The 57,671-nt window shown below is 71.2% G+C and carries 46 protein-coding genes (2 of these 46 cut by a window edge); 26 read left to right on the top strand and 20 right to left on the bottom strand.

Features of this window, described 5'->3' with window-relative positions; translation table 11 throughout:
* Positions 1-408 carry the 5' portion of a phytanoyl-CoA dioxygenase family protein gene (locus WMF14_RS08105; RefSeq protein WP_437799782.1) on the bottom strand. The gene continues 471 nt to the left of window position 1, outside the view, so 408 of the gene's 879 nt are visible here — the first part of the coding sequence; it begins with the start codon at positions 406-408; the stop codon falls past the left edge of the window.
* Positions 409-700: 292 nt separating this feature from the next.
* On the opposite strand from WMF14_RS08105, the gene nrfH reads away from it, so the two are divergent.
* The 4 genes from nrfH (at position 701) to WMF14_RS08085 (ending at position 4,571) form a co-directional block, all read left to right on the top strand.
* On the top strand, positions 701-1,219 hold the full coding sequence (gene nrfH, locus WMF14_RS08100) for a cytochrome c nitrite reductase small subunit (RefSeq protein WP_437799780.1): 519 nt from the start codon (positions 701-703) through the stop codon (positions 1,217-1,219).
* Positions 1,220-1,249: 30 nt separating this feature from the next.
* Positions 1,250-2,677, top strand: coding sequence for an ammonia-forming cytochrome c nitrite reductase subunit c552 (locus WMF14_RS08095; protein WP_437799778.1), 1,428 nt, complete (start codon positions 1,250-1,252; stop codon positions 2,675-2,677).
* Positions 2,678-2,688: 11 nt separating this feature from the next.
* The gene (locus tag WMF14_RS08090) at positions 2,689-2,886 is read left to right on the top strand and encodes a hypothetical protein (RefSeq protein WP_437799776.1); all 198 of its coding nucleotides are present in this window, start codon (positions 2,689-2,691) and stop codon (positions 2,884-2,886) included.
* 359 nt (positions 2,887-3,245) lie between these two features.
* Entirely contained in the window at positions 3,246-4,571 is a 1,326-nt protein-coding gene (locus tag WMF14_RS08085) for a M28 family metallopeptidase (RefSeq protein ID WP_437799774.1), read from the top strand.
* A 277-nt stretch (positions 4,572-4,848) separates the two neighbouring features.
* Here the strand turns inward: WMF14_RS08085 and WMF14_RS08080 are convergent, their stop codons facing one another.
* Positions 4,849-5,202: a PDZ domain-containing protein gene (locus tag WMF14_RS08080; RefSeq protein ID WP_437799772.1), complete on the bottom strand. Its 354-nt coding sequence runs from the start codon at positions 5,200-5,202 to the stop codon at positions 4,849-4,851.
* 391 nt (positions 5,203-5,593) lie between these two features.
* Here WMF14_RS08080 and WMF14_RS08075 point away from each other — a divergent pair, with 391 nt between their 5' ends.
* Positions 5,594-5,776 carry a hypothetical protein gene (locus tag WMF14_RS08075; RefSeq protein ID WP_437799770.1) on the top strand — a complete coding sequence of 61 codons (183 nt, stop codon included), beginning with the start codon at positions 5,594-5,596 and terminating at the stop codon, positions 5,774-5,776.
* A gap of 214 nt (positions 5,777-5,990) precedes the next feature.
* Here the strand turns inward: WMF14_RS08075 and WMF14_RS08070 are convergent, their stop codons facing one another.
* The 3 genes from WMF14_RS08070 to WMF14_RS08060 form a co-directional block, all read right to left on the bottom strand.
* A complete protein-coding gene (locus WMF14_RS08070; RefSeq protein WP_437799768.1) occupies positions 5,991-8,141 on the bottom strand; it encodes a substrate-binding domain-containing protein in 2,151 nt (716 codons plus the stop codon).
* 339 nt (positions 8,142-8,480) lie between these two features.
* Positions 8,481-9,182, bottom strand: a complete 702-nt coding sequence (locus WMF14_RS08065) for a hypothetical protein (protein ID WP_437799766.1) — start codon at positions 9,180-9,182, stop codon at positions 8,481-8,483.
* A gap of 95 nt (positions 9,183-9,277) precedes the next feature.
* A complete protein-coding gene (locus tag WMF14_RS08060) occupies positions 9,278-9,982 on the bottom strand; it encodes a hypothetical protein (protein ID WP_437804162.1) in 705 nt (234 codons plus the stop codon).
* 98 nt (positions 9,983-10,080) lie between these two features.
* Between WMF14_RS08060 and WMF14_RS08055 the strand changes: the two genes are divergently transcribed.
* Positions 10,081-15,066, top strand: coding sequence for a sigma 54-interacting transcriptional regulator (locus WMF14_RS08055; protein WP_437799764.1), 4,986 nt, complete (start codon positions 10,081-10,083; stop codon positions 15,064-15,066).
* A 56-nt stretch (positions 15,067-15,122) separates the two neighbouring features.
* Here the strand turns inward: WMF14_RS08055 and WMF14_RS08050 are convergent, their stop codons facing one another.
* A complete protein-coding gene (locus WMF14_RS08050) occupies positions 15,123-16,808 on the bottom strand; it encodes a hypothetical protein (RefSeq protein WP_437799762.1) in 1,686 nt (561 codons plus the stop codon).
* A gap of 58 nt (positions 16,809-16,866) precedes the next feature.
* Positions 16,867-18,345 (bottom strand): hypothetical protein, encoded by a 1,479-nt coding sequence (locus WMF14_RS08045; RefSeq protein ID WP_437799761.1) that lies wholly within the window; start codon positions 18,343-18,345, stop codon positions 16,867-16,869.
* Between the two features lie 150 nt (positions 18,346-18,495).
* Here WMF14_RS08045 and WMF14_RS08040 point away from each other — a divergent pair, with 150 nt between their 5' ends.
* The 3 genes from WMF14_RS08040 to WMF14_RS08030 all read left to right on the top strand — a co-directional run bounded on the left by WMF14_RS08040 (position 18,496) and on the right by WMF14_RS08030 (position 22,453).
* A complete protein-coding gene (locus WMF14_RS08040; protein WP_437799759.1) occupies positions 18,496-19,116 on the top strand; it encodes a hypothetical protein in 621 nt (206 codons plus the stop codon).
* A gap of 327 nt (positions 19,117-19,443) precedes the next feature.
* Positions 19,444-20,064: a hypothetical protein gene (locus tag WMF14_RS08035; protein WP_437799757.1), complete on the top strand. Its 621-nt coding sequence runs from the start codon at positions 19,444-19,446 to the stop codon at positions 20,062-20,064.
* A gap of 220 nt (positions 20,065-20,284) precedes the next feature.
* Positions 20,285-22,453 carry a substrate-binding domain-containing protein gene (locus WMF14_RS08030; RefSeq protein ID WP_437799755.1) on the top strand — a complete coding sequence of 723 codons (2,169 nt, stop codon included), beginning with the start codon at positions 20,285-20,287 and terminating at the stop codon, positions 22,451-22,453.
* Positions 22,454-22,483: 30 nt separating this feature from the next.
* On the opposite strand, the gene WMF14_RS08025 is transcribed toward WMF14_RS08030, so the two are convergent.
* Positions 22,484-23,488, bottom strand: coding sequence for a LysR substrate-binding domain-containing protein (locus tag WMF14_RS08025; RefSeq protein WP_437799753.1), 1,005 nt, complete (start codon positions 23,486-23,488; stop codon positions 22,484-22,486).
* Between the two features lie 126 nt (positions 23,489-23,614).
* Between WMF14_RS08025 and WMF14_RS08020 the strand changes: the two genes are divergently transcribed.
* From WMF14_RS08020 to WMF14_RS08010, 3 genes are all read left to right on the top strand, one after another.
* On the top strand, positions 23,615-26,782 hold the full coding sequence (locus tag WMF14_RS08020; protein WP_437799751.1) for an efflux RND transporter permease subunit: 3,168 nt from the start codon (positions 23,615-23,617) through the stop codon (positions 26,780-26,782).
* Positions 26,779-28,086 (top strand): efflux RND transporter periplasmic adaptor subunit, encoded by a 1,308-nt coding sequence (locus tag WMF14_RS08015; RefSeq protein WP_437799749.1) that lies wholly within the window; start codon positions 26,779-26,781, stop codon positions 28,084-28,086. Before WMF14_RS08020 ends, WMF14_RS08015 begins: the two co-directional genes overlap by 4 nt.
* A gap of 586 nt (positions 28,087-28,672) precedes the next feature.
* A complete protein-coding gene (locus WMF14_RS08010; protein WP_437799747.1) occupies positions 28,673-30,091 on the top strand; it encodes a serine hydrolase domain-containing protein in 1,419 nt (472 codons plus the stop codon).
* 96 nt (positions 30,092-30,187) lie between these two features.
* Here the strand turns inward: WMF14_RS08010 and WMF14_RS08005 are convergent, their stop codons facing one another.
* Together WMF14_RS08005 and WMF14_RS08000 are read right to left on the bottom strand one after the other, a co-directional pair.
* Entirely contained in the window at positions 30,188-31,246 is a 1,059-nt protein-coding gene (locus WMF14_RS08005) for an ABC transporter substrate-binding protein (RefSeq protein WP_437799746.1), read from the bottom strand.
* A 22-nt stretch (positions 31,247-31,268) separates the two neighbouring features.
* Complete coding sequence (locus WMF14_RS08000; protein ID WP_272101085.1) at positions 31,269-32,450, bottom strand: MFS transporter; 1,182 nt, start codon at positions 32,448-32,450, stop codon at positions 31,269-31,271.
* Positions 32,451-32,933: 483 nt separating this feature from the next.
* On the opposite strand from WMF14_RS08000, the gene WMF14_RS07995 reads away from it, so the two are divergent.
* From WMF14_RS07995 to WMF14_RS07965, 7 genes are all read left to right on the top strand, one after another.
* Entirely contained in the window at positions 32,934-33,317 is a 384-nt protein-coding gene (locus WMF14_RS07995; protein ID WP_272101084.1) for a hypothetical protein, read from the top strand.
* A 127-nt stretch (positions 33,318-33,444) separates the two neighbouring features.
* Complete coding sequence (gene otsB, locus WMF14_RS07990; protein WP_437799743.1) at positions 33,445-34,251, top strand: trehalose-phosphatase; 807 nt, start codon at positions 33,445-33,447, stop codon at positions 34,249-34,251.
* Positions 34,252-34,514: 263 nt separating this feature from the next.
* The gene (locus WMF14_RS07985; protein WP_437799741.1) at positions 34,515-35,348 is read left to right on the top strand and encodes a hypothetical protein; all 834 of its coding nucleotides are present in this window, start codon (positions 34,515-34,517) and stop codon (positions 35,346-35,348) included.
* A 157-nt stretch (positions 35,349-35,505) separates the two neighbouring features.
* Entirely contained in the window at positions 35,506-36,639 is a 1,134-nt protein-coding gene (locus WMF14_RS07980; protein WP_437799739.1) for a hypothetical protein, read from the top strand.
* Positions 36,640-36,813: 174 nt separating this feature from the next.
* Complete coding sequence (locus WMF14_RS07975) at positions 36,814-38,259, top strand: protein kinase domain-containing protein (RefSeq protein WP_437799737.1); 1,446 nt, start codon at positions 36,814-36,816, stop codon at positions 38,257-38,259.
* 58 nt (positions 38,260-38,317) lie between these two features.
* Positions 38,318-39,337 carry a hypothetical protein gene (locus WMF14_RS07970; protein ID WP_437799735.1) on the top strand — a complete coding sequence of 340 codons (1,020 nt, stop codon included), beginning with the start codon at positions 38,318-38,320 and terminating at the stop codon, positions 39,335-39,337.
* A 1-nt stretch (position 39,338) separates the two neighbouring features.
* The gene (locus tag WMF14_RS07965) at positions 39,339-40,679 is read left to right on the top strand and encodes a hypothetical protein (RefSeq protein ID WP_437799733.1); all 1,341 of its coding nucleotides are present in this window, start codon (positions 39,339-39,341) and stop codon (positions 40,677-40,679) included.
* 139 nt (positions 40,680-40,818) lie between these two features.
* Here the strand turns inward: WMF14_RS07965 and WMF14_RS07960 are convergent, their stop codons facing one another.
* The 10 genes from WMF14_RS07960 to WMF14_RS07915 form a co-directional block, all read right to left on the bottom strand.
* Positions 40,819-41,217 (bottom strand): SRPBCC family protein, encoded by a 399-nt coding sequence (locus WMF14_RS07960; RefSeq protein WP_272101077.1) that lies wholly within the window; start codon positions 41,215-41,217, stop codon positions 40,819-40,821.
* A complete protein-coding gene (locus tag WMF14_RS07955) occupies positions 41,214-41,531 on the bottom strand; it encodes an ArsR/SmtB family transcription factor (RefSeq protein ID WP_272101076.1) in 318 nt (105 codons plus the stop codon). Before WMF14_RS07955 ends, WMF14_RS07960 begins: the two co-directional genes overlap by 4 nt.
* Before the next feature lie 146 nt (positions 41,532-41,677).
* Positions 41,678-42,886 carry a PAS domain-containing protein gene (locus tag WMF14_RS07950; RefSeq protein ID WP_437799730.1) on the bottom strand — a complete coding sequence of 403 codons (1,209 nt, stop codon included), beginning with the start codon at positions 42,884-42,886 and terminating at the stop codon, positions 41,678-41,680.
* Positions 42,887-43,115: 229 nt separating this feature from the next.
* Positions 43,116-44,222 (bottom strand): substrate-binding domain-containing protein, encoded by a 1,107-nt coding sequence (locus WMF14_RS07945; RefSeq protein ID WP_437799728.1) that lies wholly within the window; start codon positions 44,220-44,222, stop codon positions 43,116-43,118.
* 124 nt (positions 44,223-44,346) lie between these two features.
* Positions 44,347-45,603 carry a PAS domain-containing protein gene (locus tag WMF14_RS07940; RefSeq protein ID WP_437799726.1) on the bottom strand — a complete coding sequence of 419 codons (1,257 nt, stop codon included), beginning with the start codon at positions 45,601-45,603 and terminating at the stop codon, positions 44,347-44,349.
* 521 nt (positions 45,604-46,124) lie between these two features.
* Positions 46,125-46,442: a hypothetical protein gene (locus WMF14_RS07935; RefSeq protein WP_437799724.1), complete on the bottom strand. Its 318-nt coding sequence runs from the start codon at positions 46,440-46,442 to the stop codon at positions 46,125-46,127.
* Positions 46,439-48,868, bottom strand: a complete 2,430-nt coding sequence (locus WMF14_RS07930) for a TonB-dependent receptor plug domain-containing protein (RefSeq protein ID WP_437799722.1) — start codon at positions 48,866-48,868, stop codon at positions 46,439-46,441. The genes WMF14_RS07935 and WMF14_RS07930 overlap by 4 nt, the downstream gene beginning before the upstream one ends.
* 1 nt (position 48,869) lies before the next feature.
* Positions 48,870-49,445, bottom strand: a complete 576-nt coding sequence (locus tag WMF14_RS07925; RefSeq protein WP_437799720.1) for a YfiR family protein — start codon at positions 49,443-49,445, stop codon at positions 48,870-48,872.
* Positions 49,442-49,852 carry a response regulator gene (locus tag WMF14_RS07920; protein ID WP_437799718.1) on the bottom strand — a complete coding sequence of 137 codons (411 nt, stop codon included), beginning with the start codon at positions 49,850-49,852 and terminating at the stop codon, positions 49,442-49,444. The genes WMF14_RS07925 and WMF14_RS07920 overlap by 4 nt, the downstream gene beginning before the upstream one ends.
* 4 nt (positions 49,853-49,856) lie before the next feature.
* Entirely contained in the window at positions 49,857-52,082 is a 2,226-nt protein-coding gene (locus tag WMF14_RS07915) for a HAMP domain-containing protein (RefSeq protein WP_437799716.1), read from the bottom strand.
* Between the two features lie 357 nt (positions 52,083-52,439).
* Here WMF14_RS07915 and WMF14_RS07910 point away from each other — a divergent pair, with 357 nt between their 5' ends.
* The 7 genes from WMF14_RS07910 to WMF14_RS07880 form a co-directional block, all read left to right on the top strand.
* Positions 52,440-53,285 (top strand): PPK2 family polyphosphate kinase, encoded by an 846-nt coding sequence (locus WMF14_RS07910; protein ID WP_437799714.1) that lies wholly within the window; start codon positions 52,440-52,442, stop codon positions 53,283-53,285.
* Entirely contained in the window at positions 53,245-54,000 is a 756-nt protein-coding gene (locus WMF14_RS07905; RefSeq protein WP_437799712.1) for a hypothetical protein, read from the top strand. Before WMF14_RS07910 ends, WMF14_RS07905 begins: the two co-directional genes overlap by 41 nt.
* 352 nt (positions 54,001-54,352) lie before the next feature.
* Positions 54,353-54,544 carry a hypothetical protein gene (locus WMF14_RS07900; RefSeq protein ID WP_437799711.1) on the top strand — a complete coding sequence of 64 codons (192 nt, stop codon included), beginning with the start codon at positions 54,353-54,355 and terminating at the stop codon, positions 54,542-54,544.
* Between the two features lie 15 nt (positions 54,545-54,559).
* A complete protein-coding gene (locus WMF14_RS07895; protein WP_437799709.1) occupies positions 54,560-55,411 on the top strand; it encodes an RDD family protein in 852 nt (283 codons plus the stop codon).
* A complete protein-coding gene (locus WMF14_RS07890; RefSeq protein WP_437799707.1) occupies positions 55,408-56,388 on the top strand; it encodes a stage II sporulation protein M in 981 nt (326 codons plus the stop codon). Before WMF14_RS07895 ends, WMF14_RS07890 begins: the two co-directional genes overlap by 4 nt.
* Entirely contained in the window at positions 56,385-57,182 is a 798-nt protein-coding gene (locus WMF14_RS07885) for a hypothetical protein (RefSeq protein ID WP_437799705.1), read from the top strand. Before WMF14_RS07890 ends, WMF14_RS07885 begins: the two co-directional genes overlap by 4 nt.
* A protein-coding gene (locus tag WMF14_RS07880; RefSeq protein WP_437799703.1) for a DUF4350 domain-containing protein crosses the window boundary here: on the top strand, positions 57,179-57,671 show its beginning. Its footprint extends 1,595 nt past the window's final position; 493 of the gene's 2,088 nt are visible here — the first part of the coding sequence; its start codon is at positions 57,179-57,181; its stop codon lies beyond the right edge, outside the window. Before WMF14_RS07885 ends, WMF14_RS07880 begins: the two co-directional genes overlap by 4 nt.

The following is a 57,671-nucleotide window of genomic DNA, read 5'->3' as shown; positions in this document are numbered from 1 at the left end:
GATCCTGTAGCCAGGCCCGGCCACGTCGAGGACGGCGCCGAAGCGAGGGTCGCGGACGAAGGCGCGGAGGCGCTCGCCGAAGAGCGACGCGAACACCATGCGCTGGATGTAGCGGGAGCCGTCCTTCCGCGTGCCGAAGAGGAGCGGGACGCCGTTGATGTGCGCCCTGCCCTCCCCGACGAGCCGGCGGTCCATGGCCTCGACCTCCTCGACGAGCGAGCGCACCGCGCCGCGATCGGCGAACCCGCGGAAGCGGATGAACCCGTGCTCGTCGAGGAAGTCCCGCTGCTCGGCCGTGAGCGCGCCGCCGAGCTCGAAATCCGGCAGCCGGATACGGTGGTTCGCCGGAGGCAGGCCGGCGCTCGCGGGCGTGGCGGCGGCTTTCTGCGTGTCGCGCGGGGCGTTCACGTGACGTCTCCTGCCAGGTCCCTAGCGCAGACGGGCCGCGGCGGGAACAGCGGCCGCAGGGAGCGCCCGCCAGCGCGGAATCTGCACCGATGCGCACGCCTTGCAGCCGAGCGCGCCGGCCCGCCGCGGCGTCCCGCGGTCGCCCCTCGAGCCGAGTCGGCTCCTCCCCGGCGCCAGGCCGCCGATCGCCGCTCCAGCGGAGACGTAGCGGCACCTGCCTTGCAAAGCGGCGGGTCGACGATCGAGAGTCGATGACCCGGTGCGGCGATAGATGACCCACGAACAAGATCCCATGACGGAAGGGCAACGGCGAGATGAACCGCCGGAGCCGCCGGTGCGCGGGCGAGCGCGCGGCGGGCGCGGCTCCACGGGGGCCTCGCTCCTCGCGCTCTGCGTCGCGCTCGGCGTGGCCGCCGGGCTCGGCGGGTACACCTTCGTTTATGCGAAGGGCGCCTCGTACCTGGGGAGCGATCCGTCGGCGTGCGCCAACTGCCACATCATGAACGAGCAGTTCGCCGGGTGGCAGCGCTCCAGCCACCGAGCGGTGGCAGGGTGCAACGACTGTCACGCGCCGCACACGTTCCTGGGAAAATATGCCACGAAGGCGTCGAACGGGTTCTGGCACTCCTTCGCCTTCACCTCGGGCCGCTTCCCGGACCCGATCCGGATCAAGCCCAGCAATCTACGCATCACGGAGGAGGCCTGTCGCGGGTGTCACGGCGACGTCGTGGATGCGATCGACAGCGAGCACCACGGCGCCGCGGGGCTCTCGTGCGTGCGCTGCCATGAATCGGTGGGCCACCTGCACTGAGGGGCGCCCGCTGCACGAGGGATGGAACCGATGACGGAGCCGAAGGACGAAGGATCCACGCAGAAGAGCGCGCGCACCGGCAAGCCGCCGGCGCGCTGGCGCTACCTGCCGCTCGCGGCGGTCGCCGCCGCGGCGGCGACCGCCGGGATCGCCGCGCTGCTCGTGAACATCTTCGAGCACAAACAGGAGGCGAAGAGCCCGTTCTATCGCGTCGTCGAGCTTGACGACACGATAGACGACCCGGCCGTATGGGGGAAGAACTTCCCCCTCCAGTACGACGGCTACCGGCGCACGGTCGACCAGAAGCGCACGCGCTTCGGCGGGAGCGAGGCGGTGCCGCGCACGCCGACGGAGGCCGATCCGCGCAGCGTGGTCGCGCAATCGAAGCTCGAGGAGGACGGGCGGCTGATGACGATGTGGGCCGGCTACGCCTTCGCGCGCGACTTCCGGGAGGAGCGCGGGCACGCCCACATGCTCGAGGATCAGGTGTACACCGAGCGGCAGATCGCGACGAAGCAGCCGGGCACGTGCATTCACTGCCATGCGTCCGTGTACGTGCCGTACAAGAAGCTCGGCGGCGGCGACCTGATGCGCGGCTGGGAGGCGATGAACCAGATGCCCTTCCCCGAGGCGCGCAAGCTGGTGACGCACCCGGTCTCGTGCATCGACTGCCACGACCCGGAGTCGATGCAGCTCCGGGTGACGCGGCCCGGGTTCATCGAGGGGATCCGCGCGCTCAAGGCGTCGACGGGCGAGGCCAATTACGACGTCAACACGATGGCCACGCGCCAGGAGATGCGCTCGTACGTCTGCGGGCAGTGCCACGTGGAGTATTACTTCAAGGGCCCGGAGAAGCGCCTCGTGTACCCGTGGGCGAAGGGCATCAAGGTCGACGAGATCTACGCCTATTACGAGGAGAACGGCCACTCGGACTGGACGCACGCGGAGTCCGGCGCGAAGGTGCTGAAGGCGCAGCACCCGGAGTTCGAGATGTGGAATCAGGGCATCCACGCCCGCTCCGGCGTGGCCTGCGCCGACTGCCACATGCCGTACCAGCGGGTCGGCGCGACGAAGATCAGCGATCACCACGTGCAGAGCCCGCTCCTCAACGTGAACCGCGCGTGCCAGACGTGCCACAAGTGGCCCGAGGACGAGCTCCGGCAGCGCGTGGAGACGATCCAGTCGCGCCATTTCGAGGCGCGCGACCGGGCGATGGACGCGGTGGTCGCGCTCATCAGCGATATCCGCCGGGCGAAGGAGGCCGGGATGGCCGATGAGGCGCTCGCGGGGCCGCGCGCGGCGCAGCGGAAATGCCAGTTCTTCGTCGATTTCGTCGAGGCCGAGAACTCGTCCGGCTTCCACGCGCCCCAGGAGGCGATGCGCATCCTCGCGTCCGCCATCGATACCTGCCGCCGAGGCCAGCTGTCGCTGCGCGATGGAACCCCGCTCGAGGAGTGACCCGGCCCAAGGTGAACGTTTACGCGAACGTTTACGCGAACGTTTACGCGAACGTTTACGCGAACGTTTACGCGAACGTTTACGCGAACGTTTACGCGAACGTTTACGCGAACGTTTACGCGAACGTTTACGTGGTCGTTTACGTGGTCGTGGTCGTGGTCGTGGTCGTTCACGGCCTATCGTTGACGACCACGACCACGACCACGTAAACGACCACGACCACGTAAACGTTCACGTAAACGACCACGACCACGTAAACGTTCGAATGTGGGAGAACACGGAGGGAAGCTTGGTTAACGCCTACCTCTTTTCCACTCCCTCTCTCCTGCTCCAGGCCACCTGGAGCGCCGGCCAGCGCACCGCCCGCCTGCCCGAACAGGCCGAGCGGCCTCGTCATCGCTCGCTCACGGCCTGACGAGCTGGGCCATGACTCCAGAGCTCCGATATGGAGCGCTCATGTGTCCCTCATTGCATTTGACGCGATTCATCCGAAGCTCGACTCATCGCGAGATATTGCTTGGATAATTCGTTTGAGATCCGTACGGTGTCGCCGAAAGGGGAAGACGCCATGGCAACCTGCCTCAATCGTTCGAGCGCCGTCGCCGCGCTGTGTGCCGCGTTTGCGCTCGTCTCGACGTCGTGCGCCTCCGGCGATCCGGGCGAGCCGGCGGCCGAAGAGATCCACGTCTCGCACGTGGGCAAGGATACGGTCAGCACGTTCCTGAACCGGCTCGCGACGGAGACTGGCCAGGTCGTCGTGACCCGCGCCAGCGTCGAGGACGCCTGGCAGAGCGTCACCCTGAAGAAAGAGCGCGGGAGCTCGCTCTACCTCGTGGAGGGGCCGCTCCCCGGCGCGGCGCTCCCGGGCGAGCGCGCGCGGGTCGGCGGGATCGCCGCCGTCGCCGTCCCGACGGGCCGCGACCCCCATGACTGGCTCGGCTCGCCCCGCCTTCACGCAGAGTCGATCGGAGAGCACGACGTGGTCCTGTCGCGCGCTCCGGAACGACAGGGGACCCGCGCTCCGGCCGGGGCGCGCGCGCCGCGCGACGGCGGCGCCGCCGAGCTCCCCGAGCTCCACATCGACGCTGCGTTCCTCGAGGCGCGGCTCAAGGAGCTCTCCGGGGCCGCGCCGGTGACGGTCGATGGCCGCACGGCGGTCATCCGCGAGCGCGGGTCCGAGGACGGGCGAGCGCTGGCCCGCCGCTGGATGCGCCAGCAATACGAGGCGATCGGGTTCACCGTCGAGGAGCACGCCTATCAAAGCGGCTGGAGTCAGGGCGTCAACCTGACGGCGGACAAGCCCGGCGCCGACCGATCGCGCGTCCTCATCCTCTCGGCGCACTACGACTCCATGAGCAACGCCGGCGCCGACGACGACGGCTCCGGCATCGTGTCGTCGCTCGCCATCGCCCGCGCGCTGAAGGACGCGAAGCTGAGCATCGGGCTGCGCGTCGTCGCCTTCGATCAAGAGGAGGACGGCCTCCTCGGCTCAAAGGCCTACGCGAGCAAGCTCTACCGGGACGGGCAGATGGATCAGGTGGTCGGCGTCCTGGATCTGGAGATGACGGGCTACGACTCCGACGACGACGGGCACTATCACGTCATCCACTGCAACGAGAACACGTCGTCCGATCTGGCCGCGCTGGTCGAAAAGGCCGCGTCGCACGGCGAGCTCGGCCTGACCCGGGTGGACGCCTGCACGAACCGCAGCGATCACTCGGCGTTCTGGCGCTACGGGGCGCCGGCCGTGGCCATATCGCAGAACTTCTTCGGCGATGACGGCAACCCCTGTTACCACCAGCGCTGCGACCGGGTCGATCGGCTCAACTGGGACTACATGCGGCGGCTGACCGAGGCCGCGGGGCGCGCAGCGGCAGGCATCCTGGTCGAGTAGCGGGAGGCCGCCGCGCGGCGGACGAGCGGGCGCGAGTCGCCGTACGCTGCCCATGCAACCCGAGGATCTGGCCGCGCAGGTGCGCGCCTCGGCCTACGTGGGGCGGCACGTGGCATGGCTGCGCGAGGACGCGGAGCTCAGCGTTAGCACGATCTACGTGCACAACGCGACCTTGAACCAGCAGGCATTCATCGAGGTCTTCATATGCTGGCGGGCAGCTAGCTGGGGTTATCGCCCACCAGCACCCCGAAACCGACGGTCACCACAGGCGCAGGGTCTACACAGTAGTAATCGTCACCGACGCCAGCTTCTTCGTCTTATGGTCCCACACCCTGAGCGAGATCTTGGTACCTGGACTCGGATTTCCGATAGCCGTGTTGAATGCCTCAGCATTCAACACGGCAACATTGTTGACCCCGACAATAATATCGTCTTTTTCGATACCTGCATTATTGCAAGGCCCTCCCGGAGTAACAGCGACGACCAGCGCACCGGGCATAGTAGTCGCATCCGCGACATCGGCGCCTATAGCCGTCGGGCCCACCAGATATGGAATTGGAAGCGCGTTCGCGTAGTTGAGCGACCCTCCCAAAACTCCAGCCATTACGAGCGACGCAGCAAACAGAATCACCAATCCTCGCAGATTTCTCATTCCCCCTCCCATACGCATTCCGCCTGCGCAAACAAGAGCCACAGACCAGCCCCACATCGATATGAGACACAGCCTAGCCGACGACAATCGAACGCGACCGGCAAACGTCTCACGCTCATGTTTCCCACCTAGCAATACCGCACGAAGCATCCCTAATATACACCAATGTACACAGCGGCAAACCGCGCGAGCCGCCGCGCTCAGGGTCCTGGCGACGTCGACGCCGACGCCGACGACGGCGACAAATCGATCTCGGGGAAAGGGAAATAGAGCGATTCGGGGACGTCAAAGGCGAATCACCACGCTCGCCTCAGGTGATAGAGCATTTTGACGCAATTCGCCCTCTCCTGAAAATGGACGACATCACAACGTGCGCCCCGACGCCGTGGGCGCGCGGGCGCGCGTCTCGGCCGACGTCGAGCGGCACGTCGCCGGGTTGCGCGAGGACGCCGAGCTCGGCTTCAGCGCAATCCGCATTCGCAACGTAACCTTGAACCAGCAGTTCTTCCTCGAGGTCCTCCGCGGGCGTGTGCCCCCGGCGCTGTGCAGGTGACGCAGCGACGCGGCGAGCCCGGCAACAGGGAATGGATCAGCGACAGCGCGCCGTGCTGCGCGTGGAACGCCCCCAGCGGGGGCAGCGTGACGAAGCGGTCGCCGCCGAGCGACGGCGGCGCGGCCCCGCCTCGGAAAATCCATGCGATGTGCGCCTCGACGGCGGCAGCATCTGGAGCGGTCTGCCGAGATCCTACTGGCAGCGCCGTGCGGCGCTACTCTGCCCGCCTCGCCTTCCTCTTCTTTTCTGGCCTTGTCAGGTCGCTGATGGCGGCGGCCAGCGACTGGAAGATGGATATGTCGCGCAGCTCGATCCCGAGGCCGACCATGCCCTGCGCCATCCCGGGCCCGACGCCGACGAGGCTCACGCGCGCGCCGAGCAGCCGGGTCGCCTGCGCCGTCTGCACCAGCGCCGCCGCGGTCGCCTCGTCGACGAACGGCACGCCGGTCACGTCGAGCAGCACCCACCGGGCCCCCTCTCGCGCGACGCCAGAGAGCGCGGCCTCCAGGATCTGCTGCGCCCTCGCGGCGTCGATCGCGCCTATCAGCGAGATGAGCAGCACCCCGGGCAGCAGCGGGATGACCGGACAGCCAAGCTCCCGCACCGTGCTCGCCAGCGCGCGCTCGCGCTCGTAGGCGGCGGCCAGCATGTCGCGCTCCGCCTGCAGCGTGGCCTCCATGTCGTGGTGCTCGAACGCGGCGATCAGGAGCGACACCCACATGGCCAGCGGATGGAGGTTGCCCACGAAGCTCTCCAGGTGCAGCCCTCCCAGCACCAGAGTCCCCCAGTCGCGCCTCGCGCTCACGAGCGGGACCAGCAGGAGATAGCCGCCCGGCTCGTCCGGCAAGGCCGCCGCGCGCAGGGCGGGCGGCGGAAAGTCGCTGGCCGGATACCGTTGACCCACGAGCGTGGTCAAGTCCGTGTCGTACGGGTACACGGAGTGGACGACGAACTCCGGCTCGGACGACCCCGACGCATCCGCCCAGAGCGCGATGCACCCCACACCGATGGAGGTCTGCGCCAGCCACTCCAGGCGCTCCTGGGTCCATGCGTGCTTCGAGGCGAGGAGCCTGCTCATGTGCACCTTGGCGCGGACCAGCCGCTCGAGGCTCTTCACGTTCCGCCGCTCCCACGCGGCGAGGGCCCGCTGCTGCGAGAGGCGCACGCGGTCGAGGAACGTCTCCAGCCGGCGCGCGGCCTCCGGCTCCGGCGCGACGGCGAGCCGCCGCGCCGCGGTCTGCTCGACGAGCTTCACCAACGCGAGCAGGACCTCGATCTTGTCGTTTCGCGTGACCCCGGCGGCGAAAGCGCGCTGGAGCGTCTCCACGTCCAGCGGCTCCTCCCCGGCGAGCGCCGCGCCGAGGCCCTGCGCGATCACCTCCGCCTCCGGCCAGCCGAGCGGCGCGTCGTCGGACAGCGGGAGCTCCCACCCATCCATGAGGAGGCTCATCTGCCGGGACAGCACGCGCTGCCAGTCGCCCTCGGGCGCCTCGATCGCCGGCGCGACAGGCGCGGTGTTCCACGCCGCGCGACCGCTTCCGCACGAGCGACGCACAACCAGCTCGGCCGGGCCGCGGGTCACGAGCTCACGAGGGGGGAGGCCGTCGAGCAAATCGATGAGCCGCTCGACGGCCATGCTCCCGAGGAGCGCCGGGTCCTGCCGTACCGTGGTGAGCGGCGGATCGCAGTGCTGGGCGGCGTTGATGTCGTCGAATCCCACCACGGCGATGTCCTCGGGCACGCGGTAGCCGTGCGCCCGGATCGCGTTGATGGCGCCAATCGCCATCTCGTCGTTGCCCGCCACGAGCGCCGTACAGAACTTGCCGTTGCGCTCGAGCAGCTGATGGAAGCGCTGCTCGGTATATAAGATCGTACACTCGTGAAACTCGGAGAGCAGGTTGAGGTCGGCCTCGATCCCGCGCGCGCGCAGCGCCTGATCGAATACCCTGCTCCGCTCGTGGAAATCGTCCGACCCGGTCCTGCCGATGTAAGCGATCCGGCGATGTCCGAGCCGGATGAGGTGATCGACGAGCAGGTGAATCGAATCGTGGTTCTCCGCGCGGACGACCGGGCAGCGCGTCCCGAGCGGGGGCGCGCAGAAGATGACGCCAGGCTTCCCGTCGGAGAGCAGCTCCTCCAGCCCGTCGGTGTTGTACATCGCGATCCAGCCGGCCACGTGGCGAAGCGCCACGCCGCGCTCCAAGACGCGCCGAGGCGTCGCGTAGATGAGGAGGAGCTCGTAGCCCCGCACTCGCGCGGCGCGGTGCATGCCACGAAAAGCCGTTGTGTTGAAGGAATTGTCGAGGAAGACCGACGCGACGCCGATCACCTTCGATGTGCGCTGATCGACAGGCCCAGTCTTCATCCCGGTCGCGTTCGCCCCCGCATCCCCCAGGCGAGCCTATCACCGTCCTCGATGGATCGACTCAAGAACTTCTGTGTGTCGACCGCCGCGCTCGATCCCACGTGACCCGGCGTGACGCGACAGGTGCGCGCATGTAAACAATCCGGAGCGGCCGCTTCGGCCGAGGTTTCCACGCGGCGCAGGCTGCGCAGGGCGGCCGTGCATCGATGTTCGTGAGGAGCCCCACGCAGGAGGCGACGTCGGTGATGGGAGCGCTTCAGGGCGCGGCGGGCTCTCCCCGCGGAGCGCGCAGGGCGACCGCGCGAGCACCTTTGTCAGGGCGGCAGATCGTGGGCGCGGTCACTTGCCTTGACGAGCGTGCCCGACAGGGAGGTCCGAGCCGACGCAGCCGCAGCCGCACTCGTCGGAGAAGAGCGCCTCTCCCGGCGCGCAGATGAAGTCGACGAGGTGGCAGTACTCCGGATCGTGAGAGATGTAGCGGACGTCCGGATCCGCGGCGTCGGGGCAGGTCTCCGGCGCGGGGCCGACGCAGCCACAGCCGCACTCGCCGCCGAAGAGCCTCTCGGGCGGCGAGCAAGCGAAGTCGATGAGCGCGCACTCGTTCTGATCGTGAGAGACGTAACGGACGCCCGGAGCGCCCGGGTCCGGGCACGCGGGAGGCGGCTCCTCGTCGATGCAGCCGCAGCCGCACCCTGGTTGGGTCATCAGCCGCTGTCCCTCCGCGCAGACGAAGTCGATGAGCGCGCACTCGTCCGGATCTTGAGAGACGTAGTGGACGCCAGGATCGCTCGGATCCGGGCACGCGGGAGGCGGCTCCTCGTCGATGCAGCCGCAGCCGCACCCCGGCGCGCTCATCAGCGTCTGTCCCTCCGCGCAGACGAAGTCGATGAGCGCGCACTCGTCCGGATCTTGAGAGACGTAGTGGACGCCAGGATCGCTCGGATCCGGGCACGCCCCGCCGCCGCCGCCCGTGGGAGGTTTACAGCCGAACAGTCCTACGATCGAAGAGGCCGCAAGAAGCAACAAGGCACAGGCTCGCATGTTGGTCTCCGTATCTTTCTCGTGTGGGTTGGGAGATGCGCTCCCCCTCGAGGCCCGTCTCGAGCCTCCCGGAGGAGCAGAGAGCTGGAATCGACTCAGGGAGCGCCGGCCACGAAGAGCGTCACCGCCCGCCGGAAGACCTCCGGTGAAGAGACCTCGATCAGCGCCACTTCCTCGCCGCGCGCGGCGGCCTCGGTCGGCCGGTAGACCACGCGGAGCTCTCCGGCGCTCCCCGCCTCGAGGACCACGGGAGCCGCCGTTCCCTCGAGGCTGTACTCGGGGGCCGGGGCGCGCAGCGCGATCCTGTCGATCGCGAGCGGCGCGCCGCAGGAGTGCGCGAGCGCGATGGCGCTGCTGGACATCGCGCCGACGGCCGCCTCGGGCAGGGCGAGCTCCCGCTCGACCTCGAAGCAGCCTGCGAGCGGGCGAGGCGACAGCTCGAGGGCGCCGCGCCCGGCGATGAGGTCCACCGGCTCGGAGCGCAGCGCGCCGCGCCGGGCCTGGAGGCGCAGCTCATCCCCCCGGAGGCCGTCGATGTCGAGCGCGAAGCTGCCATCGGCCGCGACCGGCGCGACGACCGGAGGCGCGGTCCCATCGAGGTTCACCGCCCAGACCACGTCGGCGTCGGTCACGCTCCCGGGCGCGCCGGTGAGCTTCAGCGGGGCGCCGTCGCACTCGTCGCACACAGCGCCGACGACGTCGCCGGCGAGCGCCGGCGGCCGCTCGAAGGGCGGCTCCGGGATGGGGTTCACCCCGCACCCGGCGACGCAAGCGACGAGAAGGACCGCAAGCCAGCGCATCACGCCGTCCCTCTGTTCAAGAGTCGCGCCAATGCGGTCCGCGGCGTTCCGCGGAAATCGTGGCCCCTTGTTGTACCATTCTGTACCATATTGTACCGATGGTACACCACGGCATTGCGCCAGGGGCCGTGGTCGATGGCCGTTACGAGGTCGTGCGCGCGCTCGGGCGCGGCGGGCTCGCCTCGGTCTACGAGGCGCGCGACCGGCTCTTCGATCGCGACGTCGCGATGAAATCGCTGAGCTTCGGCTCCGCGGGCGCGCTCGAGGCGTTCCGGCGGGAGTTCTCGCTGCTCTCGGCCTGCGCTCACCCGCGCCTCCCGCGCGCGTACGACTTCGCCCGGACGACGTCCGGCGGCGCGCCGGGCCAGCCGCTCACGTACGCCACGACGGAGCTCATCCGGGGCCGGACGCTGGCCGAGCACGCGCGGGGGCGCGCCTTCCGCGCGGCCCTGCCCGTCCTGCTCGACGCGCTCGACGCGCTCGGGTGGCTCCACGGCGCCGGCATCGTCCACGGCGACTTCAAGCCCGAGAACGTCCTCGTGCGGGACGACGGCGCGGGCGTGCTCATCGATCTCAGCGCGGCGCGGAGGATGCGCGCGGACGCGGGGGACCTCTCGGGGACGGCGCGGTTCTTCGCGCCAGAGCTCCTCCGGGGGGCCCCGCCGAGCGCGCGCACCGATCTCTTCGCGGTGGGGCGGACGCTCGAGGCCCTGTTCCCGCTCCTCTCCGGGGCGCCGCCCGCCGCCGTTCGGCGCCTCGCCGGGCGGCTCACCGCGGACGATCCGGCCAGCCGCCCCTCGGGGGTCGAGGAGGTCCTCGAGGCCCTCTCCGCCGGCGGCCTGCCGCGGCGCGCGCCCGCCGTCGTGAGCGAGCCGGGCGAGATCGTGGGCCGGGAGCGCGAGGTCGAGGCGTTCGGCGCGGCGCTCGAGGCGCTGCTCCGCGGCGAGCGCGGGCCGCGCGCGGTGATCGTCACGGGCGAGGAAGGCGCGGGCAAATCGCGGCTGTTCCGCGAGCTCAAGTGGCGCGCGCAGCTCAGCGCGCAGGTCGTCGAGGGCGCGCCCCGCGGCGACGATCCGCTGCGCGCGCTGCTGGTCCGGGCGCTCGGCGGCGCGCCGCTCCCGGCCGGCGTCGACGCGCTGCTCGCGGCCCGCGGCGAGCTCGCGGGGGCGCGCGGGCGCGAGGGCGAGGCGGCGCGCGCCCCGCGTGATTCGCGCGACCCGGCTGATTTGCGCGCCCCGCGTGATTCGCGCGACGTGCGTAATTTGCACGCGTTGCCCGCGCCGCGCCGGCCGCGCGTGCTCGCGATCGACGACGCGCACAGGCTGGGCGCGCACGACCGGGCGCTGCTCGAGGCGCTCGTTCGATCGGCCGAGCCGACCGACGCCGTCCTCTGGCTGATCGCCTCCGCGGAGCGCCTCGACGTGGGCGGCGGCGCGGTCGTCGAGCTCCCGCTGGGACCGCTCGGGGAAGATGCGGTCCGGGTCTGGACCGCGCCCCTCGCCACGGCGGCGCGCACGTCGGATCTCTTGCGCGCGAGCGGCGGCCGCCCGCGCGCGCTCAAGGAGCTCTGCGCCGCGCTGGCGCAGCGCAGCCTGAGCGAGGCGGAGCTCGACAGGTTCGTCCACACGACGGGCACCCCGGAGCTCTGGCGTCGGCGCGTGGCGGCGCTCGACCGCGGCGAGGCGCGCGCCCTCGCGGCGCTCGCGGTCGCCGATCCGCTCGGGCCCGAGGCCGCCGCCGCGCTCGGCGTGGGGCGCGCGGCGCTCGACGCGCTCGAGACCGCGGGGCTCGCGCGGCTCGACGGCGAGGGGTTCCGCCTCGGTCATGCCGGGCAAGCGAGGGCGCTCCTGCCCTGGCTCGACGCGGGCGTCGTGCGCGAGGTCGCGGCCGCGATGGCGGCCCACCTCGCCGGCGCCGACGAGGCGGCCCTCGCCCCGGCGCTCCGCAGCCAGCGCGCGGCAGACCGGGCGAGGGCGCTCGTGCTCGCGGGCGACCACGAGGCGGCGCGGCGGGCGCTCGCCGCTTCCGGGCCGATGCTCGAGTGGGCGCCGCGCGCCTGGGTGCGCGCGGCGGACGCCGCCTGCGAGGTCCTGCCGGCGCCGAGGACGCTCGTGGCCGCGGCGTCCGCGATCGAGGCAGCCGGCGACCCGCGACGCGCGCTCTCGCTGCTCGCGCGGGCGAGGCGCGCGGGGCCGCCCGCCGACGTCGGCGCGGAGCTCTCGTACCGGGCGGCGCGCTGCTACGAGACGCTCGGCAAGGTCGAGCGGGCGCTCTGGCAGCTCGGGCGCGCGCGGGCCCTCGCGCCCGGGCCCTGGGGCGGGCGGCTCGCGAGCCTCTCCGCGCGCTGCCTGCTGCGCCTCGGCCGCTACGACGAGGCCCGGCGCGAGGCGGAGGGGGCGCTCGCGGCGCTCGTGGCGCCCGGATCACGCGAGGTCGACGGCGCGCTCGCGAGCGGCGAGGCGCGCGAGGCCGCCGCGGAGCTCGCCGAGACGCTGGGCCTCGCGCTCGGGTACCTGAGCGACCAGGCCGGGGCGCTCCAGAGCCTGGCGCGCGCCGTCGCGCTGCGGCCGGCGTCGGGCTCGCCCCGCGCCCGCGCCCGCACGCTCAGCTACCACGCGCTCCACGCCTACCGCGCCGGCGACGCGGCCCTCGCGGCGCGCGGGTTCCAGGAGGCGCTCGACCTGGCCGAGGCCGAGGGCCTCGGCGACCTGCTCGCGACGGCCGCGCTCAACCTGGGGACGGCGAGGCACCAGCTCGGCGACTGGGGCGCGGCGCTGCGCTGCTACGAGCGCGGGCTCCGGGCGGCGATCGCCTTCGCCAAGGAGCGGACCGAGGCGACCCTGCGCTTCAACCTCGCCAAGATCCACGCGGACGTCGGCCTCCTGGAGCGCGCCGAGCTCGCCGTCGCGCGGATGCGAGCGCCCGAGGGCCCGAGGGCCCCCGAGGAGATCGCCGTGGCGGCGCTCGGGCTCGCCGCGGAGATCGCCGCCGCGCGCGGCGCGCTCGGCGAGGCGGCGCGGCTGCTCGAGGAGGCCCGCGCCGGCCACGCGGCGCGCGGCTCGAAGCGCGAGGCATGCGAGGCGGTGATCCACGCCGCGGAGGTCGCGCTCGCGGCGCGGGACAGGGCCGCGGCGAGCGCGCGGCTGGCCGAGGCCGCGGCGCTGCTCCGGGAGGCCGACGCGGCGGATCTCGCGCTGCGCCACGCGACGGCGGGCGCGGAGCTCGCGCTGGCCCGCGGCGACACGGACGCCGCCCTCGCGGAGGTGCAGCGGGGCGCGGGCCTCGTGGCGAGGGTCTCGCAGCTCGAGCTCCACGCGAAGCACGAGGAGGCGTCCGCCGAGGTGCTCCGCCTCCGGTCGGCGACGGCGCTGGCGGAGCGGCACCGCACGGCCGCGCTCGAGTGCTGGGAGCGCATCGGGAGCACGCTCCCCGCCGAGCTCGCCGAGGTCTTCTGGCGGCACCCCCGGCGGGCCGCGCTCCGCGGCGGGCCCGCGCCGCCGGGGGCCCGCATGGAGCTCGTGCTGAAGCTGCTCGAGGTGAACCGGCGCCTGAGCTCGACGCTCGACGCGGAGGAGGTGCTGCGCCTCGCCATGGACGCGGCCATCGAGCTGACCGGCGCCGAGCGGGGCTTCGTGATCCTGACGTCGCCGTCGCCGGAAGCGGAAGGCCACGCGAAGGGCAAGCTCGAGGTCGCGGTCGCGCGGAACCTCGATCGCGAGCGCGTCGGCAAGAGCCAGCTCAAGTTCAGCCACGGGATCGCGAAGCGGGTGGTCGAGCGCGGGGAGGCGGTGCTCACGGTCGACGCGCTGGCCGACGAGCGGTTCCACGGGAACGCGTCCGTGCACGGCCTGCGGCTCCGGTCGATCGTGTGCGTGCCGATCCGCGCACACGGGGCGGTGCTCGGCGCCGTCTACCTCGACAACCGGTTCCAGCGCGGCAAGTTCGCGGAGGGCGACGCGGATCTGCTCGGCGCGTTCGCGGACCAGATCGCGGTCGCGCTGCACAACGGCAGGCTGATGGCCGAGCTCCGAGACCGCACGCGGGCCCTGGAGGAGGAGCAGCGGCGCGTCGCGGAGCTCATGCGCTCGCAGGCCGACGAGATCGAGCGGCTCTCGCACGAGCTCGAGCGGACGCGGGCGGACGCGCGCCGCGACTTCCCGGAGATCGCGGGGAGGAGCGCGCCGATGCGCGCCGTGCTCGCGCTGTGCGAGCGCGTCGCGGAGAGCGACGTGACCGTGACGGTGACCGGCGAGAGCGGCACCGGCAAGGAGCTCGTCGCGCGCGCGATCCACGCGGGCGGGCCCCGGCGGGACGGGCCGTTCGTGGCGGTCAACTGCGCCGCGCTGCCCGAGGCGCTGCTCGAGTCGGAGCTCTTCGGCCACGTGAAAGGCGCGTTCACGGGCGCGGTCCGCGAGCACGGCGGGCTGTTCGTCTCGGCGCGGGGCGGGACGCTGTTCCTCGACGAGCTCGGGGAGGTGCCGCTCGGCGTGCAGGCGAAGCTGCTCCGCGCGCTCCAGGAGCGGTCGATCCGCCCGGTGGGGTCGGACCGGAGCGTCTCGGTGGCCGACGTGCGGGTCGTCTGCGCGACGAACCGGGATCTGCGGGAGGAGGTCGCCCGGGGGCGCTTCCGCGAGGATCTCTACTACCGGATCAGCGTCATCGAGATCCGCTTGCCGCCGCTGCGCGACCGGCCGGACGACATCCCGGCGATCGCGCAGGCGATCGTCGAGAAGCTCGCGGCGCGCCAGGGCCGCCCGGCGTTCCGGCTGTCCCGGGGCGCGCTCCGGCGGCTCTCGTCGTACGGCTGGCCCGGCAACGTGCGGCAGCTCGAGAACGTGCTCTCGCGCGCGTGCGTGCTCTCGCCGGGCCCGGAGATCGGCGCCGCCGACATCCAGCTGCCGGCGGCGGCGCCCGCGCCGCGTGGCCGGTCGCGCGCCGAGTACCGGGGCGCCGAGGAGGAGCGGATCCGCGCCGCGCTCGAGCTCTCCCGCTGGAACGTGTGCGAGGTATCGAGGAGCCTCGGGATCCCGAGGATGACGCTGTACCGGAAGCTCGCCCGCTATGGGCTCTTGCGGAAGGAGTGAGGGTCAGCGCGCGAGCAGGGCGCCCGCGACCGGCCGTCCCACGCCGAGCGAGAGGGCTAATCCCAGACGCGCACGACCAGGAGCCCCAGGGTCGACCGCTTCCCCGCGGCCACGATGCGGCCGTCGCGCTGGACAGTGACGGCGTAGAGGTAGTTCTGGTCCGGATGGTCGTCGAGCACGACGGCGCCCGAGGCGCCGAACCCTGCGTCCCTGGAGCCGTCCGGCAGGAGCCGCAGGATCGAGGCCGTGATGCCCGAGTTCACGGTGCCGCCCGCGACCGCGCCGAGGATCTTGCCGTCGGCCTGGAGCGCGACGCCATAGCCCCGCACATACGGCTTCTCCTCGCCGCTCGCGTTCACCATGCCGGTCCCGCCGAACGTCGTGTCCGCCGAGCCGTCCGCGTTGAAGCGCGCGAAGGCATAGTGGTTCACGCCGTCGAGCGCGTATCCGACGAGGATCGGCTTGCCATCGCTCCCGAGGGCGAGGTCGTTATCGTTGTACGGCGTCTGCGAGAGATAGGCGATGCCGCCCATTCCGAAGTCGGGATCGAGCGTCCCGTCGCGATCGAGCCGCACCGCGAGGAAGGCGGGGCCCGCGTCCCGCTCGGTCCCTCCTGCGACGATCTGCCCGTCCTCTCCGAGCGCGACCGAGTGCAGCGGGCGGTTCTCGAACGAGACGAGGCCCGAGCCGCCGAAGTCGCGATCGACATCGCCCATGGAAGAGAACCGCACGACGATGCCGCGGTTGCCCGGCTTCCCGACGCCGGCGACGATGATCCCGCCGTCGCTCTGGACGGCGGCGTCGAAGCCCTCGGAGCCGCTGATCGAGGCAGGATCGAGCCTCGCGACCCCGCTGGCGCCAAAGGCCTGATCGATCCCGCCGCTCGCGTTGAATCGGACCACCGTGAGCTGGTCCTTCCGCGTCCCCACGGCCAGGATGCGCCCGTCCGGCTGGAGAGCGAGCGACTCGACCGTTCCTTCCTGGCCGACGACGAGGCCCGCTGTGCCGAACTCCGGATCGAGCACGCCACCCGGCAAGAAGCGCATGAGCCCCCAGGTCTCTCCGTCGTTGCCGGCGACGAGGATCTTGCCGTCTTCCTGGACGACGATGGCGCGCGCCTCGTGGGGCGTTCCGCTGGTCGCGATTCCATCCCCATCAAACGACTGATCGAGCGTCCCCGGTGGATCGGCGACCAGGAGGGAGAGCGGCACCATCTGGTCCTCCTGCCCGGGCGCGCTGGCCACGAGCGAGGGCGCGGCACCACCGACCGTGGCAAGCGGCTCCGCGGCCAGCGTGAGCACGCCGGTGGCCTCGCCGTCCGGGACCACGATCGGGCTCGCCGAAACGCCGCTCGGCAGGCCCGACAGCGAGAGCGCGACGTCGCCCGCGAAGTCGCCCGAGCGGGTGATGGCGACGGTGAGCGACGTCGAGCCGCCGCGCACAACGCGCGCCGCCGCCGGGTCGAGCGCGATCGAGAAGCCCACCTGGGGCGCCCCGCCGCCGCTGCCGTGCGCGGACACCTCGCCGCCCCCGCCTCCGCCCGACGCGGCGGCGCCACCGGCGCCGCCCTCACCGCCGGCCCCGTCGCGCGAGACGTCGTGAATGCCCAGGATGCCCTGGCAGCCGAGCGCGAGGCAGGCCGCGGCCGCCCCGGCGAGGAAGGCCGCGCGCGCGAGCCGGACGCCCCGGGCTGGCCGGGGCAGCGCGCTCCTCTGCACGAGCGGCGCGAGCGGGAGGATCATCCCGGCAGGCTACCACGTCGGCCCCCCGCAGGACGCAGCGCCACGACGGCGCCGGAAGTCACGCGCTCGGAGACGAGACGCTCTCCACCTGCTGCGCGAGGTCATTCCACTCGGAGTACGCAAACCGATAGGGCTCGACGGACAGGCCCTTCAGGAATCGGACGATCGATCGCGCCACGGCGTCGACCTCATCGCGCGGCGCCATCGGGTGAGAACGCCATGCACGGAACCGCTCGACCACCTCCCGAGGCTCGAAGGGCAGACACCGCGAGTTCGGGCTTGGGTCGGGATCCGGATAGGAGGTCAGCACCTCGATCTCCTGCCGCAGGAGATCGCGCGCCCCGCAAGGATCGGCCTGCTCCAGCAGGCGCGCATAATCCCGATAAGGGGTGTGGTGCGACGGGCTCAGCCGCAGGGCCTTCTCGTAGTAGAACCGCGCCCGATCCGGATTGCCCAGCCGATCGCGGTACAGGTTCCCGAGCCTGCCGTACGCCTCGACCGTCCCCGGATAGAACCGCTTGACGTCGTAGTAATCCGGGTGGGAGGAGTACGAGTTCCTCGGGGAGAAATCGGGCTCGAGCTCGGCGAAGCGCGCGTAGTGCCGCGCGGCCTGCTCATGAGCGCCCCGGCGCTCATAGAGCTCTCCCAGGTAGAAATGATTGACTGCGTAGAGGCGCGGGTCGTGATAGGCCCGCGAGACATTGTCCAGATATCGCTCCTTCAGAGGCGCGCGCGGCATGACCTGAGCCGCTCCGCCCCGCCCCCGCGTCATGAGCGTCTCTGCCAGGTCGAAGGAGCGGAGGAGATGGCGCTCCGCCTGGTCCGATTCGTGATAATGCCACAGGAACTGGCTGCTGATGATGTAGGCCCCCAGCGGATGGATGCCGTCCTCGTCCATGAACGGATCCGCGTGTCGATAGGGGGCCTCGGGCTGGAACGAAGGCGCGATCTCGTCCCACCAGCGCTCGAGCTGGCGGAGCGACGCGAGCGCGCGCTCCAGTGACATGTTCAGGCTTCGCTCGGAGTACCAATGGTAGATATCGTACGGCATGCGCAGGAAGTCGACGGCTTGCGTGAGCGCGGCGCGCTCCTCGCTGGACAGCGATCGTCGCCTGGTCACGTCGTACTCGACGCGAGCGAGCCCCGGGTGCGCCCACCGGATCTGCTCCTCTTCCTCCTCCCGGAGCTCGGTCTGCAGAAGGTCGATCACGACGTCGATGTTCTCCCGGTTCGGCTCGTCGTCCTCGGCCTCGCGGGCGGCCTGCAGGACGGGGATGAACCGGGCCCAGCAAGCTCTGGTGTCGTATACGCACCAGGCCGCATGGAACCGGACGAGCGGAGACGGAGACCGCAGCGCGCGCTCGTAGAGCGACGCGATCCGGTCATCGAGCGCGGCTTCACTTCGCGACGCCTCCGCGAGGAACACGAGCGGTTCCGCCGTGCGGGCCAGCTCGCGATCAGCCAGGTCGATCAGCTCATCGCGGGTGTACTGCGAGAGCGCCTCCCTGCCGAGCCGCGTGGCCGCATCCTGAGCCATGAACCAGGGATTCAACCACAGAGGACACGGCGGACACAGGCGCTTCCTTGGTACGCCATGCCCGGGCGTCCGCCACTCCCGGACGGCCCACCGCGCCGCGAACACCCGCTACACCTGTACATCCGTTCAATGATCTGCTAGCCGATCGGCATGCGCTCCCGCAAGGCCGCCGCCGCCGTCGTCGTCGAAGAGCTGCCGTCCGCCGAGGAACCCATCGACGCGATCCCGCCCGACGACACCGCGGCGGACGAGCCGATCTCCGCCGTCCGGGAGCCGCTCGCGCTCGATCTCATCTGCATCGACTGCGGCAGCAGCGGCGGCGCCTACGACGGCTGCGCGCACCGCGAGCGCGCCCGCTTCCACGCGCCGCCGCGGGCAGCGCTGGAGCTCGTCGCGCGCCTGCGCCGGGCCGCCGCCGAGCACCGCGCCGCCGCCCGCGCCCTCCGCGCCCTGGTCACCGCCGAGCATGCGCGCGGTCGCGCCGAGATCGAGCGGGCGGATCCGGTCGAAGCGCCGCAGCCCGAGGCGGCGCCGGAACCCCCCTCGCCTCCCCGGCTCGAGATCGCGGCGGCGGAGCCGCCCGCTCCGCCGCCGGCCGTCTGCCCGCGCTGCGCCGAGCGGACCGAGGGCGAGCCGACGGAGGCCGGGGCGCCGCCGCGCCGGCCAAAGCGCAAGGGGCGGGTGGTCCTCGAACAGCAGGCGTTTCTCTTTTCGAGCGATTCCGAGCAAGGATCGCCGCACTCCGAGCAAGAGTCGCCTCACGGGACCTGAGCCGCGACCAGGGCGCTGCTGAAGGAATCGGAGACCCGGGATCGGCGTTAGGCTGCGCCGATGTCCCCGAGCCCATCCCGAGCTCCTCGCTTGCGCGCCGGAGGCGGCGTCCTGGCCGCCGCGCTGCACTGGCAACTCGCCTGCACGGGAGGAGCTCCACCCGGAACTCCGCCCGTGACCGGAGCGCGCCGGCCACTCGCGCCGCCTCGGCAGGAAGACTCGACACCACCGCGCCCGCTGCCCGCGGAGCGCCAGAGGACGCCGGCGCCCGCGCCAGGGCAAGCGGCGCTTCCCGCCCCGGGTGAAGCGCCGGTTCCACCCGATGTCGTGGCCACGATGCAGGCGCTCGCCGCGCTCGACACAAGCGCGGAAGGCATCGGGCTGAGCGCGCCCCCCGCGGGAGCTCCCGCGCTGCTCCGCGCCTTGAAGGCCGAGCTCCGAGGCGTCGTTGGGCGCGCGCTCGACGCGGTCGAGGGCGCGCCGGCCGCCGCACGCGAGCGCGCGATGGCGGAGCTGGAGCGTCTCGGCGTCCGCCCCGCCAGCGAGGAACGGCGGTGGGGCAGCCAGCTCGACGTCCGCATCGAGCAGCCCGCGGCGCACCCCGCGCTCCGGGTCGCGCTCGTCACGCTCGCGGTCCCGTGCGGCGAGGACTCGTCTCTCTACGTCTTCGAGCGGGGCCGGGCGGGCTTTCGCCTCGCGCTCGCCCACGAGAGCGATCCGTCGGAGTGGACGTCCGAGGGAAACCGGCTGTCTTATGGCTTCCTCACGGACGCTGGTGGGACGAAGCTACGCCCCGGCCGATGCGCGAGTTCCTCGCGGCGCGCGAGAAGTGCGCGTCGGAGGCCGGACAGGAGAGGCCATGACATCGTCCAGCAGGGCTCCGGCGCCATGAGGTCGCCCGCCGAGGTGCCCTCGCCGCCGCCCTCACCACCCGCCGAACGGTGCTGACAAGCGAAGCCGTCCGTCCGATACTCTCGCGGCTTGCCGCACAGCGCCGCTAGCCATCAGCAGACGACCGGGAGCCGGACGTGACGACGCGGATGCGCTCCCGCCGCGGGCGCGCCGCAGAAGCGGCATGGCCACACGGGTGCACCGTGCTACCCATTTCCGCTTGTGATCGCGTCACGACGGAGCGCCGGCGCTGAGGACCATCGAGGATCCTGCCACCATGTCGCCCGATAGAGCCATCGGCATCATGTGCCCCGACATCTGGGGCAGCTATGTTTGCGAGCTTCTCGGCGGTATCCAGTCGGCCGCCGCGCGCGCCGGATATCGGGTGCTCGCCATCAGGGCGTCCCCGCGAGACGTTCACAGGCTGCGGCTCGCGCGAGACCAGGTCGACGGGTGGATCGCCCTCATCGACGCGGCGGAACTCGAGCCCTTCCTCGACGATGGGCGGCCCGTCGTGACCCTCAGCGCGCGCCCAAAAGAGGACGCGCGCTGTCCCTACGTCCTGCCCGACAACCACGGTGGCGCCCTCTCGGCCGTACGCCACCTGCTCGACCACGGGCACGAGCGGATCGTCTTCGCGGGCCACATGGCGCACGAGGACATCCGGCAGCGCTTCCAGGCCTACCGGGACGCGCTCGAGGAGCGCGGCATCTCGTTCGACCCCGACCTCGTCTTCGATCTCCCGAACAACGAGCGGGCGAGCGGTCGGCTCGCCGTGCAGCGGCTGCTGGAAGAGGGCGTCACCTGCACCGCGATGTTCATGTCGGCCGACAAGGAGGCGCTCGGGGTCCTCGACGCGTTCGCCGAGGCTGGCATCCGCGTCCCCGAGGACATCGCGCTCGTCGGGTTCGACGACATCGAGGCGGCCCGGTACGCCTCGCCGCCGCTGACGACGGTCCGCCAGCGGTTCGACCGGCTCGGCGGGACGGCCGCCGAGCTGCTCATCGACCTCCTCGCCGGGCGGGAGCTCCCCTGCGCGGGGCACATCGCGCCGACGACCCTGGTCCTGCGCCGCTCCTGCGGCTGCTCGCCCGCCCCGGCGCTGCGCGACGCGCCCCCGTCGTCCCGCAGCGCCGCCGCGCCGGCCAGCGGGCCCCCGTCGTCCCGCAGCGCCGCCGCGCCGTCCGGCGCGCTCGCGCGGGAGCTCGCCGCGCTCGCGAGCGCCTCGACATCCCTCGATCCGAGCTCGCCGGCGGAAGAGGCCTGGGCCGGGGCGACGGAGGTGGTCCTCGGGCTCGAGGCCGCCGTCTGGGGCAGGCCCGGCCCCGCCGCCGCGGCGCTGGAGAGGGCCTGGCGGGAGGCCGCGGAGCAGATGCCCGACATCGACCAGCTCCTCGAGATGATCGACCGGCTGGAGCGGGCTGGCCAGAGGATGCTCCGCGGCGCGGGGGACGCCGCCGCAGAGCGGCGCGTCGCGGCGTACATCCGGGCGGCCCGGCGCGCCATGATGGAGGGCCGGGTGGCCATCGAGGCGGCCCGCGCCGACTACCTGAACGGCCTGCTCGACATCAACCTCGTCATCCGGGAGACGCTCCTGGAGGACGCGGGCGGCGGCGGGAGCAAGCTGAGCTGGCTCTCCGCGGTGCAGATGAGCTGGGGTTGCCTCGCCGTGTGGGAAGCGCCCGGGGACACGGGTCGCGCGCTGCGGGTCGTCGAGAGCTGCTCCCCCGGGGCGACGGCCGCCTCGCCCGAAGCGGGCGCGCGCGTCGCGGCCGAGGCGTTCCCGCGCCGCGAGTGGCTGCCTGCCGCCGCCCAGCGCGACGACCACGTCCTCCGGCTCATCCCGCTCCGCGGCGAGGGTGAGGATCGCGGCATCCTCGCCGTCTGCGCCCCGGTGAGCAGCCCGCTCGGGCTGGATCACCGGGACATGGAGATGTGGGTGGCGATGCTCACCGCGGCGCTCGAGCGCGCGGCGCTGATCGAGTCGCTGATCGAGCAGGAGCAGCAGGCGCGCGCCGCCTACGAGCGCGAGCGCGCCCTCGCGGACGACGTGCGCCAGCTCGGGTGCCCGGTCATCCCGCTCGACCAGGGCGTGCTGCTCGTGCCGCTCGTCGGCGCCATCGACCTGGAGCGCGCGCGCCACGTGCTCGAGGTGGTGCTCGCGGAGCTCAGCCGCCAGGAAGCCGAGGTGCTGCTGATGGATATCACCGGCGTGCCCTTCGCCGACATGCAGGTCGCGGCGTCGCTGATGAAGACGACCCGCGCCGCCCTCCTGCTCGGCGCCGAGGTCATCGTCGTGGGGATGCAGCCGCAGGTCGCGCAGGGGTTCATCCGCCTCGGCATCGACCTCCAGGGCATGACGCTCCACCAGACCCTCGGCAGCGCGCTCTCGGCGCTGCGCGGCAGGCGGCAGCCGCTCAAGGCGCCGCCAGGCCCCCGCGCCTGAGCCCCCGGCGCGCGCCGCGCCTCGGCTCCGCTACTCCGCTGCGTCTGGCCTCGCCGCGGCGACCCCGCGGGCGCGGCGACCGCGCTTGCCTTCCCCCGGTTCCCCCGGCTCCCCCGGCGCGCCGCGCGCAGCGCGCGGCTTGCTCCTTTTGACGCGGACGCTGACGCCGACCCGCCGCACGAACGACAGGAACTGCAGGAGCGTGGGTGAGGCGTCGTCGGCGCGCCACGCGACGAGCAGGTCGGTCGACGGCGCGCCGACGATCGGCCGCAGCGCGAGCCCCTTGCGCCCGACATTCTTGATGGATTCTGGCAGGATAGAGACGCCGAACCCCGCGGCCACCAGGCTCAGGATGTCGAGGTGCAGCGCCTCCTGCGCGATGCGCGGGGAGAAGCCCGCCTCGCGGCAGAGCCCCATCACCAGGTCGAAGAAGGCCGACCCGCGCTGGCGCGGGAACACGACGAACGGCTCGCGCGACAGGAGCTCGAGCGGGATGCGCTTCCGCGCGGCGAGCGGGTGGTCGGCCGGCAGGGCGACGAGGAGCGGCTCGCGCCGGACGCACTCGGACGCGAGCCGGGCGTCGTGGAGCGGCGCCCTCACGAAGCCGACGTCGATGCGCCCGTCCTTGAGCGCCTCGATCTGCTCCTGCGGCGGCATCTCGCGCAGCGCGAGCTCCACCGCGGGGAGCTCCCCGCGAAAGGTGCGGACCAGCTCGGTGATGCCGCTGTACGCGAGCGACGACAGGTAGCCGAGCACGAGGCGCCCGGTCTCGCCCACGCTCGCGCGCCGGGCCTCGTGCACCGCGAGATCGAGCGCGTCGAAGACCCGCCGGACATGGGCGAGGAACACCGCGCCCGCGGGCGTCAGCTCGACGCGCCGCCGCGAGCGATCGAAGAGCGAGAACCCGAGCTCGGACTCGAGATCCTGGATCTGCCGGCTCAGCGGCGGCTGGGCGATGCCGAGCCGCTGCGCCGCGCGGCCGAAGTGCCGCTCCTCGGCGACGGCCGTGAAGTACCGGAGGTGGCGCAGATCCATACCTTGAAGGTATCGTGTGATACGAAAGAATAGATTGGACGAACGTCACGGGCACCCTAAATGCGGAGCCTGCCCTCAGGCGCCACCCCCGGCCGGGGCGCTCCGGAGGGGGACGGGAATTGGCCCATGTGGCTCGTCCGGATCGCGCTTCAACGCACGTACACGTTCATCGTGATGTCGATGCTGATCGTCATCCTGGGCGTGTTCACCGTCGCCCGGATGCCGACGGACATCTTCCCGGACATCGACATCCCGGTCCTGTCTGTAATTTTCAACTACGGCGGCCTCCCCCCCGAGGAGATGGAGAAGCGCATCGTCAACAATTACGAGCGCTTCCTCACCACGACCGTCAACGACATCGATCACATCGAGAGCCAGTCGCTCACCGGCATCTCGATCATCAAGATCTTCCTCCAGCCCGGGGCCAGCATCGAGGCCGCCACGGCGCAGGTCACGGCGATCTCGCAGACCGCGATCCGCCAGATGCCGCCCGGGATCAGCCCGCCGCTCATCATCCGTTACAGCGCCTCCAACGTGCCGATCCTCCAGGCCGCGCTGGAGAGCGAGTCGCTGAGCGAGCAGCAGCTCTTCGATTACGCGGTCAACTTCATCCGCGCCGACGTCGCCACGATCCGGGGCACGCAGATCCCGTACCCCTACGGCGGGAAGCAGCGGCAGATCATGGTCGACATCGACCCCCAGCGCCTCTTCGCCTGGGGGCTGTCGCCGCGCGACGTGAACGCGGCGCTCGGGCTGCAGAACGTCATCCTGCCCTCCGGCACGGCGAAGATGGGGGAGAACGAGTACCCCGTCATCCTGAACAGCAGCCCCGCGGCCTTCGAGGAGCTCGGCAAGCTGCCGCTCAGGACGGTGAACGGCAGGACCGTGTACCTCCGCGACGTCGCGAGCGTGCGCGACGGGAGCGCGCCGCAGACGAACATGGTGCACGTCGAGGGCAAGCGCAGCGTGCTCCTGAGCATCCTCAAGAACGGGAGCGCGAGCACGCTCGACGTCGCCTCGCGCATCCACGCGATGCTGCCGGCCACGCTGGAGAAGCTCCCGAAGGAGCTCAAGGTCTCGCTGCTCTTCGATCAGTCGGTGTTCGTCCGCGCGGCGGTCTCCGGGGTCGTGCACGAGGCGCTGATCGCCGCGGGGCTCACGGCGCTCATGATCGTGCTGTTCCTCGGGAGCTGGCGCAGCACGCTCATCGTCGTCATCAGCATCCCGCTCTCGATCCTCGTCTCGATCATCGCCCTGAACGCCCTCGGCCACACGCTCAACGTGATGACGCTCGGCGGGATGGCGCTCGCCGTCGGGATCCTCGTCGACGACGCGACCGTGGCCATCGAGAACATCCACAGGAACCTCGGGCAGCGGAAGCCGTTCCTGCGCGCCATCGTCGACGGGGCGCAGGAGATCGCCGTCCCGGCGCTCGTCTCCACGCTCTGCATCTGCATCGTCTTCGTGCCGGTCGCCTTCATCACCGGCGCCGCGCGGTCGCTCTTCGTGCCGATGGCCATGGCGGTCGTCTTCGCCATGCTCACGTCGTACTTCCTGTCGCGGACGCTCGTCCCGACGCTCGTGCGCCTGCTGCTCGAGCGCGAGGCGGCGGAGCACGCGCACGGCCACGCCGCCCCCCAAAGCCTCTTCGGGCGCGTCTTCGCCGCGTTCAACCGCGCCTTCGACCGGCTGCGGGCGGCGTACGGCGGGTGGCTCGCCTGGGCGCTCGCGCACCGGGCCCTGTTCGTCGGGGTGTTCCTTGCGCTCGTCGCCGCCTCGGTCGCGCTGATCCCGCTCCTCGGCCGCGACTTCTTCCCGACCGTCGACGCGGGGCTCATCAAGCTCCACGTGCGCGGCCCGCCGGGCACCCGCCTCGAGGAGAGCGAGCGGCGCTTCGCCCGGATCGAGGAGACCATCCGCGGCGCGCTCCCGCCGGGCGAGATCCGGACGATGCTCGACAGCATCGGGATCCCGGCGAGCGGCATCAACCTGTCGCTCAGCGAGGGCGCGCAGATCTCGTCGGCCGACGGGCAGATCTTCATCGCGCTCGCGGAGCACCACCGGCCCACCGCCGAGCACGTCCGGGCGCTCCGCGCGAGGCTCAACGCGGCGTACCCCGACACGACGTTCTTCTTCCTCGCCCCCGACATCTCGACGCAGGTGCTGAACTTCGGCCTCGCGGCGCCGATCAACGTCCAGGTCGTCGGTCCGATCGGCAAGGAGGACGAGACCTACGCCGTCGCGCTGAAGATCGCCGATCGCATGGAGAGGATCCCCGGCGCCGTCGACGTCCACCTCGCGCAGGTGCCGGCGAGGCCGCAGCTCCGCATCGACGTCGACCGCACCATGGCCGACCAGCTGGGGCTCAGCCAGCGGGACGTGGCGAGCGACGTGCTGGTCTCGCTCTCATCGAGCGGGCAGACGTCGCCGACCTACTGGCTGGACAAGCGCGGCGTGCAGTACCTCGTCGCCGTCCAGACGCCCCAGTACGCGATGGGGTCCATCGACGACGTGAACACGACGCCGCTGTCGACCGGCGACGGCCGCCCCCAGCTCCTGTCCAACGTCGCGTCGATGTCGCGCACGACCGGGCCGGCAAACATCACCCACTACAACGTCGCGAGGACGTTCGACGTCCAGGCGAACGTCGACGGCACCGACCTCGGCTCGGTCGCGGGCGCCGTCGCGCGCGTCGTGGACGAGCTCAGGCCCGAGCTGCCGCGCGGGACGAAGGTGACCATCAAGGGGCAGGCCGAGAGCATGGACACCTCGTTCACGGGGCTCGGCTACGGGCTCCTCTTCGCGGTCGTGCTCGTCTACCTGCTGATGGTCGTGAACTTCCAGTCGTGGCTCGACCCGCTCATCATCCTGATGGCGCTCCCGGGCGCGGTGGCCGGCATCGCGTGGGTGCTCTTCGTGACGCACACGACGCTGAGCGTGCCCGCGCTCATGGGCTCGATCATGTGCGTCGGCGTCGCCACGGCGAACAGCATCCTCGTCGTGACGTTCGCGAACGACCAGCGCAAGCTGGGCCGCGACGCGGGCACCGCGGCCCTCGCCGCGGGCATGACGCGCCTCAGGCCGGTGCTCATGACGGCGCTCGCGATGATCTTCGGCATGCTGCCCATGTCGCTCGGCCTGGGCGAGGGCGGCGAGCAGAACGCCCCGCTGGGGCGCGCGGTCATCGGCGGTCTCCTCGTCGCGACGCTGAGCACCCTCTTCTTCGTGCCCGTGATGTACAGCCTGCTCCGGAACAAGGCCCCGGCCAGAGACCTGCTCGCAGAGGACCTATGAGCTCCCCCGCCCGCCGCGCCCCTGCCTCCCCGACGTCTGCTCCCCCGCCTCCGGGCAGCCCTGCCGACGACCTCGGGTTCGATCTGCCGCCGCCCGCCGTGCTGACGAGGACGCGCGGCCTCGCCCTCGGCGTGGGGCTCGTCGTCGTGCTCGGGGCGGCCTTCGCCGCGGCCTACCTGCCCCGCCGGAACGCCCGCGCCGCGCTCGAGCAGGGCGCGCGGGCCGCCGAGGGCGCGGCCCCGCGCGTGGGGGTCGTCGCGCCGCAGCCTGTGTCGAGCGACAGGGCGCTCGTCCTGCCCGGGAGCATCCAGCCCCTCGCCGAGACGGTCGTCTACCCGCGCGTGAGCGGCTACGTGCGGAAGTGGACCGTCGACATCGGCGACAAGGTCGAGGAGGGGCAGATCCTCGCCGAGATCGACACGCCCGAGCTCGACCAGGAGCTCGCGCAGGCCCGCGCGCAGCTCGTGCAGGCGAGCGCCGGCCTCGTGCAGGCCGAGGCCAACCGCGACCTGTCGAGGTCGAGCGTGAAGCGCTACGAGCAGCTCGTCCCCGCGGGCGTGGCGCCGCAGGAGGAGCTCGAGCAGCGGCAGGGGCAGGCGCACGTCGCCGAGGCGAGCGTCACGGTGGCGCGGGCGGCGATCACCGCGCAGCAGGCGAGCGTCCAGCGCATCCTCGACCAGAAGAAGTTCGCGAAGGTCGCCGCGCCGTTCGCGGGGACGGTCACCTCGCGCACGATCGAGCGCGGGGCGCTGGTCACGGCGGGCAACGGGACGCCGCTCTTCACCATCGCGGCGATCGACCCCGTGCGCGTCTTCGTGGGCGTCCCGCAGGACGTCGCGCCCAGCGTGCGGGTCGACGCGCCGGCGAAGGTCACGGTGCGCGAGTTCGCGGGGCAGCCGTTCCAGGGCACGATCGCGCGCACGGCCGGCGCGCTCGACGCGGCGACCCGGACGATGAACACGGAGGTGCGGGTGCCGAACCCCGACGGCCGGCTCCTCGCGGGCATGTACGCGGAGGTCGCGCTGACCTTGCCCACGCCGCACCGCGTGCTCGAGATCCCGGCGACGGCGCTCTACAACGACGCCAAGGGGCTCCGCGTGGCCGTCATCGACCCCGGGAGCAGGATCCGCTTCGCGCCGATCGTCGTCGAGCGCGACACGGGCGCGACGATCCATGTATCGACCGGGCTCGACGGGAGCGAGCGCATCGTGAAGCTCGCGAGCGCGGAGCTGAGCGAGGGGATGGCGGTCGAGATCCTCCCTGAAGCGCCGCCGCCACCTCCTCCGGGCGGGGCGAACCGCTGAAGTAAGCCTCGATCGCGTCGAGCTCCCGGGTAAACAGCGCCCTGGAGAACGCCGGGCGGTGGGGTACCTACTCCATCCTGCCGGAATGATGGGGCCGCCAAGACGCCATAAGACGCCAAGATTCTGATGTCACGCTGTGACAATGTCACGCCGTGACAATGTCACGATGTCACGCCTCCGCGAGCGTGCCTTCGTACGGCGCAGCAGCGCGCCGAGGCACTCCCCTCCTCCTCGCGAGCGGCGCGGGGCGGGGCGGGGCGGAGGAGGCGCCCGGCGCGGCGCCGCCGGGGGCGTCGAGAGCTCGCAAGTGGCTGATATGCGATGCATTTCCGCGGGCTCCACGCGACGCCACGGCCACTCCTGAGGGGCGCCCGGCCGTCGTCGCGGCCACCGAGGCGCGCGCACCGCGCGGGGCGCGCGGCTCGCCGGAGCGCCGTGCGGCCCGCTGGCACGAAGGGTGGATAAGCCCCTGACGGGGCGCGGGCGAAGAGGCGCTCCGAGACCGCAGCCGATGACCCCGATGGCCCTTCGCCCCGCCCCGCGGCGCGCCGAGGCTGCACCACCGTTCAAGGAAGGAATCGCGAACATGAGAGCCAGTAGCTTGATCTTCTGTGCAGCCGCGGCCGCCGCCTTCGTCGGCATGGCGCCGTCGGCGCACGCCCAAGACACGTACCCTCTGTCGGGGGTAATCTACTCCCTCCGCACGGACACCCCGGCATCGGCGGGTCTGTCCAGCGCCCTCCTCGACCAGGCGGTCAACGAGCTGGAGGACGCGGTCGACGACGGAGACATCAACGGCGCGGTCCTCCTGGTCGCCCGCCGGGGCCGGATCGTGCTCCACACCGCCGTGGGGACGAGGGACGGCCTGAACGAGGACGATCCGAGCATGCCCTCGGTGCCGATGCCCCTCGATGGGATCTTCGATCTCGAGTCCATGACCAAGCCGTTCACCGTCTTTCTCGCGATGAGAATGCAAGAGTCCGGGAATTACCCGGGGTTCAACATCAACAACACGGTCGCGACGTATTTCTCGGAGTTCGCCGTCTCCTCGGTCAACAACAAGAGCTCTGTCACGATCAGGGATCTGATGAGCTATGTATCGGGGGAGGATGTCGACTACTTCGACGACAGCAACCCGAACGGCCTCTTCGACGACGCCGACCCCTGGCACTCGATGCTCGACGCGCCGCTGGCCCGCCCGCGGGGGACGAAGGTCGTCTACAGCGATCTCGGCTTTCGGATCCTGGGCCACGTGCTGGAGACGGTCGGCGGCGACTCGCTCCAGAACCTGATGAAGACGTACATCTTCAACCCGCTGCAAATGAATGACACGGGCTTTCAGCCGTGGCTCAACATGCCGGAGAAGGAGGACCGCTTCGTCGGCACGGCGTGGTCCGCGGCGCGCGAGCGTTATCTCCGGGGCGAGGTGCAGGACGAGACCGACTACTTCCTCGAAGGGGACGGCCCGGACCCGGCCGAGCACCTCACCGGGTGCGACGGCCTGTTCTCGACCGCGAGCGATCTGGCGAAGTTCGCCCAGATGATGTTGAACCGGGGCAAGCGCATCTACAGCTGCAACCCTCCCCCTTTCGGCAAATGCATAAGCACCCTGCTCCCTGCCCAGACCGTGCTCGACATGACCACGAACCAGACAGGCTCGCTCCATCTCAACAGGTCGGCCTGGACGTACTCCGAGAACCTGCTCTACTCGCGCAAGGGGTACGGCTGGGAGATGTGGGACGCAGGCATGTGGCCCGGCGGGGAGTCGACATCGACCGTCGCCTACAGCAAGACAGGCGCTGCAGGGACGCTCATGGTGCTCGATCCCGAGCCGAGCCGCGAGATGTTCGCGATCCTGCTCACGAACCACGGGCTGCCGAGCTTCGACCACTTCACCGTCGACCCGGCGACGGGCAAGATGTCCTGGGAGGACTTCGACTGGATGCTCGGTGACATCCGGGCCAACGAGGTCATGACCAAGGTCTTCGGGTCCCTCGCCTGGTGACCCGGCCCGCGGAGACGACGCGCGGGCCGAGCCGCACCCCGACGCGCATCACCTGGGCCGGCGCCCTCGCGCGGCGCCGCGCGAGGGCGGGCGTCATCACTGCGCCTGAGCCGCCGCGAACGGGTTCAGCTCGTTCGTGAACAGGTCCTCGGCCTTGATCTGCCCCGGCTTGAGGTCGCCGTCCTTCACGAGCCAGTCGATCCAGATCTGGTATTCCCCGGCCGACAGGAGCCCCCCTTTGCCGGCGACGCCCAGGCTCGTCCAGTACTTGGCCAGCGACGCGTCCTCGTTGCGGCCCCGCCGCTCGATGATGCGCTGCAGGCGGGCCACCACCTCCTCGCGCGGCGTGCTCCGGGCCCACTCGATGGTGCGCGCCGCGGCCTCAACGAACTTGCGGGCGCTGTTCGGGCTCTCCTTCAGGAATCGCTTGCTCATCACGTAGCTGCCGGCGGTGAGCTCGCCGAAGAGCTCGTGGTCCGAGAACAGGGCCCGGACGCCGCCGCGCTCCAGCGCCTTGTCGCGCAGGATGTCGCCGAGGACGGCGACGTCCACCTGCTTCTGCCGAAGCGCCTGCTCCGCGCTCACCGGCGGCAGCACCACCAGCGTGACCTGCGCGATCTCGGCGCTCGTCAGCCCCTGGCGCGACAGGTACTCTTTCAGCATCAGCTCGTAGTGCGCGCCCAGCGTGTTCATCGCGACCTTCTTGCCGATCAGGTCCCGCGCCGCCTTGATGGGGCTGTCCTCGGTCACGTAGAAGCCGGCCCACCGCTTCGCGTCGATCCCGTAGCCGCCCACCACCGCCCGGAGCGGCGCCCCGGCGGCGATCAGCTTGATCACCGCGCCGTTGAACGCCTGCCCCAGATCGGTGTCTCCGGTGACCACCGTCTGGATGTCCTGCGGCCCGCTGATCGTGTTGCCGACGTAGCTCAGCCGGATCGGGGCGAGGTACCCCAGGTCCTCCGCCAGCTCGGGCACCGAGACCATGCCCGAGAACCCCTGATAGCGCAGCTCCAGCACCTCGTAGTCGCCGGCGGCGCTGTCGCCGTTGCCGTGGTCGACCTTCGAGCAGGCCGCGAGCGCGAGCGCGGCGCAGAGGGCCGCTGCGAGCCTGCGGCGGGTCGTGGCGATCGAAGATGACTTGTCGAGCTCTCGCATGGTGAATGTCTCTCTTCGGCCGTCACTCGGCGGCCGCGGGCTCGGCGGGCGTGGGGCTCACGCCCGCCGCGCTGGGCGTCCTGCGCGCCACGGCGAGGAGCACGCCGAAGAACACGGACAGGAGCAGGAACATCGATTGGAGCCCCAGGCTCCGGCCCATCAGGCCGCCCACGGTGCTGCCGAACAGGCCACCTGACGGCCCCACGAGGGCCTGCAGGCCGGCCACCTTGCCCCGCCCCGCCCGGGCGCCGATCCGGGCGATGCGGGTGAGGTTCGCGATCTGGAGGACGCCGAGCCCGAGGCCGAGCAGCAGGCCGCCGGCCCGCAGCGGCGTCAGATCGCGCGAGAGGCCGAGCAAGAGGAGCGCGCTCGGGACGAGGACCAGGCTCGCGAGGTAGACGCGCTCGTGCCCCACCCGGCCCACGAGGCCGCCCAGCGAGAACAGCGCGAAGATGAACGTCACGCCCTGCCAGGCCAGGAGCCCCGACGCCTCGGCCGGCGTCAGGTCGGCGACGGCGACGCCGATGGGGATGATGAAGAACATGAAGAACGAGTTGATCGACTGGGCCGCAAACTCGATCAGGCACACGCTGCGCAGCTCGACGTCCTGCGCGAGCAGGGCGAGGTCGGACCGGACGCCGGAGAGGCGCAGCGCTCCACGAGGTGAAGACCGCGCCGTATAGCGGCCGAAGACGATCGGCGACATGAGCACGGTGATCAGGAACGAGACGCCGATGAGACGGTACGTGCCCGAGAAGCCCAGCGCCTTCGTGAGGCCGGCCGCGAGCATGGGGCCGAGCAGGAACATGCCGACCATATGGGTGCCGCGGTACCAGCCGGCCTTGGCCTCTCCCACCGTCTCGAGCTGCTGCATGAACACGGTGCTCAGCGAGACGAAGCGCATCGGCATGAAGAAGCTGATCGCCGTCGTGCAGGCCAGGAGGAACACCGGAGACGGGACCGCCGGCAAGGCCATGTAGAGCGACCCGGCGACGAGGCTCCCCAGCACGAACAGCCGCGAGGGCCCGAGGTGGTCGACGAGGAGCCCGATGGGGATGCTCATCAGGAGCACGCCGACGCTCTGCGAGCCGGAGATCAGCCCGAGCAGCGCCTCGTCCGCCCCGAGCTCCAGCGCATACAGCGTCGTGCTCACCTTGGCCACGCCGACGCTGAGGCCCATGACCGAGGACAGCGCCGCGAACATCAGCAGAAAGCGGTTCTTGTCGATGAAGGAGCGCAGTTGGACCTCGGGGCACCGCGCGGATCAAGCCTGTTGATCCGCGCCGGCGAACACCCGCGGTCAGCAACCCCCATGCCGCGCCGGAGCGGGCCGGAACGCGGGACCGAGAGCTTCCGCGCTGCTGCCGTGGCAGCAGCGGGTGGTGATCCGGTGCCCCGGCGCGAGCAGGCGCGCCCGCTCGAGCGACAACGCAGCGGTGGAGCCTTGCGACCACGCGACAACGCGACCGCGCGAGCAAGCAATCAAGCGACCAAGCGACCCGGCAACCGCCCGTCGCCGTTAGCAGGTTCTGCACGGAGCCGCCCGCGCTTTGTTGTTGCCCGCGCCATTTCGAGGGTGGTACTGGTGCAAGGCATGAAATTCCCTGCGATTCATGCACTGATCGCCGCGTGCGCGCTCTGTTCCACGGCCGCGTGCTCGTGGCAGCCGTATGGCGAGGTTCGCGTCGTGAGGCGGACGAAGGTCGGCGGCGAGCTCGCGATCCTGGGTGATCGCGAGGTGGCCATGCAGAAGGCGAGCCAGACGATGGCCACGACCTGCGGCGGACCCGAGAGCTACGAGATCGTCGAAGAGGGCGAGACCGTGGTCGGGGAAGACACCGTGTCCGAGGCCAGCGAGCGCCGCGAGAAGGATTTCTTCGGGCCGAAGAAGCGGAAGCAGGAGAGCACGCACACGGTGCAGAAGACCGAGTGGCGCGTGAAGTACGAGTGCAAGAAGGACGAGCCGGCGGCCGCCGCGGAGGGGGCGCCCGCGGGCGACGCCGCGCCCGCCGAGGCCACCGAGGGCAAGACCGAGGGGCGCCGCGTCCACGAGGTGATCATCCGGTTCTGACGCGCGTCTCCGCGCGCGGCGGCGACCTGTCCGCCTTGGAGCAGCAGAGCCGGCCACAGGGTCGCTCCTGGTCGCGCCGGCTTTGCCAGCGTGCTCTTGGCCTGCCCAGTGGTAGATCTGGTGCAGCATGGACGTTCTTCAATGGGTCGAGCGTGCGGCGGCCGCGCCGTCATTGCTGCTCGCGACGGACTTCGACGGGACAATCTCCGAGATCACCGCGGTCTCGGGCGGGGCGGTGGCGGCGCCGGGCGCCCTCGGGGCGCTGGGGGCGCTCTCGCGGGCGCCGGGCACCACCGTGGCGATCGTCACGGGGAGGACGATCCACGACGTCGCGGCGCGCACGGCGCGGTGTGGCGCGGTGTGGCGCGTGGGCGAGCACGGGACGGAGATCGCGGCGCCGGGCGGGGAGCTCGTGTACCTGGCGGACGCCCCGACCGAGGCGCTCGACGCCCTGGAGCGCGAGGCGGAGGAGGCGGTGCGGCGGGTCCCTGCGCTCGGGATCGAGCGCAAGCGCTGCTCGATCGCGCTCCACTGGCGGCTCGTCCCGGCGGAGGCTCGGCCGGCGGCGTTCGACGCGCTCGGGGCGTGGGAGGACGGGGCGGCGCGGCGGGGGTTCGTGGTCATGAGGGGGCGCAGCATCCACGAGGCCCGGGACGCCGCGCATGACAAGGGCCGCGCCCTCGCGTTCCTGCTGGCGCGGCTGCCGCCGGGGACGCTGGTGGTCTATGCGGGCGACGACACGACGGACGAGCCGGCGATCGCCCATGCCCGGGCGATCGGCGGCGTGGGCGTCTACATCGCCTCGTCCGAGCGGCCGGACACCGCGGTCGTGCCCGACCTGACGCTCGATGGGCCCAAGGCGTGGATCGCGTTCCTCGAGGCGCTCGCGGCGCGGCGCGGCGGCGTGATCGGCGAGGCGCCGCGCCTGGCCTGAGGGCCTTCATCAAGCTCTCCGTTCTCGTACGTCGGAGAGAAGATCAGGAGAAGCGGTGTTGCGCGCGCAGCGCGCGGAGCGCGGGTGTACGGCGGGCAGATGCGGTGGGGTGGTGCGCCGGACGGCGGTGTCTCGCCTCGAACGGAGCGTGAGTCCACCTGGGGTATCCGCCGCCAGCAAACCGAGCGCGCCGTTCGTCCATGACCGCTCGAAAGATGAAGTCTGATTAGCGGGTGAGCTGGACCGACAGTAGAGTTCGGCGCATGTGGACATTTCACATCTCAGCATTTCCGCTCCGCCGCACGAGCCGCGTGCAGGCGACCTCGGTGCCGCTGTGCCTCGTCGTCGCGCTGGCGGGCTGTTCGCCCAAGGCCCGCAGCTTCCAGGGCTCGGGCGCCGCGAGCGCCGGCGGCGACGGGGATCAGGGGGTCGGGGCGGGTGACCCCGGCGCTGGCTGGGACGGAGAGGCCCCTGCGTGCGCGGCCGAGACGCAGGCGGCCGACTGCGACGATGGCAATCCATGCACCGCGGACGCGTGCACCGCAGGCGCATGCGTCAACGTCCCGCTCGACGGCGTACCGGCGCTGCCGTCCGGGCAGATCGCGGGCGACTGCCAGATCCTCACCTGCGCTGCGGGCCAGCCGTATCCTGCGCCGGACGACGCTGACGCCGAGGACGACGGCGACCCATGCACGAGCGACGCGTGTCGACGCGGGGTCGCCACGCACGTCGTGGCTGCAGGTTCGCCGTGCGGCCAGGGCCTCGTCTGCGATGCAGCGGGCGCGTGCAAGGGCGCGAACGGTCGGGCGTGCGCCGGTCCGGGGGACTGCGCGAGCAGGAAATGCGTCGACGGCGTCTGCTGCGACACGGCCTGCGACGAGACCTGCATGGCCTGCAACGTCGAGCGGTCGGTCGGCACGTGCTCGCCCCTCGGCCCCGGAGTCGAGGACGAGCCGGACTGCGTGCTGGATCACGAGGTCTGTGACGGCATGGGCGCTTGCAAGCTGGCGCCCGGCCGGCGGTGTCATCGAGACGAGAGCTGCGCGAGCGGCGTCTGCCGCGAGAGCGGCCGCTGCGGCGAGTTCACGACGGAATGAACCGCGTCCGGCGCGGCGTTCCACGGGATGGAAGCTGCCAGAGCGGCCCCTCCTTGCTGCGCGCGCCGCTCGATAGGAAACACCTTTGACACAGGCGAGAGTTCTGGCATGGACTGACGCCCGATTGTCGACGCAAAGAAAAGGAGAGCGTCAACCCATGGATCGTACACGCGCGGCTCACCGCCCATTGCACCGATGGCCGGGGGCCCTCGCGATCACCGTCGTGACGCTGGTAGGCTGCTCGGGCGCGCCGCCCGCGACAGCGCCTCCGCCGCCGTCTGCTGCATCCCAGGAGGCCCGGCCGCCGGCGGCCCCGGCGATCGCGCAGGCGCCCACCGCGGCGCCGGGCGCGTCCGCCGCCGCCCCGGAGGAGCCGCCGCGCGCAGCGGCGCACGCCGCCGCGCAGCTCACGATCGATAAAGCGATCACCATCGGCAAGTGGCCTGAAGGGATCGCCGTGGTCGGCGACACGGCGTGGGTCGCCGAGAGCGGCAACCGGCGCGTCGCGCGCGTCGACCTGAAGCGCGGAGAGGTGGTGTCGCGCGTGGCGGTCGGCCGGCTCCCGGTGCAGGTCGTCGCCTCACCCGAGGGGGCGATCTACACGCTGGCGCACACCGATCGGGCGATCTGGGCCATCGACGGGCAGACGGCGCGCGCCCGCGCGCTGGCGCGCTTGCCCGATTCCCCCGAGGACATGGTGGTTGCGGACGGCGCGCTCTGGGTGCTGCTCTGGAGCAAGGGGAGCTCCGCAAACTCCTCGGTCGTGCGGATCGATCCGGCCACGGGAGGTCAACGCCGCTCGCCCGCGCTCGGCCGGGACGCGTTCGCGCTCGCCGTCGGGCACGGCCGGATCTGGGTGGCGCACGGCAATGGCAAGGTGAGCGTCGTGGACCAGACCTCGCTGGAGCCGCGCGACGAGCTCCACATCGGCGACCTCCACCGACGCATCGCCGCCGGCCCGGGCGCGATCTTCACGGACGTGCGCTCCGGGGTCGCCCGCCTGGATCCGATGAGCGGCAGAGCCACGAGCGAGGTCGCGCTGGGCGAGACCGTCTCTGTGCTGCGGCAGATGGGCGACGACGTCATCGCCGTGGGTGAATCGGGCCGCACGTGGCTGCTCGACCCGGAGAACCTGACCATCCGCGCGATCCTCTCTCCCCCCGATGCGGTGCGGTCGCCGCACGACGCCTGGCGCCATGGAGAGACGCTGCTCCTCACCGAGTTCGACGACGCTGGCGCAGGTGGGAAGGAAGACGGCCGCCTTCTCATCCTGCGATCTTCGCCTCGCTGACGCGGAGCCACGCCGCAGCTCGGTTGACGGGAAGGGCCCGGGAGCGAGCGCGCCGCGGCGCGCTGGGCCGGCCGGGGGTCGCCAGCGAGCATTCATGATAGGGCGGCGGCACGCGCGCGAGCCCATCAAAGCGACGCTTGACCTCCCGGAGCCGCTGAGACCACATGGCATGCCATGATCAACGCCCCGGTCCGGCCCGGCGACGTCGTGGCGGGCAAGTACCGCGTCGAGCGTCTGCTCGGCGCGGGGGCCGTGGGGGTCGTCGTCGCGGCGGTCCACGTCGAGCTCGGCCAGCGCGTCGCCGTCAAGTTCATGCGCTCGGCCCACCACGTCTCCGCCGACGCGCGCGAGCGCTTCTTGCGCGAGGCGCGCGCGGCGGTACGGCTGCGCAGCCAGCACGTCGCCCGCGCGTTCGACGTCGGCACCCTCGAAGGCGGCGCGCCGTACATCGTCATGGAATTCCTCGAAGGGCGCGATCTCGCCGCGTTGCTCAAGGAGAGTGGGTGTCTCTCGCTCGACGACGCCGTGGAGTACGTTCTCCAGACGTGTGAAGCCGTCGGCGAGGCGCACGCGGCCGGCATTGTGCACCGCGACCTGAAGCCGGCGAATCTCTTCGTCACGCAGGACGTCAGCGGCGCGCCGTGCATCAAGGTCCTCGACTTCGGGATCTCGAAGATGAGCGGCGCGGAGCTCGCCCTCACAGACGACGACCAGCAGCTTGGCACTCCCTTCTACATGTCGCCCGAGCAGATGAGCTCGCCGAAGGACGTCGACGCGCGCAGCGACCTCTGGGCGCTCGGCGTCCTCTTGTATGAGCTCATCGCCGGGCAGACGCCGTTTCACGCGGAGACCTTGGCGGAGTTCTATGGGCGCATGCTCGCGGCGAAGCCGACGCCGCTCCACGAGCGCCGGAGCGACGTGCCCCCGGAGATCGACGCGGTGATCCAGCGGTGCATGATGCACGATCGCGAGCAGCGCTGGAACGACGTGGCGGCGTTCGCCGGCGCCCTCGCGCCTCACGCGCCCGCGCGAGCGCGGGGCTATGCGGAGCGGGTTTGGCGGGTGCTCAACCTGTCGCGGTCGTCTTCGCCGGGAGCCAGAGGCGCGCCGGAGCCGCGCCGCGCGGCGGCCTCCTCGCCGCCGGCCAGCGCCGGGGCAGCAGGGTCGATCGCGCCGCGCCCGCCGGACGCCATGGCGGACACGGCGCCCACCGCGTCGTGGCCCCATGGAGCCCTATCGTCCTTCGGAGTGCTGCTGTCGAAGCCCCGCTATTGGGCTCCCCTTCTCCTCGGCGGTGCGTTCGTCGCGGGCGCTGCGCTGGCGGTGATCGCCTGGGGGGGACAGGAGGGGGCGCGATCCCCGGCACCGAAAGGCCGGGCGGCGGCCTCCTTCGAGGCGCCGAACGCGGCCCCCTCCGCGCCCGTTGAACCCCGAGCTCCCCCCTCCGCGCCCGCCCCTCCCGACGCGAGCGCGAAAGCGCAGGCGGAGCCCACCTCGCCTTCGCCGGCGGCGACGGACACGCCGAAGGCGACGGAGCCCTCCCTGCGGGCAAAGCCTCCGGCCAAAAACCTTCTTACCCCGAAGCCTGAGCCGGCGTTCTCGTACGACGAGCGTCGCTAATCCTGGGACAACGGCGAGGGGTGCCCATAGAATGGGATCGGTGCGTGGCCCAGGACCGATGCGTGTGAAGCGCAGCGTCGCCGCTGCGGGTGCGCTGATCCTGTCGTTATCGGTCGCGCCGCGCGTCCTCGCGGACCCGACCGCCGAGGACCGGGCGGCCGCCGATGTGCTCTTCCGCGAGGGGCGCGCGCTCGTCAAGCAGGGCAGCTACGCCCTGGGGTGCTCGAAGCTCGTCGCCAGCCAGAAGCTGGACCCGATGGCCGGGACGCTGCTCGCCCTGGCGGATTGCTACGAGCTCGATGGCGCGACGGCGAGCGCCTGGGCGACCTTCAACGACGCCGAGGCAACGGCGCGCAAAGCGGGCGATGGGCGGCGCTCGAAGGAAGCGGGGCGGCGGGCGGGCCTGCTCGAGCCGCAGCTCTCGAGGCTCGTCATCGAGGTGGCGCCGGAGGCCCGGGTCGAGGGGATCGAGGTGCGGCGCAACGCGAAGCCGCTCGATGCGGCGATGTTCGGCTCGGCGATCCCGGTCGATCCGGGCGAGCATACGATCGAGGCGGCGGCGCCTGGCAAAAAGGCATGGAGCACGAAGGTGGTCGTCGAGCCGAAGCCAGGGCAGAAGACGGTGCGCGTCCCTCTGCTCGAGGACGCGCCCGCGCCAGGGCGGGCAGCGCGCGCGCCTGCGGCGACGAGCGCCGCGCCCCCGGCGAGCGCGTGGAGCGCGCAGCGGACCATCGGGCTCGTGCTGGGCGGGGTGAGCTTGGCCGGGATCGCGGTAGGCGCTGTGTTCGGTGTCGAGACGCTCTCGAAGATGAGCGAGGCGCGCAACCAGCACGGGTGTACCAACGACGACCCTCCCCGTTGTGACGCCGAGGGGGTCAAGCTCCATCAGGACGCGAACACGACCGCCAACATCTCGAATGTAGCGTTCGCGGTAGGAGGCGCGGCGCTCGTCACAGGCCTTGTCGTGTTCCTGACCGCGCCGTCGAGCGACGCCGTGCCGTCGACGGTGCTGGAGGTGCGCCTTTGGCCTCCGGCCCGGGCGGGAGCAGCGGGGCTGTCGTTGCGAGGTAGCTTTTGACATGCACCCGATGCGACCCTGGAGGCTCGTCATCGCCGGGGGCGCATTGCTCGTCGCCGGCTGCCAGATCATCGCGGGTGTGCGCGCCGACGCGGAGCTGAACCAAGGAGGCAACGGCGGCCAGGCGTGCAGCGCTTCTCCCGAGTGCCAGAGCGGCGTCTGTCAGGACGGCATCTGCAAGCCGGCCGAGGCGAAGTGCGCGCTCGATCTCGAGCCGTTCGACATCCTCACGTCCGGAGACCTCGGCGGCCATGAGGTCGACACCTCCTCGCTCGTGCTGGCGAGCGGACCCGATCGCGTATTCGTCTCGGTGGTCGACAAGGCGGCCAGCCGGCTCGTGATCGGGACGGTGCACGAGATCGGGGAGCCGGCCGGGTCGAAGGCGGAGTTCCCCTTCACCGACGGCGCGGCCTTCGTCACCGGCCGCGAAACGGGAGGGCAAGTCATCCTCCAGGGCAGGGTGGGGTACGAGATCGGGCAGCTCGTCTTCCCCACGACCGCCGACGGCGTCTCGTCCAGGGGGACGTTCCACCGGTTTCCCGCGCTCGCGCCGGAGTGCTCGAGCCCCAGCGTGGCAACGTCGATGGCGTTCGTCCAGGCGGGCGACAGCACCTTTTATGCCGCGACCTGCGCGGCGCCCGGCGGCTCGACGCGAGCGCTCGTCGTCGGTGGATCGGCCGAGCCTGCGCCGACCCTCGTGGCCCAGGGCCCACGCACCGATGCCTCGCTCAACGTTCACTACTACACGGTCACGAACGGCCGGCACCTCCTCTTGTTGGATGACAACGCGACCGGAGAAGCGTTCTTCAGAACGGGCGCCTCGCGCGCCGATCTCGGCGCGGCGCACCGGATCCAGTTCAGCCCGTCTCCCGACGAGGTGGAGTCCTTCTTCGGGGCGTTCCCGCTGCCCGAGGGGGATGGGGTCACGCTCTTGATGGTGCACCTCGTCCCTCCGCCGAGGCTCACCCTCTCGGCGGAGGTGGGCGTCGTGAAGGACTTTTTGTCGCTCGGACAGGTTCCCCCGCCCGGCTTTACCCCTGTCTTCAAGCTCCAGAATGTGAACCAGTACAACCCCCCGGGCCCCGTCGCGAGCGACGGCGAAAACGTGTATTTGGCGTTGGTGCCGCCGCCTGGAAAGAGCGTGAACCTGGGCTGGTTCACGCGGACAGGTGAGAACGTGCTCCCCAACCAGCTCATCTTCTCCCTTCCGGACGGCAGCAGCGCGCAGATCCTCGGCTCGACCGTCGCGCAGCTCGGCGTCAAGCTGCTCGTCGCCTGGATCGAGCAACGCGAGGGCGCCTACTCCGTACGCGGTCAGCGGCTCATCTGCACGCTGCAATGACGCGCCGACCGGCGCGGCCAGCTGGAGCGCCCCGTGGGTCGGCGGGAGCCCCTCGGGAGCGCGCGTCCTTTCGCGACCCGTCCACGATTCTCACCTGGCTCGCCATCGTCACGGCACGTAAGAGTGCCCAGGCCGAGGCTCAGAGCGTCCTTCCGAGCCTCTCCAGCAGCTTGGGCCACCCGGGCTTCATGCCTTCGAAAGCGGTCTTGCCCATCGGCGAGTCGAGGTTGAAGCCCTCGTGCGTGAGCGTGAGGAGCGTCCCCGCCCCTTCGGGCGTGAGGCGCCAGGTGATGATGGTGTCGAGCTGGCCAATCGCAAAGCGGTACGAGAAGAGCCGCTCCGCTTCGACGGCGAGCACCTCGCAAGCCTGCTTGCCCCAGGGCCCCATGTCGAGCTCGAAGCGGTGCCCAACGACGGCTTTGACGTCACCCGGAGCCCACCAGCGCGCGTGCAGCTCCGGATCCGTGAGCGCCCGCCAGACGGCGGACGGAGGCGCTGTGTAACGATGTTCGAGGTGGATGACTGCAGGGGCGTTCATTTTTTTCCTTCTTCGTCGAGGAGATCTTCGAGGGCGGTGAGCCGCGTCTTCCAGTACTGAGTGAACGTGTCGAGCCATTCGTCGACCTCGCTCAGCGGGCGCGGATCGAGGTGGTAGTAGCGCTCGCGTCCGCGCGGCTCCTCGCGCACGAGGCGCGCTTTGCGGAGCACCTGCAGGTGCTCGGACACCGCGGGGCGGCCCAGGTCGAAGCCACGCGCGAGGTCGTTCACGGCGCGAGGTCCCATGCGGAGCTGCATCAGGATCTCGCGCCGCACCGGGTTGGCGAGCGCCGAGAACACGTCGACTTCAGCCATGTCCTTAATATGTCGGAAACCTCCGACGCGTCAACGAAATCCGACGCGTTGGCCGCGCGGCTCGGTTCGCGCGCAGCGCGGATCCCCCCCGCCGCAGGCGCCCGCGCAGCGGGGCGACGCGCCTGCGGGCGCGGGGCGGTCTGCTGTCACGTCCGCTTCAGCGCGTGCGCGATGCCGCTCCGCAGCGTCCCCGCCGTGACCAGGCCCCGCAGATCGACGTCGAGCTCGATGAGCGTCTGCGCGATCGCCGGCTGGATGCCGGTGAGCACCACCTGGGCGCCGAGCAGCCCGACGGCGCGCGCGGCGTGCACGAGCATCTCGGCCACCTGGACGTCCACCGCCTTGACCCCGGTGATATCGATGATCGCGATGCGGGCCGCGTGCCTCGCCACGCCCTGCAGCAGCGTCTCGATGATCCGGCTCGCCCGCGCGCTGTCGAAGAAGCCGATGAGCGGCATCACCAGCACCCCCTCGGCGATCGGCAACAGCGGCGTCACCAGCTCACGTATCGTGTCCTGCTGCGCCGCGATCAGCTCGTCCCGCGCCGCCTCCCGCTCGCGCTCCGCCGCCTTGACCCGCGTGATGTCCACCGAGATGCCGGCGACCGACCCCTCCGGGATGCCCTCACCGCGGAGGGGGAACTTGATCGAGTAGAACGTCTTCTCGCCTCGGGCGTGAGGGACGGGATCCTCGGCCTCGAACGGGGCGCCGTTCCTGCGCACCAGGTCATCGACGTCATTGTAAATAGACGCAACTTCCGATGGAAAGAAGTCGCTGTCGGTCTTTCCAAGCATGCTGCCCGGGGTCGCCCCGACGAGCTCCTCCACCGAGCGGCTCACAAGGAGAAAGGCTCCTTCCCGGTCCTTTGCATACAGGAGGACCGGCGCGTGATCACAGAACGTCGCGAGCAGCGCCTCGCTCCTGTGGAGGCGCTGCTCGCGGCGCTTTCGCTCTGTCACGTCCTCGGCCGACAGGAAGATCTCGCGCGCGGATCCATCCTCGCCTCGCGCGAAGACCTCCGCGCGCACCGCGAAGATGCGCTCGTCTCCCTCGCGGCCTCGCGCCCGGAGCTCGCCCTCGATCACCTCGCCGTCCCGCGCCCCCTTCAGCCGCTCCGCGCTCGCGGTGAGGCCGGCCATGTCGCCCGGGTGGATCCGATCCGAGAGCGCCTCGACGCCGCGTGTCGAGAGCTCTTCCTCCGTACAGCCGAGCGAGCGAGCGAGGGCGGCGTTGTGTTCGATGAGCCGCCGCTCGTCGAGGCCCACGACACACAGGATCGTCGGCGCCGCGTCGAGCATCCTCCGGGCTCGCGCGCCGAGCACGTCCTGCTGCTCCTTGGCCGTGGTCTCCTTCATCGCGGCAGGCCTCTCCTCATGGCGGCTCCTTCCAGGCCCGGGCGGCGGACGCGCGGGCCAGAGCTCGATCCATGATACATACGCACGGCGCGCGCGCGGCGAAATCGAAGACGCGGCGTCGCCACCCTGTCGCGGCCGCCCGGCGCGGCGCCGTAGCCTGGCCTACCCGCGCATGCGATGATCGCCGCGCGTCACGTAATGCGGCCTGCCGGGCTGAGCGACGCCGGGCTCAGGGGAGCAAGCTGCACTTCGACAGCGGCGTCCGGTAGTCCATGGCCTGGGTGTTGCGCTCGAACTCCTCCAGGTTGTTCGGACAGACGACGTACCAGCCAGCGTCGGTGAAGGCGCTCACTTGGCGGTCGGTGGTGGCCAGATCGTACGCGAGCATGACGGTATCGTAGCCCCAGCCGAACAGCTTCTGACCGAGGAGCACGTCCACGTACCCCGCGCGCATGCGATCCATGTACTCCGGCAGCGTATCGAACGCCACCGAGTGAATGGTCTTCTCCTTCGCTCTCGCGGTGAGCATCGGCGCGTTCGCCGCGAGGTCGGGCTCGCCGAGGAGCTTGCTGTAGGAGAAGAAGAAGCCCGTGATCTCCGGGTCCTTCTCCAGGGCCTCCTCCGCGGTCGCCGCGCAGAAGGGGACCGCGTAATCGCAGCACACGCAAGGGAGGCTCACCGCGTTCGTCATGTCCGGGTACTTCTTCAGCGTCTCGGAGAAGCCGGCGAGCCGGTCGATGAAGGTCCCCGCGGGCGTGGGCGTGTAGACTCCATTACCGTCATCATCCATCATCGTCTGCAAGGCGATCTTGCCGGTCTTGCCGTTGATGGTCGCGAGCGCATCCATGAGGAACGAGGCAGCGGCCTTGTTGTCCATGCCGTAGTAGGTGTGGCGCTTGCTCGCGGGAGCGTCGCCGCCGTACGTGACGACCTTGATGCCGGCGTCCACCGCCTTGTTGACGAGGTCGGTCTCGCAGTCCCCGCTGAAGACATCGATGGATATCGCGTCCACCTTCATGTCGATGACCTCTTCCAGCACCGCCATCTGAGGCCGGGAGAGGTAGCAGGCGTCGTCGGGGTCCAGCGGCTTGCCGTCTTCGGTGAGCTCCGGACATTCAGGGTCCAGGATCATCACGTTGACCGGCCGCGTGCTCGTCGTCGACAGCTCGCTCTGCGCCTGCGCGGCGCCCGCGCGACCCAGATCGTGGAACCTATTGCACTTGTTGTGCGTGATGTACGCGATGGTCAGCGGCGCTTCCGTCGTGCTCTCGCTGGAGCTGCAGGCAAGCACGCTGGTCGCCAGAAGGATGCCCCCCAAGATGGCGCGATGGACCATGAATCCCCTCCTCTTCTCGAACTAGCTCGATCCGTTTCACCGTCCCCTGACGGTTCAGCGCGCCTGTGCGCGCGCCGACATCCGGGACCACCCTGCGATGGCGCGCGCTCGGCGCGCCTCGCCCTCATTCACGGCGCACGTGGCGCGGCTCCTGTCCACCGCGCGCTTGCCCGACCGGATACGCATACGCGATGCCGCTCCGCAGCGTCCCCGCCGTGACCAGGCCCCGCAGGTCGACGTCGAGCTCGATGAGCGTCTGCGCGATCGCCGGCTGGATGCCGGTGAGCACCACCTGGGCGCCGAGCAGCCCGACGGCGCGCGCGGCGTGCACGAGCATCTCGGCCACCTGGACGTCCACCGCCTTGACCCCGGTGATATCGATGATCGCGATGCGGGCCGCGTGCCTCTCCACGCCCTGCAGCAGGGTCTCGATGATCCGGCTCGCCCGCGCGCTGTCGAAGAAGCCGATGAGCGGCATCACCAGCACCCCCTCGGCGATCGGCAACAGCGGCGTCACCAGCTCCCGTATCGTGTCCTGCTGCGCCGCGAGCAGCTCGTCCCGCGCCGCCTCCCGCTCGCGCTCCGCCGCCTTGACCCGCGTGATGTCGACCGAGATGCCGGCGACCGCGCCCTCCGGGACGCCCTCGCCCCGGAGGGGGAACTTGATCGTGTACAGGGTCCGATCGCCCTGGGCCTGCGGGACGATCTCCTCGGCCTCGAACGGGGCGCCGGTCCTGCGCACCAGGTTTTCGACATCTTTGTAAATAGACGCGACCTCCGGCGGACAGAAGTCGCCATCGGTCTTTCCGAGCATGCTGCCCGGGGTCGCCCCGACGAGATCCTCCATCGAGCGGCTCGCCAGGAGGAAGGCGCCGTCACGGTCCTTCGCGAACATGATGACAGGGGCGCGGTCGCAGAGCGCCGCGAGCACCGCATCTCTCCTGGGACCGCCCTGCTCGCGGCGCCTTCGCGCTGTCACGTCCTCGGCGAAGACGACGACCTCGCGCACGGCGCCGTCGTCCCCTCGCGTGAAGACCTCCGCGCGCACGGCGAAGAGTCGCTCCTCTTGCCCTCCCTCGACGGTCCGCGCCCGCAGCTCGCCTTCGACGACCCCGCCGTCGCGCGCCGCGGCGAGCTCGGCCGCGCGCGCGGCGAGGCCGGCGAGATCGTCGGGGTGAATGCGCGCCGAGAGCGCCTCGACGCCCCGCGAGAGGAGCTCTTCTCCCGTGCAGCCGAGCGCCCGGACGAGCGCGGCGTTGTGCCCGGTGAGCCGCGGTCCCGCGAGGTCCAGGACACACACCATCGCCGGCAAAGCGTCGAGTATCCGCTGGGCTCGCGAGATCGTCGCGCCCTGCGTCCGGCTGGCCTCGGTATCCTTCATCACGGGCTTCACAGGAACTTCCATCGAGCGCTTTCGGCCCGGTCAGGGCAAGAGGTCGCACTTCGTCAGAGGCGTCCGGTCGTCCTGAATGCCATCAGACGAATCTCGATAGCGCACGATCCCCCTCCATGATGGCGCTACAACGGTCTAGAGCGACAAACGGGTTGAAACAGCATGTAAACCGGCAAGAAATTGAACCGCCAAGGCGCCAAAAGACGCCAAGAAAAACATACAATCTTGGCGTTGACGTCTTTTGGCGCCTTGGCGGTTCACTTCTCTGGTTCCAGCCTGATCGGCGCTCCAGCTCGGCTTCATTATTACGACTAAGTGAACCCAAATCGGCTGTCAATGCCTTTTCCGTCCTCGTTCATTACGATGCCGACCGTGGCAGTTCTCGCAGGAGAGCATGCCAGTTACCAGTAGGATACCGTCGGAGATGACTCCACGGTGGACCATTCGGCCCCTCATCTGGTGGACAGGCTGACGCGATCGAGCGCCATGGCGCGAGAGAACGCCCGCGATCACGGCCCTGCGCCGCCAGCGCCGCCAGCGCCGCCTGAGCCCGCGGAGCCGCCGTCACCGCCTGTGCCGCCTCCGCCATCGGCGCTCGCGCCTGCGCCGCCTCCGCCATCGGCGCTCGCGCCGCCTCCGCCGGTCGAGGAGGCTCCGCTCGCCTGAGAAGAGCTCGCGGAGACGCCCGTGTCGAAGCAGTTCGGGTTGTCGGCCTCGACGAAGCAGCCCACCTCGATGGGGTGGCCGACGTCGACGCAGCCCCCCGCCAGGAGGCCTGTCGTGGCCGACAAGCGGAGGAGGAGCGCAGGATAACGTGTGCTCTTCACGGTGAAGCTCCGTGGCTCGCGCGCCCGACGGTCGCGATGGAGGAGGGCCTGGCCGCCGCGGCCGGGCTGCCTGTGGCGGCGTCGTCGTCGAGGTGGAGCTCGATCCCGGCGAAGAGCGTGAGGCGGTTTTTCAGCGCGAAATCCGCGGTCGGGCCGCTCTCGACGAGGTAGCGCGGCTGCCCCTGGTTGGGCCCGACGACGTAGGGCTCATGGCCCGAGAACGCGTATTGCCCGCCGAGCGTGTACCCGGCGCCCTTCACCCCGGGTATCGCGCCCGTCACCGCCGCGCGGAGCTCGACCTGCGGCGGCACCTCGGGGCGAGGGGCGATGTTCGACGGATCGCCGCCATAGTACGCCTGGTCGGCGATCCGCCGGCCCATGTAAGCGGCCGCCAGGGACACGGCCCCTGAGCCGACCTCGTACGATACACGGGCGTTGCCGTACACCTGCGGCGCGACCGTGATGGGGACGTCGTCGCCGGTGCCGAACCGCGCGTTCCGGGTGATCTGCTGCTCGGACATGCGGCGTCGCGTCGCGGCGAACGTGGAGTTCACGCCGACGCGCAGCTTCCGCTCGAGGAAGCTCGTCTCGAAGCCGAGGTTCGCGCCGTAGTTCTCGATGCCTGGCACGTTGTTGTACCTCGAGACGCTGGGCGCCTTGGCCCTCAGGAGCTGGAGCTCGATGACGTCCCGCCAGTCCGAGTAGAAGCCGCCGGCCGTGAAGGAGTACGCGCCGCTCCTGAACGACGAGACCGCCTCCAGGGAGGAGACCTTCTCCGGCTTGAGGCCGTCCGGGTTCGGCAGGAGCCTGCCGCTCACGGTGTAGAGCTCGACGAAGCTGGGGGCGCGGAACGCGCTCGAGTAGATGAGCTTGAGCGACACGCGCTCATCCGGGGTGAGGATCAGCGCGGCGCGCGGCGAGATCGCGTTCGCCACGTACTCGAGCGGGATACGCGAGTCGAGGTCGACCCGGATCCCGGCGTTGAGCGAGAGGGGCCGGAACAGGCGGAGCGTCTGCTGCACGTAGGCCCCGAGCGCGGCCTCGTCCTCGAGGCGGTATCCGCCGCCGTGCCAGCGCGTGCGCGCCGGGTCGGAGCCATAACTCTTCCCCGTGAGCTCGTCGAACGCGACGAACTCGAAGGCCGAGGTGCGGAGGCGCCCATCGACGCCCGCCATGGTCGTGGAGGCGCCGTCGCCCGCCCAGTCGTACCGCGCCTGGAGCTCCAGCCCGACCCAGCGGGAGAGGAACAGCGCGTCCTTCCGGCAGGGCCCGGACGGGCCGCGCGGGCACTGCTCGGGATCGAGCACGTCGATCGGGACGTGCGGCACGAGCGGGTCGTGGCCCACCACGTAGCGCGAGCGCTCGATCCGGCTGAAGCCGAAGTACCCGCGCGCGACGCCCTCGAGCCGCTCGCTCAGGCGGGCGCGATAACGCACGCTGGTCAGGACGAGCGTCTGCGTGTTGTCGTTGCGCGCGTCGTCGAAGGCCCCGACGCGGTTCTCGTGGAGATCCATGAAGGGCGCGGCCCACGTCGAGCGGGTCGCCTGCGCGACGGCGCTCAGGTCGCCGGCGTCGAGGCGCACGAAGGCGCCTGCCTTGCGGCGAAACCACTGCTCTTCCACCGTGCCGCCCCAGGAGCCGGGCTCGGCGTGCGAGCCGAGATCCATGACGGACACGCCGTCCGCCAGGACCGGGAGCCGCTGCTTCGGGAAGCTCACCTCGGGCCCCTCGAAGCGGTGCATGTCGACCGCCGCCACCACGCCCGCGGGCTGTCCGAGCAGCGTGAAGCGGCGCCCGAAGCCGAGCGCCGCCGTGCCCTCGCCCCCGATGCCCTCGACGTCCGGCGCCCTGATGTTGCCCGATTCGTCGAGCGGCGGCGACGCCCCGAGCGTCAGCGAGGCGCGGAGGCCCTGGTGATCGGCGGCCTTCTTCGTGACGACGTTGATGACCCCCAGCATGGCCTGCGCGCCGTAGAGCACGGAGCCAGGGCCCAGGACCACCTCGATGTGGTCGACGATCTCGATCGGGATATCGTGCAGGAAGACGGCGCCGCCGCCCTGCTCGTTCACGACCATGCCGTCGAGCACGATCAGCACGTGGCTGTTCGAGTCCCGGGTCAGGGCGACGCCGCGCGCGCCGACCTCCGGGACCGACATGCGGTCGTGCGCGAAGACGCCGCTCGCGAGGAAGGTGAGCGCGTCGGCGAGGCGCCGTATGCCGAAGAGCTTGAGCTGCGCGCCCGTGATCACCGACGACATGGCGGGCGCGTCGCTCTCGCGCTCCGCGGAGCGCGAGGCGCCGGACACGACGTTCTCTTCGAGGATCTCGAGGAGCGAGCTGACGTCCTCGGCCCGCGCCTCCCGCGAGGAGGTGGTCGACCACGCGATCGACGCGGCGCAGAGCAGTGCGAGACGGGTCGAGCTCACGTCAATAGATCCTTGCCAGTTTGAGGATGGGAGCGGGGAAGTCGATGTGCTGGGCCCGGGCCTGCGCGAGGTTGATGCTCATGCGCGGCTTGCCGTCCGCGACGTCGACGCCGAGCACGGCCCCCTGCGAGACGTAGGGCTCCACGGCCGCGAAGCTCAGGATGCCAGTGTCGGTGAGCGCGCCGCGTATCGCGGCGACCTCCCTGCCGAGCCCCGAGGAGATGTACACGACGTTGATGTCGTGCGTGCGGCACGTCGCGGCGAGCTCGGACGCGCTCGAGTACTCGGCGCTCTCCACGCGGATCGGCTTGTCACGGACCTTGCCGATGTCGCTCAGCGCCCTCCTCATCTGGAGCGCGGCGCTCGCCGAGTCCGCGTCGCCCGCCCGGGAGAGCAAAAGGAAAGAGACCTGTCCTTTCACCCGCTCGGAAAAGCCCCTGTCGTACGGCAGGATGCGCGTGACGATCTCCGCTTGCACGGCGAAGGGCGCCGTCGCCGGCTCCGCCATGACATGGAACGGGACGAGGGCGGCCGCGACGAAGAGGCCGAGCACGAGGGCGCGCCGGCGAAGCGTCATGTCCTGCGTTCCTTGCCGCGCGACAGGCCGGCGAGCTTGCGGATGCGGAGCGCGGCTTGCACCTGCGGGGTGAGGGCGAGGAGATCGCCTTTCCTGCTGAAGACGCCGTCGAAGCCCAGCTCCGCGTACCGCGATCCTGCCTCGGCGTCCGTTGTGTAGAGGTAGAAGAGCGGCGGCTTCTCGCCCTCGGGCACCGCGGCCTTGAGCGAGCGGAGGACGGCGGCGCCGTCGAGGCCCGGCATGAAGAAGTCGACGATGACGAGATCGCAGCCGCGCAGGTGGCGGGCCGTGCCCACGAGCTGCGTCGTCGTGACCACCTCGTAGCCAGCGCTCGACAGCTCGACGCGGATTCGCATCAGCACGATCTCGCTGTCATCGATCACCAGGATGCGTCCGCCATGTGACATCGAGTCATTCTCCGTTGCTGAGAGGGGCAGCCTGGGGGCGGATCACGAACGCCGTGCCGGTCCGGCGCGACGCGTCCACCTCGATGAGCCAGCCGACCGAGAGGAGATCGGCGCGGACCGCGGAGAGGCCGACGCCGCGGCCCGCGAGGTCGCTCACGTCGCCCTTCGTGCTCACGCCGGGGGTGAACAGGAGCTCATGAGTCCGGCGCAGATCCTTCGGATCGACGCCGGCGCGCGTGGCGAGGGCGTCGAAGTCGATGCCCTGGCCGTCGTCCTCGACGAGGAGGGTGGGCAGCGGCCGATCCTCGATGCAGCTCGCGCGGATCACGCCGACCTCGGGCTTGCCCACCCGGATGCGCGCGTCGGGGGGCTCGATGCCATGGGCGATCGCGTTCCGCACGAGGTGGAGGAGCACGCCCGGGAGCAAGCGGGCGAGATCCGAGGGAATGGAGGCCTCGCGGCCGTCGATCTCGAGGCGGGCGCGCTTGCCCTCCCGCTCGGCCCAGCGGGGGACGCGCTCGACGAGCGGCGCGAGCACCTCGCCGAACGGCCGGGCCGCGAGGCGGCGGACGATCTCGGCGGCCTCGCCGCCCTGCGGGCCGACGAGCTCGCCGAGCCGGGTGACGTCGGTGCGGCGGACCGTGATCTGGTCGAGGATCGCGCTGCCCACGGGCGAGGCGTCGACGAACGTCTCCTGCGCGCGCGTGAGCTCGTCCGTGACGCGGGTGAGCCGCGAGCGCCACGACGCCGAGCGCCCCTCGACCGAGGGCCTGTCCTCCGAGCGCGTGCGCGCCTGGACCATGGAGAGCTCGTCCTCGAGCGCCATGATCTCGTCCGCGAGGCGCTCCAGGTCGAACGACCGGGCCTCGCCCTTCATGGTGTGCAGCTGCTGCATGAGCTCGTCGATGTCCGCGGGGCAGAGCTGCCCGCCGGGCTTCAGGATCTCGCTGCACCGGGCCACGCGCTCGCGCGAGATCTCGATGAAGCGGACGAAGACCTGGCCGCCGCCGGCGATGAGGCGGCGCATGGCGGCGATCTGGCGCGCGTGCTCCTCGTCCTTGGTCTTGACGCTCTCCGCGAGGCGCCTGAGCTCGGTCTGGTCGGTCGCGAGCAGCATGATGCGCGCGATCTTCTGGCCGGAGACGATGGGGCAGAGCTCGATCCGCAGGAACCTGCGGTCGCCCGGCGCGCGCTCGAACCACACCTCGCGCGGGGCGAGCTCGGCGATCTCCGGGAAGGCGTCGACCTCCGCGTCGAACGCCGCGTCGACCCACTGCCGGAGCGCCTGGCTCTCGACGCAGAGCGGCCCGCCGCGGTAGAGGAGCTCCGCGACGTGGTTGCCCTCCGCGGCGCGGTCGCCGAAGAGCTGCCTGGCCTCCTTCGAGGCCTCGCTGCCCAGGCGCCCGTCGGGGCCGAAGGCCACGATGGCCTCGCGCATGTTGTCGAAGAGCTCGCGGAGGCTCTTCGTGGCCATCTCGAGCTTGGCCTCGCGCTCGAGGATGGCCGAGCTCATCGCGTTGAAGACGTCGGCGAGCCGGCCGAGCTCGTCGTTCCTGCGGACGTTCACGCGGACGGCGCGATCCCCCTCCCCGACGCGCCGCGCGGCGTCGACGAGCCGCGAGAGCGGATGCACGATCTGCCACCTCGCGAACGCGAGGAGCAGGAAGGCCGTCATCGCGCCGACGATGCCCGCGAACGCGAGGATGTTGCGGCGCGCCGCGGCGAACGCGGCGTTCTCGGGCTCGAGCGAGAAGACGAGGACGAGCGTCCCGAGGCGCCGCCCGTCGTCGCGCAAGATCGGGCGGGCGACGCGTATCTCGCGCTCCAGGACCTGGTTCTCGGCGCCCCGCGCGGTGAACGCCGACAGGCCGCCTTCCGGCTGACCGATCTTGGCGACGGGCTCGGCGTCGCTGCCCCACGCGACCGCGGCGATGAGCGCGCGGTTCGACCGGAGCTGGTCGAGGTCGCCTTGCGCCGTGTCGCGATCGCCGAAGTCGAGCGGCGCGGTCAGGGACCCTGAGAGCAGATCCGCCATCATCGATGCGGCGTTCGCCTTCGCCGACACGAGGTCATCCCGTGTCTTCTGGATCACCTGATTGGCGACCAGCACGGTAACGCTGGTGAGGACCACCACGGTCGCTGCAGCGAGCTTGACGCCGATGCCGAGGTGAACGCCAGAGCGCCGCCGGTGAGCCGCTCGGGGCCGGGGGCTGGGGGCAGAGACCAGCATCACGCGCTCGGCGCGGCAGGGCGTATCCGAGCCAAGAAATGGTCGAATCCAAGAGCGTGCGTCATCCGCGCCCCTCCACGGCAGAAGCTTCGCCAGGCGCACCATCGGAGGCACCCGAGGGGGCGAGGACAGGCGCACGGCGATGCCCTTCCGACCTCGACGGTACGTAGTTCATTTCATTTCTGCAACAGGATTCTCCTCGCCCACCGCCGATGTGGCTGTCCGCTTGTCGCGTCAACGGCAACGGATCCATGCGTCAACAGGTCCACGCGTCAACGGGTCCACGCGCCGCGGCGCCATGACGTCGCGCGTCACTCCAGGGACGGCGGCGCAGCGGGATCGTGTAGGCTCGCGGGCATGCCCATCACGCGACTCACGAAGCCTGATTCGAAGTTTCGCCTTGATGACGTCTCGACCGATCCGCCTCGGGACGCGACGAAGCAGGAGGCTGCGGAGCGGCTCAAGGAGCTCGGCGGCGAGCTGCTCGAGCTGCAGGAGCTCATGTGGGGAGCGAGGACGCACAGCGTCCTCATCGTCCTTCAGGGCCGCGACGCGGCCGGCAAGGACGGGGCGATCAAGAACGTCGTCGGCGCGCTGAACCCGCGCGGCGTCGCGGTGAGCTCGTTCGGCGTGCCGACGAAGGAGGAGCGGGAGCACGACTTCTTGTGGCGTATCCACCGGCAGGCGCCGCGCGCGGGGGAGTTTGCCATCTTCAACCGCTCTCACTACGAGGATGTGCTCGTCGTGCGCGTGCACGACCTCGCGCCCAAGTCGCTGTGGGGGGAGCGCTACGACCACATCAACGACTTCGAGGAGCTGCTCGCCGAGCACGGGACCATCGTGATCAAGTTCTTCCTGCACATCAGCAAGAAGGAGCAGGAGGAGCGGCTGCTGGAGCGCGAGGAGAACCCGTCGACCGCGTGGAAGCTCAACGTGAACGACTGGAAAGAGCGAGAGCGCTGGGACGAGTACACCGAGGCTTACGACGAGGTCTTCCGGCGCTGCTCGTCCAAGCACGCGCCCTGGTACATCGTGCCGGCGGACGCGAAGTGGTACCGCAACCTCGTCGTCGCCGAGACCGTGGCCGAGACGATGCGGGAATACCGCGACGGCTGGCTGAAGACGCTCGAGCGGAACGGGAAGGCGGGCCGCGAGGAGCTCGATGAGTACCGGAGGTCGCGGGGTGGGCGGAACAAGGGGTGAGCGGACACGAGAGGCGGCGCTGAGCGGCGCGCGCAGGCGGGCGGCCGGCCAGCTCGGCGCGGCCGCCCTCGTGGCATCGCAGCTCCTTGCCTGTCCGTCTTCGCCCGAGCGGGACCGCAACACCGCAGAACCGGCGCCGTCCGCCCCGGCGGCGGCGCCGCTCGCCTCGCCCGCCCGCGCCCCCGCGCCGTCCGAGCCCCCCGTCTCGGCGCCGCCGAAGGCCGAAGCGCCGTCTGCCCCGAGCGCCGAGCCGGGCGCCGCTCCGCAAAGGCGCGGGTCGCGCATCGGCGGCGACGGCCGCATCGAGATCGAGCAGGGCGGGAGCGTGCGTCGACTCGACGGTCCGTGCCAGTCCACCTACGAGGTGGCTGACCCCATGCCCGGGCCCTACGCGGAGGTCCTCGATCCCGACGCGAAGGCGCCGCGGCTCATCCTCGATTCCTGCGGCGCAGGAGGCACGCACTTCGATATCGTCGCCACCGGCCTCAAGCTGCCGGGAGAGCTCGAGGTGATCCGGGTGCGCTTCCTGGATCCGAAGACAGGGTCGGAGTGGACCTCGGACACCGCGAAGCTCAAGGTCACCGAGTTCACGAGCGTCGGAGCGCCGGTGAAGGGCACCTTCGAGGCGACCATGAGCGCGCGGCTGAACCGCCCGTCCGAGCGGATCCGCGGCGCCTTCTCGCTCCCCCGCGCGCCCGACCGATATCCGCCCTAGCAGGCGCAGAACGCAAGTCGCACGCAGCGACCCGCGTGGGCTCCCGATGCCATGGCACGGAGTTCCACGCGAGGCATTCCGTGGTTGCATGAGCCATTGAGTCCCCCCGGCCGGCGGGGCCGACCGACGACCCTTGGACTCGTCGACGATCTGAACACATGGCCACGCGCGGTGGAGTCAGGAGGTCGCGCACGGTGACCGCCGGGGGGACGGCTCGCGGATCGCCGATCCGTGCTCGTCTTTCAGGGGGTCCTGGCAGAGCGCCGCCGCAGGGGCGCCATGGGGGCTGAGCGGCTCGGCCAATTGACGCGCTGTCGCTCGGGTGATGCAATTCCCACGAGGAGGAGGGGGCATGCAGCTCGACGATCCCAGGCACGAGTACGACCCATACGCTGCGCCGACGACCGACGACGCGCGCTCCCATGGCGAGGACCAGCCGGATGAGCACATCCTCGCCGTGCGCGTCAGCGATGATCGCCGCTGCCTGCACGATCGCATCGCCGGCACCAAGGTCGTCCTCGCCCCGCCCAAGGCGGGCCCCTGATCGCCCTCTCGCCGCATGATCCACCGCGCAACGCTCCGCGAGCCGCTCGACACGAGCGCCGAGATCGAGACGCCGGAGCACGTGCGGTTCCGCCACCAGATCGCGGGCCCCGCGCGGCGCGCGCTCGCGTACCTCATCGATCTGGTGGTGCGCGGCGTCATCGTCTTCGCGGTCGGGATGCTCGCCGCGATCGGCGGCATCGCCGTGGGGCCAGCGCTGCGCGGCGCGTCGACGGGCTTCGTGCTGCTGATCCTCTTCGCGATCGAGTGGGGGTATTACGTCTTCTTCGAGACCCTCTGGAGCGGCCGCACGCCCGGCAAGCGCGCTCTCTCGCTGCGCGTCGTCACCGACGGCGGCCAGCCGCTCCGCTTCGGGGACAGCCTGCTGCGCAACCTGCTGCGCGCCGCGGATCTGCTCCCCCCGTTCATCGAGCCGCTCTCGTTCCTCGGCACGTACGCGGTCGGCCTCGCCGTCATGGGCCGTGATCCGCGCTTCCGCCGCCTCGGCGATCTCGTGGGCGGCACGCTCGTGATCGTCGAGGAGCGCCACACCGTCGCCGGCCGGTTCGCCCTCCGACCTGCGCCGAGCCCCGCGGAGCTCGCGAGCCTGCCCGCGCGCCTCCCGCTCTCCGGCGAGGAGCTCGACGCCATCGAGCTCTTCCTCCGCCGCCTCGATCGCCTCTCGCCCGCGCGCGCGAGCGAGCTCGCCGAGATGACCGCGCCCGTGTTCGCGCGGCGCATGGGCGTCCGCTACAAGGACGCGACGCGCTTCCTCGGCGTCCTCCACTACCGCGCGCACGCGCACCGCGGTCAGGAGGGGGCCGCGAGCGGCCCCAAGCCCCGCCGCAAGAAGGAGGTGAGCGCGTGATCGGCGCCCGCTCCCAGGACGAGTTCGTCGCGGCCCGCAGGCAGGACTGGCAGGAGCTCGATCACATCCTCCTCGACGGCGGCGAGTCGCTCGCGAAGAAGGACGGCGCCGCCATCTCGCGCCTGGCCGCGCTCTACCGCTCGCTCTGCACCGATCTGATGCGCGCGCGCGCGGCGCGCTACACGCCCGATCTCACCGCGTACCTCGACGCGCTCGCCGCGCGCGCGCACGCGACGCTCTACGGCGCGGAGCCCTTCCGCCTGCCGGACGTGGTCTCCTTCTTCACCCGCGATTTCCCGCGCGCGTTGCGCCAGAACGCCCGCTTCTTCGCGATCGCCTGCGCCCTCTTCTTCCTCCCCTCGCTCGTCGGCATCGCGGGCGCGCTCGCCTCCGACGAGTTCGCCGCCCACGTGCTCCCGAGCTCGGTGCTCCAGGGCATGGCCCAGATGTACAGCGAGGGCCCGAGCGGGCGCGACGCGGGCACCGACACCGGCATGGCTGGGTTCTATGTCTTCAACAACGTCGGCATCGCCTTCCGCTGCTTCGCCACCGGCGTGCTCTTCGGCGCGGGCAGCATCTTCTTCCTCATCTACAACGGCCTCTTCACCGGCACCGTCGTCGGCCACGTGATGAGCGTGGGCCACGGCGGCAACATCTGGACGTTCATGTGCAGCCACGCGCCCTTCGAGCTCACCGCGATCGTGATCGCCGGCGGCGCGGGGCTCGAGATGGGCTACGCGCTCGTCGAGACGCGCGGCCGCACGCGCGTCGGCTCGCTGCGCCGCGCGGCGCCGTCCATCGTGCGCCAGGTCCTCGGCGCGGCGGCGATGCTGCTGATCGCCGCGGGGATCGAGGGCTTCTGGTCCCCCTCGGGGCTCCCCCCGCCGGTGAAGTGGGCGGCCTCGGGCGTCTTCTCGCTGCTCATCGTCCTCTACCTCGCGCTCGCGGGTCGCTCCGCCGAGGAGGCGCCGCGATGAACCTCGACGCCTCCGCGATCGTGCTGCGACCGCGCCCGCTCTCCGAGATCCTCGATCTCGCCTGCCGCCTCTGCATGTCGATCGCGCTCGGCCTCTACGCGCGGCTCTCGGCGATCCTCTTCCTCCCGATGCTCGCCGGCTGCCTCGCGCTGCGGTACGCGGCGGGCTGGTCGTGGCCCGCGGTGTGGGGCGTCGCGATCGCGCTCGGCGGCGTCGCGCAGGGCGTGTTCACGGTCGCGGTGGGGCGCCTCCTCTTCTCGGAGGAGCTCGGCGCGGGCCAGGTTCTCCGCCTCTTCGGAAAGCGCCTGGCGTCGTACCTGTGGATGCTCTTCTTGAGCCGCCTCCTGCTCATCGCGGCCGCGCTCCCGCTGCTCCTCGGCCTCCCCCTCGCCTGGCCGCGCCTCGTCTTCGTCCACGAGGCCAGCTTGCTCGAAGCCGCGCGCGCCGGCGACGCCATCCAGCGCAGCAGCCGCTTCGTCACCGGCCGCGTCGCCGCGGTCCTCGGCGCGCTGATCGCGCTGCTCCTCGCGCAGGCCGGCATCGCGCTCGTGCTGGAGCTGCTCGGCCAGTCGATCGTCGACGCCCTCCTCCAGCTCGGCCAGCCGTTCGGCGCGCTCCTCGACGATGGCGGCTCGCCCTTCGCGCTCGCGGGCTTCTTCGCCGGCATCCCGTACGTCGCGACCGCGCGCTTCCTCCACTACATCGACGCGCGCACGCGCGCCGACGGCTGGGACATCCAGCTCCGCTTCCTCGCGATCGCCGCGCGCGAAGGCGAGAGGAGGGCCGCCGCGTGAGCCGCCGCAGGCGCCTCTTCGTCGCCCTCTTCGCGCTCTCCGCGGGCGCGCCGCTCGCGCGGGACGCCTGGGCGGAGGACGTGGAAAGAAACGTCCACTGGAGCGTGCGCGAGGTCCTCGAGGACGATCGCTACCGCTTCTGCCACGAGGACGACTACCCGCTCACGCCCGAGGAGCACGCGTGGTGCCCGATCATCGCCGGATCGAGCGACGTGTGCCCGCAGCTCCCGGCCGCGTGCAAGCTGCCCCCCGTCGAGCTCTCGCGATCGGTCGTGCCCCGCCGCGGCGGCCGCGGCGGTCGCGACGCATCCGGCAACCATCCCGCCAGCGACAAGCCGGCCGATCGCGGGCCGAGCGAGGACGAGCGCCGCCGCCCCTGGCCCGAGATGCGCGTCGATCTCTCGGGGATGAGCGTCCTCGCGTCGGTGCTCTTCATCGGCCTGCTCGTGGTCTTCTTCGGGGGGGTGATCCACGCGCTGGTGAAGAACC

Source organism: Sorangium sp. So ce693 (assembly GCF_051521375.1).
Classification (GTDB): Bacteria; Myxococcota_A; Polyangia; order Polyangiales; family Polyangiaceae; genus Sorangium; species Sorangium atrum.
This window is presented reverse-complemented; position numbering and strand designations above follow the sequence as displayed.

Excerpts from the sequence above, each read along its gene's own strand:
- nrfH (WP_437799780.1), top strand. The coding sequence starts at position 701 with ATGACGGAAGGGCAACGGCGAGATGAACCGCCGGAGCCGCCGGTGCGC.
- WMF14_RS08095 (WP_437799778.1), top strand. The coding sequence starts at position 1,250 with ATGACGGAGCCGAAGGACGAAGGATCCACGCAGAAGAGCGCGCGCACC.
- WMF14_RS08085 (WP_437799774.1), top strand. The coding sequence starts at position 3,246 with ATGGCAACCTGCCTCAATCGTTCGAGCGCCGTCGCCGCGCTGTGTGCC.
- WMF14_RS08070 (WP_437799768.1), bottom strand. The coding sequence starts at position 8,141 with ATGAAGACTGGGCCTGTCGATCAGCGCACATCGAAGGTGATCGGCGTC.
- WMF14_RS08065 (WP_437799766.1), bottom strand. The coding sequence starts at position 9,182 with ATGCGAGCCTGTGCCTTGTTGCTTCTTGCGGCCTCTTCGATCGTAGGA.
- WMF14_RS08060 (WP_437804162.1), bottom strand. The coding sequence starts at position 9,982 with ATGCGCTGGCTTGCGGTCCTTCTCGTCGCTTGCGTCGCCGGGTGCGGG.
- WMF14_RS08055 (WP_437799764.1), top strand. The coding sequence starts at position 10,081 with ATGGTACACCACGGCATTGCGCCAGGGGCCGTGGTCGATGGCCGTTAC.
- WMF14_RS08050 (WP_437799762.1), bottom strand. The coding sequence starts at position 16,808 with ATGATCCTCCCGCTCGCGCCGCTCGTGCAGAGGAGCGCGCTGCCCCGG.
- WMF14_RS08045 (WP_437799761.1), bottom strand. The coding sequence starts at position 18,345 with ATGGCTCAGGATGCGGCCACGCGGCTCGGCAGGGAGGCGCTCTCGCAG.
- WMF14_RS08040 (WP_437799759.1), top strand. The coding sequence starts at position 18,496 with ATGCGCTCCCGCAAGGCCGCCGCCGCCGTCGTCGTCGAAGAGCTGCCG.
- WMF14_RS08030 (WP_437799755.1), top strand. The coding sequence starts at position 20,285 with ATGTCGCCCGATAGAGCCATCGGCATCATGTGCCCCGACATCTGGGGC.
- WMF14_RS08025 (WP_437799753.1), bottom strand. The coding sequence starts at position 23,488 with ATGGATCTGCGCCACCTCCGGTACTTCACGGCCGTCGCCGAGGAGCGG.
- WMF14_RS08020 (WP_437799751.1), top strand. The coding sequence starts at position 23,615 with ATGTGGCTCGTCCGGATCGCGCTTCAACGCACGTACACGTTCATCGTG.
- WMF14_RS08015 (WP_437799749.1), top strand. The coding sequence starts at position 26,779 with ATGAGCTCCCCCGCCCGCCGCGCCCCTGCCTCCCCGACGTCTGCTCCC.
- WMF14_RS08010 (WP_437799747.1), top strand. The coding sequence starts at position 28,673 with ATGAGAGCCAGTAGCTTGATCTTCTGTGCAGCCGCGGCCGCCGCCTTC.
- WMF14_RS08005 (WP_437799746.1), bottom strand. The coding sequence starts at position 31,246 with ATGCGAGAGCTCGACAAGTCATCTTCGATCGCCACGACCCGCCGCAGG.
- WMF14_RS08000 (WP_272101085.1), bottom strand. The coding sequence starts at position 32,450 with ATGTTCGCGGCGCTGTCCTCGGTCATGGGCCTCAGCGTCGGCGTGGCC.
- otsB (WP_437799743.1), top strand. The coding sequence starts at position 33,445 with ATGGACGTTCTTCAATGGGTCGAGCGTGCGGCGGCCGCGCCGTCATTG.
- WMF14_RS07985 (WP_437799741.1), top strand. The coding sequence starts at position 34,515 with ATGTGGACATTTCACATCTCAGCATTTCCGCTCCGCCGCACGAGCCGC.
- WMF14_RS07980 (WP_437799739.1), top strand. The coding sequence starts at position 35,506 with ATGGATCGTACACGCGCGGCTCACCGCCCATTGCACCGATGGCCGGGG.
- WMF14_RS07975 (WP_437799737.1), top strand. The coding sequence starts at position 36,814 with ATGATCAACGCCCCGGTCCGGCCCGGCGACGTCGTGGCGGGCAAGTAC.
- WMF14_RS07970 (WP_437799735.1), top strand. The coding sequence starts at position 38,318 with ATGCGTGTGAAGCGCAGCGTCGCCGCTGCGGGTGCGCTGATCCTGTCG.
- WMF14_RS07965 (WP_437799733.1), top strand. The coding sequence starts at position 39,339 with ATGCACCCGATGCGACCCTGGAGGCTCGTCATCGCCGGGGGCGCATTG.
- WMF14_RS07960 (WP_272101077.1), bottom strand. The coding sequence starts at position 41,217 with ATGAACGCCCCTGCAGTCATCCACCTCGAACATCGTTACACAGCGCCT.
- WMF14_RS07955 (WP_272101076.1), bottom strand. The coding sequence starts at position 41,531 with ATGGCTGAAGTCGACGTGTTCTCGGCGCTCGCCAACCCGGTGCGGCGC.
- WMF14_RS07950 (WP_437799730.1), bottom strand. The coding sequence starts at position 42,886 with ATGAAGGAGACCACGGCCAAGGAGCAGCAGGACGTGCTCGGCGCGCGA.
- WMF14_RS07945 (WP_437799728.1), bottom strand. The coding sequence starts at position 44,222 with ATGGTCCATCGCGCCATCTTGGGGGGCATCCTTCTGGCGACCAGCGTG.
- WMF14_RS07940 (WP_437799726.1), bottom strand. The coding sequence starts at position 45,603 with ATGAAGGATACCGAGGCCAGCCGGACGCAGGGCGCGACGATCTCGCGA.
- WMF14_RS07925 (WP_437799720.1), bottom strand. The coding sequence starts at position 49,445 with ATGACGCTTCGCCGGCGCGCCCTCGTGCTCGGCCTCTTCGTCGCGGCC.
- WMF14_RS07920 (WP_437799718.1), bottom strand. The coding sequence starts at position 49,852 with ATGTCACATGGCGGACGCATCCTGGTGATCGATGACAGCGAGATCGTG.
- WMF14_RS07915 (WP_437799716.1), bottom strand. The coding sequence starts at position 52,082 with ATGCTGGTCTCTGCCCCCAGCCCCCGGCCCCGAGCGGCTCACCGGCGG.
- WMF14_RS07910 (WP_437799714.1), top strand. The coding sequence starts at position 52,440 with ATGCCCATCACGCGACTCACGAAGCCTGATTCGAAGTTTCGCCTTGAT.
- WMF14_RS07905 (WP_437799712.1), top strand. The coding sequence starts at position 53,245 with ATGAGTACCGGAGGTCGCGGGGTGGGCGGAACAAGGGGTGAGCGGACA.
- WMF14_RS07900 (WP_437799711.1), top strand. The coding sequence starts at position 54,353 with ATGCAGCTCGACGATCCCAGGCACGAGTACGACCCATACGCTGCGCCG.
- WMF14_RS07895 (WP_437799709.1), top strand. The coding sequence starts at position 54,560 with ATGATCCACCGCGCAACGCTCCGCGAGCCGCTCGACACGAGCGCCGAG.
- WMF14_RS07885 (WP_437799705.1), top strand. The coding sequence starts at position 56,385 with ATGAACCTCGACGCCTCCGCGATCGTGCTGCGACCGCGCCCGCTCTCC.